Annotated in this window: 54 protein-coding genes and 1 pseudogene (1 of these 55 cut by a window edge); 36 read left to right on the top strand and 19 right to left on the bottom strand. The window is 73.6% G+C overall.

The features are described 5' to 3' along the window. Both ACFW01_RS22205 and ACFW01_RS22200 read left to right on the top strand, forming a co-directional pair. Positions 1 to 6 carry the 3' end of a S1 family peptidase gene (locus ACFW01_RS22205; protein WP_384505841.1) on the top strand. It extends 1,344 nt beyond the left edge of the window, so 6 of the gene's 1,350 nt are visible here — the last part of the coding sequence; its start codon lies off the left edge, out of view; it ends in the stop codon at positions 4 to 6. 103 nt (positions 7 to 109) lie between these two features. Beyond that, positions 110 to 2,593: a SpoIIE family protein phosphatase gene (locus ACFW01_RS22200; protein WP_384505838.1), complete on the top strand. Its 2,484-nt coding sequence runs from the start codon at positions 110 to 112 to the stop codon at positions 2,591 to 2,593. Between the two features lie 15 nt (positions 2,594 to 2,608). Here ACFW01_RS22200 and ACFW01_RS22195 read toward each other — a convergent pair whose 3' ends face one another. Further along, positions 2,609 to 3,304: a type 1 glutamine amidotransferase domain-containing protein gene (locus ACFW01_RS22195; RefSeq protein ID WP_384505835.1), complete on the bottom strand. Its 696-nt coding sequence runs from the start codon at positions 3,302 to 3,304 to the stop codon at positions 2,609 to 2,611. A 154-nt stretch (positions 3,305 to 3,458) separates the two neighbouring features. Between ACFW01_RS22195 and ACFW01_RS22190 the strand changes: the two genes are divergently transcribed. The 3 genes from ACFW01_RS22190 (at position 3,459) to rfbB (ending at position 5,716) form a co-directional block, all read left to right on the top strand. Then, positions 3,459 to 4,409, top strand: coding sequence for a LysR family transcriptional regulator (locus ACFW01_RS22190; protein ID WP_384505832.1), 951 nt, complete (start codon positions 3,459 to 3,461; stop codon positions 4,407 to 4,409). Between the two features lie 115 nt (positions 4,410 to 4,524). Continuing rightward, positions 4,525 to 4,704, top strand: a complete 180-nt coding sequence (locus ACFW01_RS22185) for a hypothetical protein (protein ID WP_234955898.1) — start codon at positions 4,525 to 4,527, stop codon at positions 4,702 to 4,704. Positions 4,705 to 4,741: 37 nt separating this feature from the next. After that, the gene (rfbB, locus tag ACFW01_RS22180; RefSeq protein ID WP_384505829.1) at positions 4,742 to 5,716 is read left to right on the top strand and encodes a dTDP-glucose 4,6-dehydratase; all 975 of its coding nucleotides are present in this window, start codon (positions 4,742 to 4,744) and stop codon (positions 5,714 to 5,716) included. Between the two features lie 21 nt (positions 5,717 to 5,737). Here the strand turns inward: rfbB and ACFW01_RS22175 are convergent, their stop codons facing one another. Beyond that, complete coding sequence (locus ACFW01_RS22175; RefSeq protein WP_384505826.1) at positions 5,738 to 6,316, bottom strand: hydrolase; 579 nt, start codon at positions 6,314 to 6,316, stop codon at positions 5,738 to 5,740. 138 nt (positions 6,317 to 6,454) lie between these two features. On the opposite strand from ACFW01_RS22175, the gene ACFW01_RS22170 reads away from it, so the two are divergent. Then, on the top strand, positions 6,455 to 6,955 hold the full coding sequence (locus ACFW01_RS22170; protein WP_234955904.1) for a metallophosphoesterase: 501 nt from the start codon (positions 6,455 to 6,457) through the stop codon (positions 6,953 to 6,955). A 16-nt stretch (positions 6,956 to 6,971) separates the two neighbouring features. On the opposite strand, the gene ACFW01_RS22165 is transcribed toward ACFW01_RS22170, so the two are convergent. Then, a complete protein-coding gene (locus ACFW01_RS22165; RefSeq protein ID WP_234955905.1) occupies positions 6,972 to 7,337 on the bottom strand; it encodes a nuclear transport factor 2 family protein in 366 nt (121 codons plus the stop codon). Between the two features lie 173 nt (positions 7,338 to 7,510). Here ACFW01_RS22165 and ACFW01_RS22160 point away from each other — a divergent pair, with 173 nt between their 5' ends. Continuing rightward, complete coding sequence (locus tag ACFW01_RS22160) at positions 7,511 to 7,795, top strand: hypothetical protein (RefSeq protein ID WP_234955907.1); 285 nt, start codon at positions 7,511 to 7,513, stop codon at positions 7,793 to 7,795. 19 nt (positions 7,796 to 7,814) lie between these two features. On the opposite strand, the gene ACFW01_RS22155 is transcribed toward ACFW01_RS22160, so the two are convergent. Next, positions 7,815 to 9,569, bottom strand: a complete 1,755-nt coding sequence (locus tag ACFW01_RS22155; RefSeq protein WP_384505821.1) for an ABC transporter ATP-binding protein — start codon at positions 9,567 to 9,569, stop codon at positions 7,815 to 7,817. Positions 9,570 to 9,698: 129 nt separating this feature from the next. Here ACFW01_RS22155 and ACFW01_RS22150 point away from each other — a divergent pair, with 129 nt between their 5' ends. The 3 genes from ACFW01_RS22150 to ACFW01_RS22140 all read left to right on the top strand — a co-directional run bounded on the left by ACFW01_RS22150 (position 9,699) and on the right by ACFW01_RS22140 (position 12,443). Beyond that, positions 9,699 to 10,787: an S-(hydroxymethyl)mycothiol dehydrogenase gene (locus tag ACFW01_RS22150; RefSeq protein ID WP_234955911.1), complete on the top strand. Its 1,089-nt coding sequence runs from the start codon at positions 9,699 to 9,701 to the stop codon at positions 10,785 to 10,787. Beyond that, positions 10,787 to 11,416, top strand: coding sequence for an MBL fold metallo-hydrolase (locus tag ACFW01_RS22145; RefSeq protein WP_384505817.1), 630 nt, complete (start codon positions 10,787 to 10,789; stop codon positions 11,414 to 11,416). Before ACFW01_RS22150 ends, ACFW01_RS22145 begins: the two co-directional genes overlap by 1 nt. 100 nt (positions 11,417 to 11,516) lie before the next feature. Then, positions 11,517 to 12,443 (top strand): SDR family oxidoreductase, encoded by a 927-nt coding sequence (locus tag ACFW01_RS22140; RefSeq protein ID WP_384505814.1) that lies wholly within the window; start codon positions 11,517 to 11,519, stop codon positions 12,441 to 12,443. Here the strand turns inward: ACFW01_RS22140 and ACFW01_RS22135 are convergent. After that, positions 12,427 to 12,966: a hypothetical protein gene (locus ACFW01_RS22135; protein ID WP_384505811.1), complete on the bottom strand. Its 540-nt coding sequence runs from the start codon at positions 12,964 to 12,966 to the stop codon at positions 12,427 to 12,429. The two genes, ACFW01_RS22140 and ACFW01_RS22135, sit on opposite strands and share 17 nt — an antisense overlap. A 49-nt stretch (positions 12,967 to 13,015) precedes the next feature. On the opposite strand from ACFW01_RS22135, the gene ACFW01_RS22130 reads away from it, so the two are divergent. Further along, positions 13,016 to 13,816 carry an SDR family NAD(P)-dependent oxidoreductase gene (locus ACFW01_RS22130; RefSeq protein WP_384505808.1) on the top strand — a complete coding sequence of 267 codons (801 nt, stop codon included), beginning with the start codon at positions 13,016 to 13,018 and terminating at the stop codon, positions 13,814 to 13,816. A gap of 148 nt (positions 13,817 to 13,964) precedes the next feature. Beyond that, positions 13,965 to 14,660: a L,D-transpeptidase family protein gene (locus ACFW01_RS22125; protein ID WP_384505805.1), complete on the top strand. Its 696-nt coding sequence runs from the start codon at positions 13,965 to 13,967 to the stop codon at positions 14,658 to 14,660. Between the two features lie 31 nt (positions 14,661 to 14,691). Here ACFW01_RS22125 and ACFW01_RS22120 read toward each other — a convergent pair whose 3' ends face one another. Genes ACFW01_RS22120 through ACFW01_RS22105 form a run of 4 tightly spaced genes read right to left on the bottom strand, consistent with a single transcriptional unit; the run spans position 14,692 to position 19,141 of the window. Continuing rightward, positions 14,692 to 15,894, bottom strand: coding sequence for a Gfo/Idh/MocA family protein (locus ACFW01_RS22120; protein ID WP_384505802.1), 1,203 nt, complete (start codon positions 15,892 to 15,894; stop codon positions 14,692 to 14,694). A 14-nt stretch (positions 15,895 to 15,908) separates the two neighbouring features. Continuing rightward, positions 15,909 to 17,252 carry an ABC transporter substrate-binding protein gene (locus ACFW01_RS22115; RefSeq protein WP_384505799.1) on the bottom strand — a complete coding sequence of 448 codons (1,344 nt, stop codon included), beginning with the start codon at positions 17,250 to 17,252 and terminating at the stop codon, positions 15,909 to 15,911. A gap of 10 nt (positions 17,253 to 17,262) precedes the next feature. Continuing rightward, positions 17,263 to 18,225 carry a carbohydrate ABC transporter permease gene (locus ACFW01_RS22110; RefSeq protein WP_384505796.1) on the bottom strand — a complete coding sequence of 321 codons (963 nt, stop codon included), beginning with the start codon at positions 18,223 to 18,225 and terminating at the stop codon, positions 17,263 to 17,265. 16 nt (positions 18,226 to 18,241) lie between these two features. Next, a complete protein-coding gene (locus ACFW01_RS22105) occupies positions 18,242 to 19,141 on the bottom strand; it encodes a carbohydrate ABC transporter permease (protein WP_384505793.1) in 900 nt (299 codons plus the stop codon). A 164-nt stretch (positions 19,142 to 19,305) separates the two neighbouring features. Here ACFW01_RS22105 and ACFW01_RS22100 point away from each other — a divergent pair, with 164 nt between their 5' ends. Then, positions 19,306 to 20,469, top strand: a complete 1,164-nt coding sequence (locus ACFW01_RS22100) for an ROK family transcriptional regulator (protein ID WP_234955928.1) — start codon at positions 19,306 to 19,308, stop codon at positions 20,467 to 20,469. Positions 20,470 to 20,619: 150 nt separating this feature from the next. Further along, positions 20,620 to 20,805, top strand: coding sequence for a hypothetical protein (locus tag ACFW01_RS22095; RefSeq protein ID WP_384505790.1), 186 nt, complete (start codon positions 20,620 to 20,622; stop codon positions 20,803 to 20,805). A gap of 84 nt (positions 20,806 to 20,889) precedes the next feature. On the opposite strand, the gene ACFW01_RS22090 is transcribed toward ACFW01_RS22095, so the two are convergent. Further along, positions 20,890 to 22,251, bottom strand: a complete 1,362-nt coding sequence (locus ACFW01_RS22090; RefSeq protein ID WP_234955932.1) for a S1 family peptidase — start codon at positions 22,249 to 22,251, stop codon at positions 20,890 to 20,892. Positions 22,252 to 22,404: 153 nt separating this feature from the next. Between ACFW01_RS22090 and ACFW01_RS22085 the strand changes: the two genes are divergently transcribed. Together ACFW01_RS22085 and ACFW01_RS22080 are read left to right on the top strand one after the other, a co-directional pair. Continuing rightward, positions 22,405 to 23,583, top strand: a complete 1,179-nt coding sequence (locus tag ACFW01_RS22085) for an aminotransferase class I/II-fold pyridoxal phosphate-dependent enzyme (protein WP_234955934.1) — start codon at positions 22,405 to 22,407, stop codon at positions 23,581 to 23,583. A 55-nt stretch (positions 23,584 to 23,638) separates the two neighbouring features. Further along, positions 23,639 to 24,034: a PPOX class F420-dependent oxidoreductase gene (locus tag ACFW01_RS22080; RefSeq protein WP_234955936.1), complete on the top strand. Its 396-nt coding sequence runs from the start codon at positions 23,639 to 23,641 to the stop codon at positions 24,032 to 24,034. Between the two features lie 7 nt (positions 24,035 to 24,041). Here the strand turns inward: ACFW01_RS22080 and ACFW01_RS22075 are convergent, their stop codons facing one another. Both ACFW01_RS22075 and ACFW01_RS22070 read right to left on the bottom strand, forming a co-directional pair. Continuing rightward, positions 24,042 to 24,455 carry a Zn-ribbon domain-containing OB-fold protein gene (locus ACFW01_RS22075; RefSeq protein ID WP_125491774.1) on the bottom strand — a complete coding sequence of 138 codons (414 nt, stop codon included), beginning with the start codon at positions 24,453 to 24,455 and terminating at the stop codon, positions 24,042 to 24,044. Between the two features lie 137 nt (positions 24,456 to 24,592). Then, positions 24,593 to 25,339, bottom strand: a complete 747-nt coding sequence (locus ACFW01_RS22070; protein ID WP_234955938.1) for a TetR family transcriptional regulator — start codon at positions 25,337 to 25,339, stop codon at positions 24,593 to 24,595. A gap of 128 nt (positions 25,340 to 25,467) precedes the next feature. On the opposite strand from ACFW01_RS22070, the gene ACFW01_RS22065 reads away from it, so the two are divergent. Continuing rightward, positions 25,468 to 26,328, top strand: coding sequence for a hypothetical protein (locus ACFW01_RS22065; protein WP_384505784.1), 861 nt, complete (start codon positions 25,468 to 25,470; stop codon positions 26,326 to 26,328). A 10-nt stretch (positions 26,329 to 26,338) separates the two neighbouring features. Further along, the gene (locus ACFW01_RS22060) at positions 26,339 to 26,833 is read left to right on the top strand and encodes a flavin reductase family protein (RefSeq protein ID WP_384505781.1); all 495 of its coding nucleotides are present in this window, start codon (positions 26,339 to 26,341) and stop codon (positions 26,831 to 26,833) included. A gap of 13 nt (positions 26,834 to 26,846) precedes the next feature. On the opposite strand, the gene ACFW01_RS22055 is transcribed toward ACFW01_RS22060, so the two are convergent. Next, positions 26,847 to 27,230: a hypothetical protein gene (locus ACFW01_RS22055; RefSeq protein WP_185832296.1), complete on the bottom strand. Its 384-nt coding sequence runs from the start codon at positions 27,228 to 27,230 to the stop codon at positions 26,847 to 26,849. A 339-nt stretch (positions 27,231 to 27,569) separates the two neighbouring features. Beyond that, positions 27,570 to 28,487 (bottom strand): MurR/RpiR family transcriptional regulator, encoded by a 918-nt coding sequence (locus ACFW01_RS22050; protein ID WP_161328879.1) that lies wholly within the window; start codon positions 28,485 to 28,487, stop codon positions 27,570 to 27,572. A gap of 192 nt (positions 28,488 to 28,679) precedes the next feature. Here ACFW01_RS22050 and ACFW01_RS22045 point away from each other — a divergent pair, with 192 nt between their 5' ends. Further along, positions 28,680 to 28,841 (top strand): hypothetical protein, encoded by a 162-nt coding sequence (locus ACFW01_RS22045; RefSeq protein ID WP_234955943.1) that lies wholly within the window; start codon positions 28,680 to 28,682, stop codon positions 28,839 to 28,841. 141 nt (positions 28,842 to 28,982) lie between these two features. On the opposite strand, the gene ACFW01_RS22040 is transcribed toward ACFW01_RS22045, so the two are convergent. Beyond that, positions 28,983 to 29,630 carry a nucleoside/nucleotide kinase family protein gene (locus tag ACFW01_RS22040; RefSeq protein WP_384505776.1) on the bottom strand — a complete coding sequence of 216 codons (648 nt, stop codon included), beginning with the start codon at positions 29,628 to 29,630 and terminating at the stop codon, positions 28,983 to 28,985. A 54-nt stretch (positions 29,631 to 29,684) separates the two neighbouring features. Here ACFW01_RS22040 and ACFW01_RS22035 point away from each other — a divergent pair, with 54 nt between their 5' ends. From ACFW01_RS22035 to ACFW01_RS22020, 4 genes are all read left to right on the top strand, one after another. Further along, on the top strand, positions 29,685 to 30,425 hold the full coding sequence (locus ACFW01_RS22035; RefSeq protein WP_234955947.1) for a beta-phosphoglucomutase family hydrolase: 741 nt from the start codon (positions 29,685 to 29,687) through the stop codon (positions 30,423 to 30,425). Then, positions 30,422 to 32,776: a glycoside hydrolase family 65 protein gene (locus ACFW01_RS22030; protein WP_384505773.1), complete on the top strand. Its 2,355-nt coding sequence runs from the start codon at positions 30,422 to 30,424 to the stop codon at positions 32,774 to 32,776. The genes ACFW01_RS22035 and ACFW01_RS22030 overlap by 4 nt, the downstream gene beginning before the upstream one ends. A 185-nt stretch (positions 32,777 to 32,961) precedes the next feature. Next, entirely contained in the window at positions 32,962 to 34,437 is a 1,476-nt protein-coding gene (locus ACFW01_RS22025; protein ID WP_384505770.1) for a hypothetical protein, read from the top strand. A gap of 67 nt (positions 34,438 to 34,504) precedes the next feature. Then, a complete protein-coding gene (locus tag ACFW01_RS22020; protein ID WP_234955953.1) occupies positions 34,505 to 35,014 on the top strand; it encodes a DUF5709 domain-containing protein in 510 nt (169 codons plus the stop codon). Between the two features lie 34 nt (positions 35,015 to 35,048). Here ACFW01_RS22020 and ACFW01_RS22015 read toward each other — a convergent pair whose 3' ends face one another. Beyond that, positions 35,049 to 35,270 carry a hypothetical protein gene (locus ACFW01_RS22015; RefSeq protein ID WP_234955955.1) on the bottom strand — a complete coding sequence of 74 codons (222 nt, stop codon included), beginning with the start codon at positions 35,268 to 35,270 and terminating at the stop codon, positions 35,049 to 35,051. A gap of 78 nt (positions 35,271 to 35,348) precedes the next feature. On the opposite strand from ACFW01_RS22015, the pseudogene ACFW01_RS22010 reads away from it, so the two are divergent. Together ACFW01_RS22010 and ACFW01_RS22005 are read left to right on the top strand one after the other, a co-directional pair. Continuing rightward, positions 35,349 to 36,635 (top strand): annotated as a pseudogene (locus ACFW01_RS22010) (MMPL family transporter); the annotation flags it as partial. A gap of 141 nt (positions 36,636 to 36,776) precedes the next feature. Further along, the gene (locus ACFW01_RS22005) at positions 36,777 to 37,742 is read left to right on the top strand and encodes an MMPL family transporter (protein ID WP_384505947.1); all 966 of its coding nucleotides are present in this window, start codon (positions 36,777 to 36,779) and stop codon (positions 37,740 to 37,742) included. On the opposite strand, the gene ACFW01_RS22000 is transcribed toward ACFW01_RS22005, so the two are convergent. After that, positions 37,714 to 38,817 carry a PP2C family protein-serine/threonine phosphatase gene (locus ACFW01_RS22000; protein WP_234956178.1) on the bottom strand — a complete coding sequence of 368 codons (1,104 nt, stop codon included), beginning with the start codon at positions 38,815 to 38,817 and terminating at the stop codon, positions 37,714 to 37,716. The two genes, ACFW01_RS22005 and ACFW01_RS22000, sit on opposite strands and share 29 nt — an antisense overlap. Positions 38,818 to 38,879: 62 nt before the next feature. After that, positions 38,880 to 40,094, bottom strand: coding sequence for a glycoside hydrolase family 64 protein (locus tag ACFW01_RS21995; RefSeq protein WP_234955959.1), 1,215 nt, complete (start codon positions 40,092 to 40,094; stop codon positions 38,880 to 38,882). A gap of 317 nt (positions 40,095 to 40,411) precedes the next feature. On the opposite strand from ACFW01_RS21995, the gene ACFW01_RS21990 reads away from it, so the two are divergent. Both ACFW01_RS21990 and ACFW01_RS21985 read left to right on the top strand, forming a co-directional pair. Further along, entirely contained in the window at positions 40,412 to 41,311 is a 900-nt protein-coding gene (locus tag ACFW01_RS21990) for a GNAT family N-acetyltransferase (RefSeq protein WP_384505765.1), read from the top strand. After that, positions 41,308 to 41,700, top strand: coding sequence for a hypothetical protein (locus ACFW01_RS21985; RefSeq protein ID WP_384505762.1), 393 nt, complete (start codon positions 41,308 to 41,310; stop codon positions 41,698 to 41,700). Before ACFW01_RS21990 ends, ACFW01_RS21985 begins: the two co-directional genes overlap by 4 nt. Positions 41,701 to 41,706: 6 nt before the next feature. Here ACFW01_RS21985 and ACFW01_RS21980 read toward each other — a convergent pair whose 3' ends face one another. Next, a complete protein-coding gene (locus ACFW01_RS21980) occupies positions 41,707 to 42,594 on the bottom strand; it encodes a Gfo/Idh/MocA family protein (protein WP_384505759.1) in 888 nt (295 codons plus the stop codon). Positions 42,595 to 42,998: 404 nt separating this feature from the next. Between ACFW01_RS21980 and ACFW01_RS21975 the strand changes: the two genes are divergently transcribed. From ACFW01_RS21975 to ACFW01_RS21935, 9 genes are all read left to right on the top strand, one after another. Then, positions 42,999 to 43,916, top strand: coding sequence for a dienelactone hydrolase family protein (locus tag ACFW01_RS21975; RefSeq protein WP_234955966.1), 918 nt, complete (start codon positions 42,999 to 43,001; stop codon positions 43,914 to 43,916). Positions 43,917 to 44,110: 194 nt separating this feature from the next. After that, positions 44,111 to 46,843 carry a LuxR C-terminal-related transcriptional regulator gene (locus ACFW01_RS21970; protein ID WP_384505755.1) on the top strand — a complete coding sequence of 911 codons (2,733 nt, stop codon included), beginning with the start codon at positions 44,111 to 44,113 and terminating at the stop codon, positions 46,841 to 46,843. Between the two features lie 118 nt (positions 46,844 to 46,961). After that, positions 46,962 to 48,224 carry a PucR family transcriptional regulator gene (locus ACFW01_RS21965; protein WP_384505752.1) on the top strand — a complete coding sequence of 421 codons (1,263 nt, stop codon included), beginning with the start codon at positions 46,962 to 46,964 and terminating at the stop codon, positions 48,222 to 48,224. A gap of 797 nt (positions 48,225 to 49,021) precedes the next feature. Further along, positions 49,022 to 49,804 carry an ABC transporter ATP-binding protein gene (locus tag ACFW01_RS21960; RefSeq protein WP_234955969.1) on the top strand — a complete coding sequence of 261 codons (783 nt, stop codon included), beginning with the start codon at positions 49,022 to 49,024 and terminating at the stop codon, positions 49,802 to 49,804. After that, a complete protein-coding gene (locus tag ACFW01_RS21955) occupies positions 49,801 to 50,589 on the top strand; it encodes an ABC transporter ATP-binding protein (protein ID WP_234955970.1) in 789 nt (262 codons plus the stop codon). The genes ACFW01_RS21960 and ACFW01_RS21955 overlap by 4 nt, the downstream gene beginning before the upstream one ends. Continuing rightward, a complete protein-coding gene (locus tag ACFW01_RS21950) occupies positions 50,586 to 51,485 on the top strand; it encodes a branched-chain amino acid ABC transporter permease (RefSeq protein WP_234955971.1) in 900 nt (299 codons plus the stop codon). Before ACFW01_RS21955 ends, ACFW01_RS21950 begins: the two co-directional genes overlap by 4 nt. Continuing rightward, positions 51,478 to 52,623, top strand: coding sequence for a branched-chain amino acid ABC transporter permease (locus ACFW01_RS21945; RefSeq protein WP_234955972.1), 1,146 nt, complete (start codon positions 51,478 to 51,480; stop codon positions 52,621 to 52,623). The genes ACFW01_RS21950 and ACFW01_RS21945 overlap by 8 nt, the downstream gene beginning before the upstream one ends. Beyond that, positions 52,620 to 53,900, top strand: coding sequence for an ABC transporter substrate-binding protein (locus tag ACFW01_RS21940; RefSeq protein ID WP_234955973.1), 1,281 nt, complete (start codon positions 52,620 to 52,622; stop codon positions 53,898 to 53,900). Before ACFW01_RS21945 ends, ACFW01_RS21940 begins: the two co-directional genes overlap by 4 nt. Positions 53,901 to 54,046: 146 nt before the next feature. Further along, positions 54,047 to 54,865, top strand: coding sequence for an SAM-dependent methyltransferase (locus ACFW01_RS21935; protein ID WP_384505747.1), 819 nt, complete (start codon positions 54,047 to 54,049; stop codon positions 54,863 to 54,865). Positions 54,866 to 54,913 lie beyond the last annotated feature (48 nt).

Genomic DNA, 54,913 nt, shown 5'->3' with positions numbered 1-54,913 from the left:
GGCTGACCGCACACCGACGGGCGGTCCGGACCTCCGGCGGGAGGACCGGACCGCACTTCGCGTCCTCGGCCCCTTGCTCGCCGCTCCCCGGGCCGTAGGGGCTGCGCGAATGTCCTGTAAGCGCTGTAATGGCGAGGTGGTCGGACAGGGCGCTGCGGAACGCGGATCGAGGACGCTGCGTGCCGAGGGTGCCCTGAAGGCGATCGCGTCCGGCCCGGAGCAGGAGGAGCGGCCCCGCCGGATCCTCGAACAGGCGCTGGTCTTCGCCGGCGCCTCCCTCGCCGCCCTCTACACCCCCGGTGACGACCCCGAGCTGCTCTGTCTGTCCGCCTCGGCCGGTGTGTCGCGGACCCTGTACGGAGTACGCGACAGCTACCCGGCGTCCGGCGGCTCCCCGGTCGCCGACGCCCACCGCGGCGGCGAGGCGGTGTGGATCGGCCCCGAGGAGTTCGCCGGATCGGCCGAGTCGCGGCACGTGCCCTCCAGCGGCTTCTCCCTCGCCACCCTGCCGGTGCGCGGGGACGGCGGCGGCTGCCTGCTCGCCCTGACCGAGCGCCCCGATGGGTTCGACGCGGAGGACCGGGCCTGCCTCGAACTGGTCGCCGAGGCACTGACCTGCCCCGCCCCGGCCGAGGCAGAGGAGGCCGAGGAGGACGAGGAGCTGCTGCCGGAGTCCTTCAGCCTGGCGATGGACACCGGCCGCGTCGAGGTCGGCGACGGCATCCTGCGTCTGTTCGGCCTCGCCCCCGGCGAGTTCGACGGCAAGGTGGAGACGCTGCTCGGCCTCACCGTGCCGGAGGACCTGCCGTCCCTGATGTCGGTGACCGAGTCCGACCACATGACCATCGGCGAACGCGAGCTGGAGTTCCGGGTGCTGCAACCGGCCGGCCCGCCGAAGTGGCTCCGGCTGAGCGGACGCCTGCTGCCCGGCGGCGAAGGGCGTCCGACCCGCCTGGTCGGCACCGTGGCCGACGCCTCCACCCTGCGCCCGGACGTGACCGACGTGGCCCGCGTGCAGCGGCTCGCCGCCGCGCTGGCCACCGCCGGCACCGTCCGCGACGTCGGCCAGGCCGTGGTCGCCGCCCTGCGCAGACCGCTGCGCGCCGACCGGATCGCCCTGGCCGAGCTGGAGAACGACCGGCTCGTCGTCACCGTCCTGGACCCGCCCGAACCGGAGTCCTGGCCCGAGCTGTGGCGGCTGGAGTGGCGCACCGAGTGGCCGGACGCGCCGGTCCGGGCCATGCCCACCCTCGCCGCCGCGCTGCGCGAGGGACGCGCCCGGATCTGGCCCGCCGGCACCGGCGACCTGGAACCCGCCCTCGCCGACGTCGGCCCCGGCGGCCTCGCCGTACTGCCGCTGCCCGCCGCCGGCCGCATGGCCGGCGCCTGTCTGATCGGCTGGGACACCCCGCACGACTTCGGACCCGACGAAGGCGCCCTGCTCACCGCCTCCGCCGGCCTCGCCGGACAGGCCCTGACCCGTGCCCGCGCCTTCGACGCCGAGCACGAACTCGTCGGCATGCTCCAGCGCCAGCTGCTGCCGCGCCGGCTGCCCAAGCTGCCCGGCGCGGTCGCCGTCGCCCGGTACCTGCCCAGCACGGCCGGGCTCGAACTGGGCGGCGACTGGTACGACGTCATCCCGCTGCCCGACCACCACGTCGCCCTCGTGATCGGCGACGTCCAGGGCCACAGCGCCGGCGCGGCCACCCTGATGGGCCAGATGCGCACCGCCCTGCGCGCCTACGCCGTCGAGGGCCACCCGCCGGACGTGGTGGTTTCCCGCGCCAACCGGCTGCTGACGGGCATGGAGACCGACCTCTTCGCCACCTGCGTCTACGTCGACCTCGACATGGAGGAGGGCTCGGCCTGGTGCGTCCGGGCCGGTCATCTGCCGCCGGTGCTGCGCCACCCCGACGGCAGCACGGACATCGCCGAGGTGCCCGGCGGCCCACCACTCGGCGTGGTGACGCAGGCCGCCTTCCCGATGAGCCCGCTGCGGCTGCGGCCCGGCACGCTGATCGCCCTCACCACCGACGGTCTCGTGGAGTCCCCCGACGCCGACATCGACGAGGGCATGGACCGGTTCGCGCACGCGCTGGCCGCGTCGGACCCCGCCCACCTCGGGCTCGTCGCCGACGCGCTGCTCGGCAACGCCCGGCGCAGCGACGACGTCGCCCTGCTCCTGGTGCGCTACGACGGCATGGCCCTGCGCCCGCTGCGGGAGAGCTGGTCCGTGTGGCGGCTGCCGGAGGCCGTGCGGCACGCCCGCCGCTTCACCCGGCGCACCCTGCGCTCCTGGGGCGTGTCCGACGACGGCATCGACGCGGTGCTCCTGATCGTCTCCGAGCTGGTCACCAACGCCCTGGTGCACACCGACGGCCGGGTCCGGCTCGACCTCGCCCTGATCGGCGGCCGGATGCGGGTGGCGGTCGCCGACGCCTCACCGCGTACGCCGGTCAAGCCGACCAGCATCGGCTGGGAGGCCACGGGCGGGCGCGGCATCCTCCTGGTCGAGGCGATGTCGGCGGCGTGGGGGACGCTGCCGGTCGGCGGGGGCAAGCTGGTCTGGAGCGAGATCCCGCTGAACCCGTGAGCGTCCCCGGCCGGTTCAGCCGAGCCGCTTCAGCAGCTCCTCGGCGAGCGGGGCGGCGGACGCCGGGTTCTGGCCGGTGACCAGGTTCCGGTCGGCGACCAGGTGCGGGGCCCACGGCTCGGCCGCGCGGACGACGATCCCGGCCCGGCCGAGCCGGTCCTCCAGCAGCCACGAGGCCCGCTCCGCGAGACCGCCCTGCGTCTCCTCCTCGTTGGTGAACGCGGTCACCTCCAGACCCGCGAAGGCGTTGGCCCCCTGGGCGTCCACGGCGGCCAGCAGCGCGGCCGGGCCGTGGCAGACCACCCCGAGCGGGGTCCCGGCACGCAGCGCCTCGGTCAGCAGCCGGCCGGAGTCGGCGTCGACGGCCAGGTCCTCCATGGGGCCGTGGCCGCCGGGGTAGAAGACCGCCGCGTAGTCCCGCAGCCGGACGTCGGAGAGGCTCAGCGGGTGCCGCAGCTCCGTGAAGCCCTCCAGCGCGCGGGCGATCCGGTCGGCGTTCTCCTGGCCGCCGTTGACCTCGGGTGCCAGCGACGCCCGGTCGACGGGCGGCACGACCCCGCCCGGCGTGGCCACGACGACCTCGTGACCGGCGGCCGTGAACGCCTCGTACGGGGCGACGGCCTCCTCCGCCCAGAAGCCCGTCGGGTGCCGGGTGCCGTCGGCCAGCGTCCAGTGGTCGGCGCCGGTGAGGACAAAGAGGATCTTCGACATGTGGGGTCTCCCGGAAGGACGGGCCGCGATCCGTCGTACGCGGCGCTGCGTCCGAAACTAGGACCCGAGCCCTGCGCATCGCCAATGCCACGGCCGATGACAGCCATAGGAATCCGTATGGCAGCATCCCGCCGTGCCGCCGTAGGGTTCAGGCGTGCGACACAGCGACCACGCGACGGACCCCGCCGGCGCCACGACCCCGGCCGCCGCGCCGCCCGACCTCAACCTGCTGCGGACCTTCCTCGCGGTCCACCGCTCCGGGTCCTTCACGGCCGCGGCCCAGCTCCTCGGCCTGTCCCAGCCGACCGTCACCACGCAGATGCGCGCCCTGGAGCGGCAGACCGGCCGCGAACTGTTCGAGCGGCTGCCGCGCGGAGTCGCCCCGACCGCGGTGGCCGACGAACTCGCCGCGCGGGTCGCCGCGCCCCTCGACGCGCTCGCGGCGGCCGCCGGGCACGACCCGACCGGCCGCACCCGGCCCGGGCCGGTCCACCTCGCCGGACCCGCCGAACTGCTCTCCACCCGCGCCCTGCCCGCGCTCTCCGGCCTGGTCGCCGACGGTGTGCGGCTGCGGGTGGGTCCCGGTCTGACCGACCCGCTCCTCGACGAGCTGCGGGCCGGGCGGCACGACCTGGTGATCGCCACGAGCCGTCCGCGCGGCCGCGGACTGTCCGCGGTGCCCCTGGCGGACGAGGAGTTCGTCCTGGTCGCCGCCCCGGCCCTGGCCGGCCGGCTGCGGCCCGCCCTCGCCGCCGAGGGGCCCGGCGCCCTGCACGAGGTCCCCCTGATCAGCTATGCCGAGGACCTCCCGATCGTCCGCCGCTATTGGCGGCACGTCTTCGGCCGGCGTCTGACCTGCCGGGCCGCCGTCTCCGTCCCCGACCTGCGGGCGGTCGTCGCCATGGTCGCCGCAGGGTCCGGGTTCAGCGTCCTGCCGCGGTACCTGTGCGCCGCCGAACTGGACTCCGGCGCGCTCGCCCTGCTCGACGAACCCGAGGACGCGCCGATCAACACCGCCTACCTGGTGCACCGCCCCGGCGCCTTCGGCAACCCGCACGTGCCCCTCGTCCGGGACCACCTGCTGCACGCGGCACGCGAGTGGTGACCCGCGCCACACGGGACCCGTAGCGGCCGTGTGGCCCGTGCGCCCGGTGTTTCGCGGCGTCGTGCCCGGGGACCCGAGGGAGGTGGGCAACGGACAACAAGGAGGATGAAACACCGTGAGAACGGACACCAGCGAGCACATCGTCGTCCGGAGGCCGGAGACGGGCTGGTCGAAGGCCCGTCGGCTGCGCGCCAGGGATGCCATGCGCACCTGCATACCCGCCGTCGAGGACCGCGGAGTTCCCCGCGCGCCGCGAACGGGCCAGGAGTCGAACATCGTGCGCGGCGAGGACTGAGACCGCCCGGCCGCGGACCACACGGGACACACCGTTCATGCACCTCCTGGTCACCGGCGCCGCCGGCTTCATCGGCTCCCGGTACGTCCGGACGCTCCTCGCCTCCGACGCCCCCGGAGCGCCGCACATCACGGTGCTGGACGCCCTCACGTACGCGGGCACCGTCACCAACCTCGAAATGGGTCACCCCCGGCTGCACTTCGTGCACGGGGACATCCGTGACGCCGGACTCGTCGACAAGCTGATGGCCGAGACCGACCAAGTGGTGCACTTCGCCGCCGAGTCGCACGTGGACCGCTCGATCGACGCCGCCGCGGACTTCGTCCTCACCAACGTCGTCGGCACCCAGACCCTCCTGGACGCGGCCCTGAGGCACGGCGTGGGCCCCTTCGTGCACGTGTCCACCGACGAGGTCTACGGATCCGTGGACACCGGTTCCGCGACCGAGGAGCACCCGCTGCGGCCCAGTTCCCCCTACGCCGCCTCGAAGGCCTCGGCCGACCTGCTGGCCCTCTCGTACCACCGCACCCACGGCCTGGACGTACGGGTGACCCGGTGCTCGAACAACTACGGCCCGCACCAGTTCCCCGAGAAGATCGTGCCGCTGTTCGTCACCCGCCTCCTGGACGGGCTGAGCGTGCCGCTCTACGGCGACGGGCGCAACGTACGCGACTGGCTGCACGTGGACGACCACTGCCGGGGTGTCGACCTGGTGCGGACCCGGGGCCGGGCCGGCGAGGTCTACAACATCGGCGGCGGCACCGAGCTGAGCAACCGCGACCTCACCGGCCTGCTCCTCGACGCCTGCGGCGCCGGGTGGGACCGGGTCGTGCCCGTCGCGGACCGCAAGGGGCACGACCTGCGCTACTCGGTCGACTGGGGCAAGGCCCGCGACGAGCTGGGCTACCGTCCCCGCCGGGACCTCGCGGCCGGGCTGGCCGGGACCGTCGCCTGGTACCGGGACAACCGGGCCTGGTGGGAGCCGCTCAAGGGGCGCGTAGGCGCGGAGTGAGGGGCTGGGCGGCCGAGGGGCTCAGCGGCCCTTGGCCAGCAGCTCCAGGATCTCCGCCGTCGTGCCCGTCTCCCCGAGCCGCGGGAAGATCCGCTCGACGCTGTTGCGGTGCGCCTCCGCGTCCATGTCGCTCATCGCGTCGGTGGCGAGCGTGACGTGGTAGCCGTGCTCGTGGGCGGCGCGGGCCGTGGACTCCACGCCGATGCTGGTGGCGATGCCGGTCAGCACGATCTGGGTGATCCCGCGGCGGCGCAGCTGGACGTCGAGGCCGGTGCCGTGGAAGGCGCCCCAGTTGCGCTTGGTGACGGTGAGGTCGCCGGGGTGGCCGGCCAGCTCGTCGACGACGACGTCCCAGCCCTCGGGCCGGGCCCCGCCGGGCCCGGTCTCCGTGCGGCCGGGCACGGCGTCCGCCCCGTCGGCGGCGAAGGAGACCCGGACCAGGACCACGGGCAGGTCACGGGCGCGGAACGCGTCCGCCAGCTCGACGCTCCGGGCGACGACGTCGGCGCCGCCGAAGGGCTCGGTGGGTGCGGCGACGATGCCCGCCTGGAGGTCGATCACGACGAGGGCGGTGCGGGGGTCGAGGGTGGTGACGGCCATCAGGGGGTGCCTTTCGGATGCTTCGCGGAACGCCGGAGACCTTTCGCCTCCATATCCATACCGGCACGCTAATTTCTACAGCCAAGGCTGTCCAGTTAAGACTGCGCAGTTTTACCTGTTGATTGCTACGCTGGACCCGTGCGTCTGCTCCTCATGTCCGACACCCACCTGCCCAAGCGGGCGAGGGAACTGCCGGCGCCCCTGCTGGCCGAGATCCCGCGCGCCGACGTCGTGCTGCACGCGGGGGACTGGGTCGACACGGCCACCCTCGACCTGCTGGAGAGCCGCAGCCGACGGCTCGTCGCGGTGTACGGCAACAACGACGGACCGGGCCTGCGCGCCCGCCTCCCCGAGGTGGCGTACGCCGACCTCGGCGGCCTGCGCTTCGGAGTCGTCCACGAGACGGGCGCGGCCCAGGGCCGCGAGGCCCGCTGTGCCGCCCGCTTCCCCGGCCTCGACGTCCTCGTCTTCGGGCACAGCCACATCCCGTGGGACACCACCGCGCCCGGCGGCCCGCGCCTGCTGAACCCGGGCTCGCCCACGGACCGGCGCCGCCAGCCGTACTGCACCTACATGACGGCCACGGTCGCCGGCGGCCGACTCACGGACGTGGCACTGCACAGGCTGCCCCGGCGCTGAGCCGCGGCGCCCCGCGCTACTCGTCCCAGGCCTGGACGGTGGTCTGCTCCACGATCTCGCCGTCCCGCAACGACAGCATCGACTCGGCGAGGACCCGCACACCGTCCGGATACGTGCACTCCTCGGTGAACGCGACGTTGTCACCCTGGACGACACAGCGTTCCATCCGGTGGGTCATGTCCCGGCTGTAGACGTCGTCGAGCATCTCGGCGATCTCCTGCCGGCCGTGCAGCACCTTGGGGCGGCTCGGCTGGTCGTACCGGTCGACGATGCGGACCCGGGCGTCCCGCGCGTACAGCGACAGGAGAGGTTCCGCCGTGTCTCCTTCGATGCCCCGGCGCAGGGCTTCGGCGTCGAAGCCCCGGCCTGCGGTGGTACCCATGACGACCTCCTCCGAGGGGCCGGGCCCGAAGGGGGAACGGGCCGTCGTGGCCCTCTCCTCCGAGCTTCCTCCGTCCGGGCCCCCGGGGCAATCGCGGCCGGACCGCTGCTCCTCACGGGTGAGCGGTGTGGGCCGCCCGTGTCCGCCCGCGGCCCGTCGGCGTTGCTCACGGCATGATCTCCACACGACGTATCGTCGCCGTTGTCGGGCTCGCCGCCGGTGTCACCGCTCTCGCCGCCCCGATGGCGAGCGCGGCAGGCGGGGGCCCGCTGGGCACCGAGAAGCTCAGCGTGACCAACACCCTCGACTCGCTCGCGGTGGGCGACATGCCCGCCGAGGACCGCGCCCGGATGCCGCTCCCCTCCGAGCAGCTGAACCGGCTCAACGACCTCGACCAGCTCCAGCAGGTCACCGACCTGGTGTCGCCGCTGCTCGGTGCCGTTCCCGCCCTGGGCTGACCCCCCGAGGCCGGCGCGCTCAGCCGCCGGCCGCCAGGAACTGGGTCGCCGCCAGCTCCGCGTACAGCGGATCCGCGGTGACCAGTTCCCGGTGCGTGCCGACCGCGCGGACCCGCCCCGCGTCCATCACCACGATCCGGTCGGCCGTCGTCACCGTGGACAGCCGATGGGCGACGACCAGCACCGTCGTCGTACGGGCCACCTCTGCCACCGTGTCGCGCAGCGCCGCCTCGTTCACCGCGTCGAGCTGCGAGGTGGCCTCGTCGAGCAGCAGCAGCCGAGGGCGGCGCAGCAGCGCGCGGGCGATCGCCACCCTCTGTCGCTCCCCTCCGGACAGCTTGGTGCCGCGGTGCCCCACCAGCGTCTCCAGACCGCTCGGCAGCCGGGCGACCAGAGTGTCGAGGCGGGTGGTCCTGAGGACCGTACGGACGGCGTCCTCGTCCGCCTCTGGACCGCCCAGCAGCAGATTCTCCCGCAGCGAACCGGACAGCACCGGGGCGTCCTGCTCCACGTAGCCGATCGAGGCGCGCAGTGCGGCCAGTTCCCACTCCGCCAGGCTCCGGCCGTCCAGCGTGATCTCCCCGGACCCCGGGTCGTAGAACCGCTCGATGAGCGAGAACACGGTGGTCTTCCCCGCCCCCGACGGGCCGACGAACGCCGTCAGCCCCCGGCCCGGCACGTCGAACGTCACCCCGTGGTGGACGTACGGCAGATCGTCGGCGTACCGGAAGCGGACGTCGCGGAAGGAGACCGACGCCGGTTCCGCGCCCGGCGAGGGCAGCGGAGCGGGGTGGAGCGCCGGCTCGGCGGGCAGCCGCATCGCCTCGTGGATCCGGGCGAGCGCCGCCCGGCCCGTCTGGTACTGCGTGATGGCGCCGACGACCTCCTGTATCGGTGACATCAGATAGAAGACGAACAGCAGGAACGCCACCAGCGTGCCGACGTCGATCGCGCCCGTCGCCACCCGCGCCCCGCCCACCGCGAGCACCGTGATGAACGCGATCTGCATCGCCAGCCCCGCCGTGTTGCCCGCGGCGGCCGACCACTTGGCCGCCCGCACGCTCTGCCGCCACGACTCCTCGGCCGCCTCGTGCAGCGCCCGCTCCTCCCGGGGCTCGGCGCCGGACGCCTTCACCGTGCGCAGCGCGCCCAGGATCCGCTCCAGCGCGGCGCCCATCACCCCGACCGCGTCCTGCGCCTGGCGGCTCGCCCGGTTGATGCGCGGCACGATCAGGCCCAGCACCAGCCCGGCCCCGACGACCACCGCCAGCGTGACCCCGAGGAGCACCGGGTCGACGACGCCCATCATCACCAGCGTCGCCACCAGCGTGAGCCCGCCGGTGCCGGCGCCGATCAGGGAGTCGGTGGTGACCTCGCGCAGCAGGGTGGTGTCGGAGGTGATCCGGGCCATCAGGTCGCCGGGCTCGGTGCGGTCGACCGCCGAGACGCGCAGCCGCAGCAGATACGACGACAGCGTGCGCCGCGCCCCGAGCACCACGGACTCGGCGGTGCGCCGCAGCACGTACGAACCGAGCGCCCCGAGCGCCGCGTTGGCGACCACGAGCCCCGACATGGCCAGCAGCGCACCGGTGATGGCCCGGTCGTGGGCCAGGTCGTCGATCAGCTCCCGCGCCACCAGTGGCAGCAGCAGCCCCGTGCCGCCCGTGACCAGCGAGAGCAGCGCGCCCGCGAACAGGGCGCGCCGGTGCGGCCGTACGTACGACAGGAGAAGCCGCCAGGCGGGCGGGCCGGCTTCCGGATCGGCGGCGCTCACGGGACTCCTTCGGCAGGCGGGCGACGCCTCAGGCTACGTGGGCCCCGCAGGGCGCCGAAGCGCCCCTCACCGATCTGTTGCGCGTAGGGTCGGGAGGGACGCTGAACGGCCGAGGAAAGGGTCACAAGCATGGCGCAGGAAGTACGCGGCGTGATCGCACCGGGCAAGGACGAGCCGGTCCGGATCGAGACGATCGTCGTGCCCGATCCCGGCCCCGGCGAGGCCGTGGTCAAGGTCCAGGCCTGCGGGGTGTGCCACACCGACCTGCACTACAAGCAGGGCGGCATCAGCGACGACTACCCCTTCCTGCTCGGCCACGAGGCCGCCGGTGTCGTGGAGTCGGTCGGCGCGGACGTCACCGACGTGGCCCCCGGCGACTTCGTGATCCTCAACTGGCGTGCCGTGTGCGGTACCTGCCGTGCCTGTCTGCGCGGTCGCCCCTGGTACTGCTTCGACACCCACAACGCCGAGCAGAAGATGACCCTCGCCTCGACCGGGCAGGAGCTGTCCCCGGCCCTCGGCATCGGCGCCTTCGCGGAGAAGACCCTGGTCGCCGCCGGGCAGTGCACCAAGGTCGACCCGGCCGTCTCCGCACAGGTGGCCGGCCTGCTGGGCTGCGGGGTGATGGCCGGCATCGGCGCCGCCATCAACACCGGCAACGTCGGGCGCGGTGACACCGTCGCCGTCATCGGCTGCGGCGGCGTCGGCGACGCGGCCATCGCCGGCTCCCACCTGGCGGGGGCCGCGAAGGTGATCGCCGTGGACATCGACGACCGCAAGCTGGAGACCGCCCGCTCCATGGGCGCCACCCACACCGTCAACTCCCGCGAGACCGACCCCGTCGAGGCCGTCCGCGAACTGACCGGCGGCTTCGGCGCCGACGTCGTCATCGAGGCGGTCGGCCGTCCCGAGACCTACCGGCAGGCCTTCTACGCCCGCGACCTGGCCGGCACCGTCGTCCTGGTCGGCGTGCCGACGCCCGAGATGAAGCTGGAACTGCCGCTGCTGGACGTCTTCGGGCGCGGCGGTTCGCTGAAGTCCTCCTGGTACGGCGACTGCCTGCCCTCCCGGGACTTCCCGATGCTCATCGACCTGCACCTCCAGGGCCGCCTCGCGCTGGACAAGTTCGTCACCGAGACCATCCGGCTGGACGAGGTCGAGCAGGCCTTCGACCGGATGCACGCCGGCGACGTGCTCCGCTCGGTGGTGGTGCTCTGATGTCCGCGCGCATCGAACGCCTCGTCACCTCCGGCCAGTTCAAGCTCGACGGCGGCACCTGGGACGTCGACAACAACGTCTGGCTGGTCGGCGACGACCACGAGGTGGTCGTCATCGACGCCGCCCACGACGCCGACGCGATCGCCGAGGCGGTCGGCGACCGGCGCCTGACCGCCATCGTCTGCACGCACGGCCACAACGACCACGTGGGCGCGGCGCCCGCCCTGGCCGACCGCACCGGTGCCACCATCTGGCTGCACCGCGACGACCTGCCGCTGTGGCGGCAGACCCACCCCGACCGGGACCCCGACGCCTGGCTGACCGACGGCCAGGTCATCGAGGCCGCCGGCGCCGACCTGACCGTCCTGCACACCCCCGGACACGCCCCCGGCGCGGTCTGCCTGTACGACCCCGGTCTCGGCACCGTCTTCACCGGCGACACCCTCTTCCAGGGCGGACCCGGCGCCACCGGCCGGTCCTACTCCCACTTCCCGACCATCATCGACTCGATCCGCGACCGGCTGCTGGTGCTCCCGCCGGAGACCGAGGTCCGCACCGGCCACGGCGACGCGACCACCATCGGCGCCGAGGCCCCGCACCTGAAGGAGTGGATCGACCGGGGGCACTGACCCCTGCGGGACACGCGGAAAAGGTGACAGAAGATGTCCGGCTTCCCGGGCACCCTCGGACCCGACAGCATTCGTGCGGGAGAGGAACGGGAAGCCGGACATGGCACAGCAACCGAAAAGGCCGCTGACGGACAGGGTCGCCCTCGTCGCGGGAGCCACCCGGGGCGCCGGACGCGGCATCGCCGTAGAACTGGGCGCGGCCGGTGCCACCGTCTACGTCACCGGCCGCAGCACCCGCGCCCGGCGCTCGGAGTACGACCGGCCCGAGACCATCGAGGACACCGCCGACCTGGTCACCGAGGCCGGCGGGCACGGCATCGCGGTCCCCGCCGACCACCTCGAACCGGAGCAGGTCGCCCGGCTCGTCGACCGCATCGCCCGCGAGCAGGCCCGCCTCGACATCCTGGTCAACGACATCTGGGGCGGCGAGAACCTCTTCGAGTGGGACAGCCCCGTGTGGGAGCACGACCTCGACAAGGGGCTGCGGCTGCTGCGCCTCGCGGTCGAGACGCACGCCGTCACCAGCCACCACGCCCTGCCCCTGCTGCTGCGCGGTTCGGGCGGACTGGTCGTCGAGGTCACCGACGGCACCGACGACTACAACCGCGAGCACTACCGCAACTCCTTCTTCTACGACCTGGCCAAGACGTCCGTCCTGCGGATGGCCTTCGCCCTCGGCCACGAACTCGGACCGCGCGGCGCCACCGCCGTGGCGCTGACCCCGGGCTGGCTGCGCTCCGAGATCATGCTCGACCACTTCGGCGTACGCGAGGACAACTGGCGCGACGCCCTCGACCGCGTCCCGCACTTCGCCATCTCCGAGACGCCCCGCTACGTGGGCCGGGCCGTGGCCGCGCTGGCCGCCGACCCGGACGTGGCGCGGTTCAACGGCCGCTCCCTCTCCAGCGGGGGGCTCGCCCGGGAGTACGGCTTCACCGACCTCGACGGCAGCCGCCCGGACGCCTGGCGCTACCTCGTCGAGGTCCAGGACGCCGGCCGTCCTGCCGACGTCACCGGGTACCGTTGACGGGCGGCAGCGCCCACCGGGCGCCGTGCCCCGGCGGCAGGGCCAGATCCGCACGCACCGCCGCGTAGTAGTCCTCCCGCGCGGCCCGGTGCCGCTCCAGCAGGGCCTGCCAGGCGGCGGGGTCACGCGTCTCCTCGCGCAGGAATCGCTCCATGTCGAGCACCGCGACGACCCACACCCGCGCCTTCTCCACCACCTGCCTGCTGCCCAGCAGGAGCAGCGCCTCCCCGGCGGGATCCCGCGACACCGCCGCCTCGGCCTGCGCGGCGGCGGCGTCGCGCGGGTCGAGGGGGTGCGGGTGCGGGTCGTTGCCGAGGTGGGCGGCTATCCGGTAGGCCAGCGTGACCGAGGTCTTCAGGACCCGCGCGTAGTCGGCGTACACCGCCAGCCTGCGCTCCTCCCAGCGGGCCTCGGTCTCCCGCCGCAGCCGGGCCCGGTCACTGCGGACCACGGCGAGATACGAACCGAGCGCGCCGATCACGACACCCAGGAGCGCGGGGAGTTGCTGCAGAAATGCGGACATGGCGGCACGGTAGCCGCCCGGTGATCGTCCCGGCACTACGGTCGGGCCCATGACGGACATCAGGCGTTTCACGGACCACGGAGTACTCGTCACCGGCGCCGCCCGGGGCATCGGCGCGGCCACCGCACGCCGGCTGGCCACCGAGGGGGCGAAGGTGCTGCTGACTGACATCGACCTGCCCGCGGCCCGGCGCACGGCGGACACGCTGACCGAACAGGGGCTCAGCGCCGAGGCGTTCGCCTGCGACGTCGGCGACCGGGCGTCCGTCGAAGCGGCCGTCGCGCACGCCGTGGACACCTTCGGGGCACTCGACGTCCTGGTCAACAACGCCTACGCCTGCACCCCCGACGCCCCGCTCTTCGAGGACGAACCCGACGAGGTCTGGGCCCGCGACCTCGACGTGACCCTCACCGGCGCCTACCGCTGCTGCCGGGCCGCGCTGCCCCACCTGGCGGCCACCGGACGGGGCGCGATCGTGAGCGTCGGCTCGGTCAACGGCGTCCAGGACTTCGGCAACCACGCCTACAGCGCCGCCAAGGCCGGCCTCGGCTCGCTGACCCGCACCCTCGCCGGACACGCCGCCGCGCGAGGCGTCCGCGTCAACCTCGTGACGCCCGGCACGGTGCGCACCACGGCCTGGGAGGGCCGGGACGAGGAACTGGCGGCGGTACGGGACCTGTACCCGCTGGGCCGCGTCGGCGAGCCGGAGGACATCGCGGCGGCCGTCGCCTTCCTGGCCTCGCGCGACGCGTCGTGGATCACCGGCACCACGCTGGCGGTCGACGGCGGTCTGACCGCGGTCAACACGGGGTTCCGGCAGGCCATGCGGGCGTGGGGCGGGACGGACTGACCGATGGCGGAAACCCGGTGGCGTTTGTCACGCTTTCGTGGCGAGTGGGCTTGGCAGGGCAACCGGAACGGCCCGGCGGCTGTCTATCAGGCCGGGGGACGCACCACCGCGGCCTCCCACCACCTCACCGCTTCGCGAAAGGCCGGCCATGGGGGACATACGCAGACGAGCAGTCGTCGCACTCGGGATCACCGCGCTGGTGGCACCGCTCACGCTCGTGCTCACGGCCGCGCCGGCCCAGGCCGCGAGCTGCACCGCGACGACGGGTCCGTACCAGAAGAAGGTGGAGAAGTTCCTCGGCCGCACGGCCGACGGCAAGCAGTCCACCGCCGACTGCCAGGCCATCCGGGCCTTCCAGACCAAGCACGGCATCACGCCGAACGCCGGCTACGCGGGACCCATCACGTGGGGCGTGATGGACCTGATGACGAAGCAGAAGGCCGTCGGCAAGAACCCGAACAAATCCGGCAAATGCCCGGTCAACAAGGGGCGTATCGCCTGCGTCGACCTCACCCTCCAGCTCAGCTGGATCCAGGACGGCAAGAAGCTGGTCTACGGCCCGGTGCCGGTCCGCACCGGCCGCAACGGCTACGAGACCCGCACCGGCCTGAAGAAGGTCTACTGGCGCAACCTCAACCACCACTCGACCATCTACGACGTGCCGATGCCCTACAGCCAGTTCTTCGACGGCGGCCAGGCCTTCCACTCCGTCGGCGTCAGCGTGTGGAGCCCGCCGGGCTCGCACGGCTGCGTCAACATGACGAAGACCGACGCCAAGAAGTACTGGTCGCTGCTGAAGAAGAACGACGACGTCTACGTGTACGGCCGCAAGCCGGGCACCTGAGACCGACGGGCACCCGGCTCGCGCGACGGTCTCACGGCCGGGGCGCGTCCCCGAAGTCTGGGATCTCCAGCCTGACCCCGCCCTGCCGCGCGGACTCGTGCGCGACGATGCCCGGCAGGGTGTAGCGGGCGGCGACCCACGCGTTCACGGACGGCAGGGTCCGCGCGTTCACGGCGGTCACGAAGTCGTCCACCAGGAAGTGGTGGCTACCCTCGTGGCCGTTGTGCAGGTGGTCGAAGGCCCGGGGCAGCCGCGCCCGGTCGTGCACCGGTGCCGAACCCGAGGTGAAGGCGGCCCGCAGCTCCGGCGCGATGTGCTGGAGCGAGGGGTCGTCCGGCGCCATGGTCGGCTTGGGCTCCAGCAGCTCGCTGATGTCCTCGACCCCGGTCTTGTCCTGCCACAGCGCCACGGTCGCCAGCTGCTCCATGCTCGCCTCCGTGCCGAAGAACCGGAAACGGGACTCCCGGATGTGCGAGGGGTAGCCGACCCGGCGGAACTCGTTGGTGCGGAACGACCCGCCGCCGGCCACCTCGAACAGCGCCGTCGCGTTGGACACGTCGTTGTCGAACCGGCTGACCGACCGGTCGAAGACGCCGTCGCCGCGCTCGTCCACCACACCGAGCGCCGAGACGCTCACCGCGTGCGTCCCCCACGCCCCCAGCACCCCGCCCACCGAGTGCGTCGGGTACAGCAGCGGCGGATAGCTGGCGGTGGCCTTCCACTCCTCGCCGCCGCTGTACTGGTACGCCTCGTAGAAGCCCAGGTCCATGTCGTGGACGTAGTCGCCCTCGGCGTAGAAGAGCCGACCGAAGGCCCCCTCGGCGATCTTGTTGCGGGCGTGCACGGTGGCCGGGTTGTACTGGCTGGTCTCACCCATCATGTACGTCAGCCCGGTCGCCTTGACCGCGTCGATGATCTCCGCGATCTCCTGCGTACTGATCGCCATGGGGACCGCCGAGTACACGTGCTTGCCCGCGCCCAGGCCCTGGAGGACCAGCGGGCCGTGCGTCCAGCGCTGGGTGAAGACCGCGACGGCGTCGACCGCCGGGGACTCCAGCATCGCCTCGTAGCCGGGGAAGGTGCCGGCGAGGCCTTCGGCGGCGGCGAGCCGCTCGGCCCGCTCCGGCAGCAGGTCGGTGACGTACACGTCGCGCACACCTGGGTGGGCCAGGAACAGCCTGGCGAACTGGCCGGAGAACTGGCCGGCACCGACGATGCCGAGGGAGAACGTCATGGATGGCGTGCCCTTCACTGGTCGAGGATGAGATTGATCTGGTCGTTGGTCGCGTCGAGGCTGCCGACCGGCTTGCCGCCGCCGTAGATGTCCTGCATGGCGGGTTGCATGAGGGCCAGCACGTCCGCGGCGTTGTCCGTGATCGGGTAGGTGAAGGTCCGGAAGTCCTCCCTGTCGTCCACGGGCCGCGTGAAGGCCGACACGTCGACGCCCTTCTTCCGGTACGCCGCGACGGCCGCGTCGGTGCCCTCCGGGGTGGCCGGGAAGACGATGCCGTACCGGCCCACGGTGCGCTGGCACTCCTCGGAGGCCAGGTACTTCACCCATTTCAGGGCGCCCGGCTTGTTGCGGGCGTTCTTGGTGACGGAGTCGGCGAGGCCGTTCATCATCGTGGCCCGCTCGCCGGTCGGGCCGGCCGGGTTGACGGCGGTGGCGATGTCCATGTCCTGGAGGCCGGCGTACGTCGAGATCATCCACGCCCCGTCGAAGGCCGTCGCCGCCCGGCCCGCGGCCACCTGCGCGTTGGCCGGGTTGGACTTGGAGCTGTAGTCGCTCAGCGGGGCCATGTAGCCCTTGTCCGCCAGCCCGAAGTACCAGTCCACGACCGACTGGAAGGTGGCGTCGTCGTACCGGTACTCGGTGCCCCACCGCTCCTTGTCGGTGTAGGTCCAGCCCGCGGACGCGGCGAAGTGGCTCCAGGTGGTCTGGCCGTCGCCGTCCCCGCCGCCGCCCGAGGCGAGGCCGTAGACCTTGACGTTGTCCTTGTCGAAGCCGGGTTCGTCGCCCCGCCTGCCCCGCTCGTCCACGGTCAGGTGCGCGACGGCCTTCTCGAAGGTGCCGCCGTCCTCGGGGTTCCAGGAGAGCCCGTTCAGCTCGTCGGCGCTCAGTCCGGCGTCCTTCGCCATCCCCTCGTTGTAGAAGAGGGCGACGGTGTCCCAGTCCTTCGGGGCGCCGTAGCGGTGGCCGTCCCGGCCGAGCCAGCCGGCGGCCAGGCCGGGCTGGTAGTCGGCGTCCTCGATGCCGAGGCCGTCCAGCGGTTCCAGCACCTCCAGGTCGGCGAACTGGCCGAACTTCTGGACGTGGTCGGTGAAGACGTCCGGCTGAGTGCCGGCGATGAGGCTCGCGGTGAGCTTGGTCCAGTAGTCGTCCCAGCCCATCTGCGTGATCCTCACGTCCAGACCCGGGTGGCGCCGCTCGAAGTCCTTCGCGCACGCCTGGTACGCGGGCAGCTGGTTGGCGTCCCACAGCCAGTAGGTGACCGTGTTCCCGGAGTCCCCGGTGGAGCCGCCCCGCGCGCAGCCGCTCACCAGGGACAGCGCCAGCGCCCCGGTCAGCGCCGCGACCGTACGAAATCGCATGCCCGTCCCCTCACTTGATGCCGGTGAAGCCGATGGTGCTGACGATGCGGCGAGCGAAGACGCCGAAGAGCAGCAGCATCGGCAGTGCCGCGATGAGCGTGGCCGCCATCAGCCCGGACCAGTCGGTGCCGCTCTGCGGGTTCTGGGCGCGGAAGACGGCCAGCGCCACGGTCAGCACGCGTGAGCTGTCGCTGTAGGAGATCATCAGCGGCCAGAAGTAGTCGTTCCAGGACGTGATGTACGTCAGGACGGACAGCGTCAGGACGGGTGTCGACGCCATCGGCAGCAGGACCCGGAAGAAGACCCGCACCTTGCCCGCGCCGTCCAGCAGGGCCGCCTCCTCGACCTCCCGGGGGACGTTCATGAAGAACTGCCGCAGGAAGAACACCGCGAAGGGCGTCATGAACATCGTCGGCAGGGCGATGCCCAGCAGCGAGTCCACCAGGCCGAGTTCCTTGATGAGTACGAAGTTCGGCAGCAGCGTGAAGATGGCCGGCACCATCAGCCCGGCCAGGAACAGGGCGAACACCGTGTCCCGGCCCCGCCAGCGCAGCCGGGCGAAGGCGTAGGCGGCCATCGCGGAGAAGAGGATCTGGCAGACGGTGATCAGCGTCGAGACGAGTACCGAGTTGAGCAGGTAACGCCAGAACTTGAGCCCGCCGCCCGCGCCGCCCTGCGCGATCGCCTCCTCGGCGGACTGCAGGCCCAGGGCTCTTTCGAAGCCGCCGGTGGTCGGGTCGACGGGCAGCGGGTCGGCCGGGTGCGCGGCCAGTCCCGTGTTGGTGGACAGCGCGGTGCGCAGGATCCAGTAGAACGGCAGCACGGTGATGAGCACGATCGCGGCCATCACCGTCCAGGCCACGATCCGCCCGGGGGAGAGGCGGCGCCCCTCGCGCCGTGCCGTCGCCGGGCCGGCCGCGGGGGCCGTCCGGGTCACCGGGGGCGGGCCGGCCACGGAGGTCGTCTCGGTCATCTCGGTCTCCCCCCGGTCAGCCGAGGTCGGTCTGTCCGGCCCGGGTGAGCCGGTACTGGACGAAGGTGATGGCGCTCAGCACGACGAGCAGCGCCACGGACATGGCCGAGGCGTAGCCGAACTGGAAGCGGCCGAAGGCGGCGCCGTAGATGTAGTACTGGAGCACGTTGGTGGCGTTCGCCGGGCCGCCGGCGGTGGTCACGGCGACCGTGTCGAAGACCTGGAACGAGCCGATCACCGTCATGATCAGGACGACCGCGAGGACCGGCCGCAGCAGCGGCATCGTGATCCGCCGGAACATCCGCCACTCGCTCGCGCCGTCCACCTTCGCGGCCTCGTACATGTCGTTGGGGATGGCCTGCAGCCCCGCGAACAGCAGCAGCGCCGTGTAGCCCACGTGCCGCCACACGTTGATCAGGGCGATGACCGGGACCGCCCAGGTCTCGTCGGCCAGGAACGGGATGCGCTCCAGACCCAGGCCCGCGACGATCTCGTTGCCGATGCCGAGCCGGGTGTCCAGGATCCACAGCCAGACGACGCCGGCCACCACGTTGGACATCAGGTACGGCGTGAGCACGATCCCGCGCAGCACCGGGGACTGCGTCAGCCGCTGGAGCAGGACGGCGATGGCCAGGGCCGAGACCGTCTGCACCCCGATGTTGACGACCACGTAGACGACGGTCACCCGCAGCGAGTCCCAGAAGATGGGGTCGTGGACCATCCGCACGTAGTTGTCCAGGCCCACCCACTGAGCGGGAGTCAGCAGGTTGAAGCTGGTGAAGCTCAGACAGACGCCGCGCAGGGTCGGCCAGAGGAGGAAGACCACGAAGCCCAGGAGCGCCGGTGCGACGAACAGGGCGGCGAGGCGTCCGTCACCCCGTGGGCGGGACGGCGGACTGTTGGAGACGACGGTCATCGGGGGACTCCCTCGCAGGGGCGGCGGCTCGTCCTGGTGCCACATACTTTTGGGGCGGAAGAATTAAGCCGTCAAGGGGCGTGCAAACATCTTCTCCGAGCCGGAGGTCCGGTCGTAGTCTGGCCATGTTGTTTCCGGTACGGAAAAAAAGAGGTTCGATCTTCATGGCCGCAGCCGCTTCCAGCTGGCCCCCGCTGAGCCCCGGTGAGCGTTCCGTGGCGATCGAGGTGCTCGTGCACGGCCCGCTGTCCCGGACCGAGATCGCCCGGCGGCTGGGTCTGTCGCCCGGCAGTCTCACCCGGCTGACCAAGCCGCTCATCGAGTCGGGACTGCTGGTGGAGGTCCCCGAGGCGGGCGGGATGGCCGAGGTGCGGCAGGGCCGCCCGTCCCAGCCGCTCGACGTGGTCGCGGACTCCCGCTACTTCGTCGGCTTCAAGATCACCCAGGACATGGTGTACGGCGTCGTGACCACCCTCCGCAGTGAGATCGTCGCCCGGCACGACCGGCCGCTGACCACCCGCGATCCCGGCGAGGTCGCCGCGCTGCTGGCCCGGATGACCGACGAGCTGTCGCGCGGGCGCCCCGGGGTCGCCGGGATCGGCATCGGGGTCGGCGGACTCGTCGAGGACCGTGCCGTGGTCGGCGAGTCACCCTTCCTGGGCTGGCGGGGCGTGCCGCTCGCCGCGCTCGTCGAGGAGCGGACCGGGCTGCCGGTCGTCGTGGAGAACGACACGGCCGCCTTCGTGGAGGCCGAGACCTGGTTCGGGGCGGGGCGCGGTCTGGACCGGTTCGTCGTCCTCACCATCGGCGCCGGCATCGGCTACGGTCTCGTGCTCGGCGGCAGGCGGGTGCCGTACGCGGGGGACGAGGACCGGGGCTTCGGGCGCCACTGGATCGTCGACCCGCACGGCCCGCTCACCCCCGACGGGCGGCGCGGCAGCGCGGTGTCGCTGCTGACCATCCCCAACATCCGCTACCAGGTCAGGGCGGCCACCGGACATGACCTGACCTGGGAGGAGATCCTCGCGGCCGCCGCCGCCGAGGAGCCCATGGCCGCCCGGGTGACCGAGGAGGCCGGACGCGCCCTGGGCACCCTGGTGGCCCAGATCGCCAACTTCGTGATGCCGCAGAAGATCCTGCTCGCGGGGGAGGGGGTGGGGCTGATGGACGTGGCCGGAAAGGTGGTCGGGGACGCCGTCCGCGACAACCGGCACCCGCAGGCCGCACCGGTCGCCCTGGAGACCAAGGTGTCCGACTTCCACGACTGGGCGCGCGGCGCGGCCGTCCTGGCCATCCAGGTGCTGGTGCTGGGGGCCGCGCCGGCCTGAAGTCGGCGCCCGTGTGCGGTGGAACACACGCGGCGGTAACGAACTCGCAGGTGGGCCTTGACAGATGAGTCGTACGACGTGACCAGCAACACGGTCCGATATGTCCGTTTGGCTCGCGATTACTCACATCGTCTTCACGTCCGTCGCCGTATGCTTCACACCATGTCCACCACTGTTGAACCCTCCTCCGAGCGATCGGCTGCCGAGGTCAACGAGGAGATCCGGGCCCTGTGGCTCCGGTCGGGCGGGACACTGAGCGTCGAGCAGCGCGCGGAGTACCAGCGGCTCGTCATGGAGTGGGCCAGCGCGGCCCCGGAGGCCGCGAAGGCCGCCTGACCGCCGTCCGGGCCTCCTCGGCACATCGGCGTCCCCGGCCCGCGGCGTCCGCCCCACGCGGACGCCCTTCTCGTCGCCTCCGGCTCAGCCCCACGTCGCCGAGTAGTGCCGCCGGTACGCCTTGCGGTCCGCCTCGGCACGGATCCACCGCGTGGCCACCAGGGCCATGAGACTGCCCGCCACGACCAGCAGACCCGGGCCCACGTTGCGTCGGTCCGTCAGCCGGGCGAGCAGCGTCGAGCCCTCGACGCCCGTCACGGGAGCCTCCGCCCCTGGTGCCGCGGCGCCGGGAGCACCGCCACCGGCGGCCGGCGCCGAGGGCGCGGCGCCCGGCCCGGACCCCTGCTGCCCGGCGACGATCAGGCGGACCCCGAGCGACTCCATGGCCTCCGGCAGCGGCTGGAAGAACGTCGTACCGCCCTTCGCGCAGTCGCCGTTGCCGCCCGAGGTCACTCCCAGCGCGACGCCCTCGGAGAACATCGGCCCACCGCTGTCCCCGGGTTCGGCGCACACATCGGTCTCGATCAGCCCGGTGACCGTGCCCTCCGGATAGTTGACCGTCGCGTCCAGCGCCGTGACCTGCCCGTCCCGCAGCCCGCTGGTGGAGCCGCTGCGGAACACCCGCTGTCCGACGGCCGGTTCACCGGTGCCCGTGATCCGCACTCCCTTGCCGTCGCCCACCGCCACCACGTCGGCGCCGTCGCCCGCCTTGCCGTTCGCGTACTCCACCAGGGAGAAGTCGTCCCCGGGGAAGCTGCCCGCGACGGTCTTGCCGACCTGCCGGTCACCTCCGCCGTCACGGAACCAGACCGACCCCGTCGGCCCGCAGTGACCGGCGGTCAGGATGAACTCGCTGCGCCCGTCGGTCACGTTGAACCCCGCCGAACAGCGTCCCGCCGTGGACAGGATCGGCACCGCGCCGTTCAGACGCGTGGTGAACTCGCCGTCGGTGCGCTCCATGCGGACGAAGCCGCCGATGCCCTCCGCCACCCCCGTCAGCCGCGACCAGTCCGACGTGGAGACGGTGCGGTCACCTCGGACCACCACCTCGTTCGACCGGTAGTCGAGCGCCCACGCCGTGCCCGGCACCCGGGGCGCCGAACGCAGCGTCGAGGTCGCCGACCTCAGCTCCGACATGCTGTGCCGCACGACCTTCGCCCCGGCCCCGGCCCGCCGCACGGTCTCCGCCGTGCGCTCGTCGGTGACCGCGACGACCGGCCGCCCGTCGGCACCGACCCAGTGGCCCGCCGTGCGCTCGTCGCCCAGCTCCGACACCAGGCCGGCGCCGGCGCCGGACGCCGTCTGCGCCAGGGTGCGCGGCGCCGCCGGCACGTCGGGCGGCTCGCTCGCCACGGCCCGGGTGACCATGGTCCCCCCGACCAGCAGTCCGCCGACGGCCGCCAGCCGTGCCACTCGCCGGACCATGCGTCGTCGTGCGTGCCTCATGCGTGCGCTCCCGAACCCCGACACGCGGTGTCACCACCGCGGGGGCCTCCGGACGTCGAGCGCCCTCCTCCCATACGGGGACGGACACGCGGGTGTTCACCGCGCCCCCGGCCTTGTTTCCCCGCGCCGGCGTGGCGGCCTATCTTGTGCCCCATGACCCGCACCCCGCACGACCGGCCCGGTGACCCCGACCCCCTGCGCGCCCTCACCCTGGACCAGCTGCGCCGCCGTACGAGCATGAAGTGGCGTACCCACCCGGCGGACGTACTGCCGCTGTGGGTGGCCGAGATGGACGTGCCGCTCGCCCCCGCCGTCGTGCGTGCGGTCAACGGGGCCATGGAACTCGGCGACACCGGCTACCCCGCCGGCACCGCCTACGCGGAGGCCCTCGCGGACTTCGCCGGCAAGAGGTGGGGCTGGGACGGCCTGGCGGTGGAGCGCACGGCGATCGTGCCCGACGTGATGCTGGGCGTCGTCGAGATGCTCAAGCTCGTCACGGGGCCCGGCGACCCCGTGATCGTCAACCCGCCCGTGTACCCGCCGTTCTACCAGTTCGTCGGCCACCTGGACCGGCGGATCGTCGAGGCGCCGCTCGGCCCCGGCCTGCGGATCGACCTCGGGGCGCTGGAGGAGGCGTTCCGGCGGGCCGTGGCCGGTGGTGGGCGGGCCGCCTACCTGCTGTGCAGTCCGCACAACCCGACCGGCACCGTGCACACCGCCGACGAGCTGGCCGCCGTCGCCGCCCTCGCGGAGCGCCACGGCGTCCGGGTCGTCGCCGACGAGATCCACGCGCCGGTCGTCACGGGGGACGCGCGGTTCGTGCCCTACCTGAGCGTCCCCGGCGCCGGGCAGGGGCTCGCGCTGATGTCCGCGTCCAAGGGCTGGAACCTGGCCGGGCTCAAGGCGGCACTCGCCCTCGCCGGACCCGGCGCCGCCGCCGACCTGGCCCGGATGCCGGAGGAGGTCGGCCACGGCCCGAGCCACGTGGGCGTGCTCGCCCACACCGCCGCCCTGCGCGACGGCACCGACTGGCTGGACGCCGTGCTCGCGGGGCTCGACGAGAACCGGCGGCTGCTCACCGGCCTGCTCGCCGAGCAGCTGCCCGGGGTCGTCCACCGTGCCGGGGAGGCGACCTACCTGGCGTGGCTCGACTGCCGCGCGCTCGGCCTCGGCGACGACCCGGCGCGGGTCTTCCTCGACCGGGGCCGGGTGGCCCTCAGCTCCGGCATCCCCTTCGGTACCGGCGGAGCGGGACACCTGCGGCTCAACCTGGCGACCTCGCCGGAGGTGATCACGGAGGCGGTGCGGCGGATGCGGGCGGCCCTGGAGTGAAGGGGGGTGACGGGCGGACGGCGTGAACGGGGGCCTGGGCCTAGACTTCGGGACCATGGACGACGCGTCACTGGACCGGCTCGGCGCCGGCAAGTACCTGCTGGTCACCACCTACCGGAAGAACGGCACCCAGGTGGCCACCCCGGTGTGGGTCGTACGGGACGGCGACGCGCTCGGCGTCTGGACCGCCGCCGACTCCTGGAAGGTCAAGCGCGTGCGCAACCGCGCCGACGTGCTGATCGGTCCCTGCGACGTGCGCGGCCGGCCGACCGGCGAGCAGGTACCGGGGACGGCGGAGATCTGCGACGCGGCCACCACCGCCCGCTACCGCAAGCTGCTCGCCCGCAAGTACGGCGTCCTCGGCAGGCTCACCCTCTTCGGCAGCCGGCTGCGCCGAGGGCTGGACGGCACCCTGGGCATCCGCATCACGCCCGCCCCGCCCGGGCCCTGACCACCCCTCAGGTCCAGGCCCGGTACGGCTCGTCGACCAGCTGGAAGACCGGCTCGCCCCGCACCGGGTCCTTGGCCGTGGACAGGCGCACCCGGTCGCCGCTGTGGATGCCGATGAGCGGGCCCATGACACGGCCGCGCAGCACGAAGCCCTCGGCCATCTCTATCAGGGACACGTTGCGCGCGGCGGGGCTGTTGCGGTGCACCACCGTGGCGTGGCGCACCGTGCCCGTGCCCTCGCTGCGTTCGGTGCGCAGCTCACTGCCGCGGCAGACCGGGCACAGCACCCGGTGGTACATCGCGGTGCCGCACCAGGTGCAGCGCTGGAAGAAGACGGCCTCGGTGTCGGGCGCCTGCGGGTCGAGCACGCCCGTCGGGGAGCCGGCTGTCCGCTGAGCGACGTTTCCTGAGTGGTGGTACACGCTGGTCAACTCCCTGCACTCGGGCCGGAATCCCGCGTGCGCGGTCACCGGGCACGCGTGTGCGCGGCCGATCCGTGCCACCGTGCACGCGACGAGCGTATGGCACTCAGTGTCACTCGTAAAGGCACTCCGTACCCTCAATTGGGTGTGCGGTCGTCCGCGAAGGCCGTCTCGATCTCCCGGAGGACCTGCCACAGGGGTGTCCCGCGTCGCGCGGCCACGACCACCAGGTCCTCGGGCGACCCGCCCCGGGGCGCCGCCGGGACGTCGCCGAACGTGGACTGGGCGTAGCCCAGTGCGTGGTCCACCGCGGCGCCCGCGTCCTCCCGCCCGTCCGAACGGAGCCAGCTCCGCAGGGCGTTGTTGTGCGCCGCGACCACCGCGGCCGCGATCACGTCGGCGCGCAGGCGGCCGTCCGGCCGTCCGCCCAGCCGCCCGCGCAGATACTCGGCGAGGGCCCGCTCGTAGCGCCACACCACCGACAGCTCGTAGGCGCGCAACCCGGCGACCTGCTTGGTGAGGTGGTAGCGCTGCACCGAGAAGTCCGGGTTCTCGGCGTACATGCGCAGCACCAGACGGGCGGCGTCGCAGACTTGCCGCACCGGGTCGGCGTCCTCGGGCGAGGCCGCCAGGAAGTCCGTCATGTCGGCCAGGCAGCGCTCGTGGTCCGGGAAGACCACGTCCTCCTTGGACGGGAAGTAGCGGAAGAAGGACCGCCGTCCGACGCCGGCCAGGGCGACGATGTCGTCGACGGTGGTCTGTTCGTATCCGCGCTCCAGGAACAGCCGGAAGGCCGCCGCGACCAGCGCCTCCCGCATCGGCGGCCGGGCACCCGCCGCGTCCGTCCCGTCCCCGCGGCGGGGCGCCGCACTGCTGGTGCTCATGAGGGGGAACGTAGCAGTTCACCGCCGTGTATGGCACTGAGTGCAGCCGCGAGAGGGAACTGAGTGCGCTCGCCACCGGGCGGTCCCGGTCGCATACGATCACTTCCGATCAGCAACGAGGAGTCCGCATGCCGTCCGCCCGCCCCCGCCTCCTGTACGTCACCGACCTGGCCTACGAGGCACGCGGACGGCGCTACTGCGACGAGGACATCTTCCTGACCTCCCGGCTGCGCGAGGAGTTCGACCTGGCCCTGTGCCACCCGCGGGACGCCGCCGCGCTGCTGGACGCCTTCGACGCGGTCGTCGTCCGCAACAGCGGTCCGGTCCTCGGCCACAAGGCCGCGTACGACGCCTTCCGCGCGCGGGCCGCCGAGCGCGGAACCCTCGTCTACAACCAGCTCACCGGCCGGGCCGACATGGCCGGCAAGCAGTACCTGCTCGACCTGACCGCCGCCGGGCTCCCGGTCATCCCCACCGCCGACCGGGCCGAGGACCTGCACCTGCTGCCCGTCGCCGACGAGTACGTCGTCAAGCCCAGGCTGGGCGCGGACTCGGCGGGCCTGCGGATCGTGCCCGCGAGCCGGGTGCGCGAGGTGCTGGGCACCGGCGCCGGGGACCTGCTCGTCCAGCCGCGCGTGGACTTCGCGTACGAGGTCTCCTTCTACTTCGTCGACCACGACTTCCAGTACGCCCTGTACGCGCCGCGTCCCGAACGGCGCTGGCAACTGGAGCCGTACGACGCCACCGTGGCCGACCTCGACTTCGCGCGGCGGTTTATCGAGTGGAACGGCATCGACCACGGCGTCCAGCGCGTGGACGCCTGCCGGGCGCCCGGCGGTGAGCTGCTGCTGGTCGAACTGGAGGACCTCAATCCGTACCTGTCGCTCGACGCCCTGGACGAACCGGGCCGCGACGCGTTCACCGGCGCCCTGCGCACCGCCCTGCGGCGCCTCCTGGCGACCCGGCCCGCAGAGGCCGACAGCGCCTAGCATGGCGGCCATGGCCGCCATGGACGTCTTCCTGCACCGGCTCGATCCCGACATGTGCGTGGTGACGGCCGCGGCGGGCGGGGAGCGGGCGGGGTGCCTCGTCGGGTTCTCCTCGCAGTGCTCCATCGACCCCGTCCGGTACGTCGTGTGGCTCTCCGAGGTCAACCGGACCTACCGGGTGGCGTCGTCCGCCGACGTCCTGGCCGTGCATCTCCTCGCCCGCGACCAGCGCGGGACCGCCGAGCTGTTCGGCGGGCGGACCGGCGACGACGTCGACAAGTTCCGGGGCGTCCGCCGGCGCGAGGGGTACGGCGGTGCCGTCGTGCTGGAGGACGCCGAGGCGTGGTTCGTCGGGCGGGTGGTGGCGCGGGCACCCGGGGGCGACCACGTGGGCTTCGTCCTCGAACCGGTCGAGTGGGGCGGGCGCGAGACGTCCGCCGGGACGCCGCCGCTGCTGCGCCTCGACGACGCCCGCGCCATCCGCCCCGGCCACCCGGTGGACTGACCCGGGCGCGGGGTCAGCGTCCGGCGGAGCCCCGTTCGACCAGGGCCTCGGTGACGGCCCGCACGCTGCGCGCGATGTGCTGCAACTGGAGCACCTCCGCCGCGTACAGCTTGATGGTGTGCTCGATGACCCCCTCGTGCAGACCGAGCCGCGGCAGGTCCGCCCGCGCGGTCTGCAGCGCGGTGCGCGCCACCCGGATCTCGTGCTGCACCTGGATCTGGGCGTGGCGGGCGAGCAGCACGGGGTGCCGGATCAGCGCCGGATAACCGGCGTACCGGGCCGGCACCAGTTCGCGCAGCCACTTGGCCGCCGAGCGTTCCCAGTCGTAGCTGCCGGGGGCCTTGACCTGGCAGGGCCAGTCCGGGCTGATGCGCGTGGTCGTCAGGGGCATGATCATCGCTTCCGGGTGTGCGGCGTCGACGGGGTGGGCGACGGGTGGGGGCGGTCCCGGTCCAGGGGACGACCGGGACCGCCGCGGGCGCTCGCGCAGGCGATGCCCGACCGGAACATCCCGGTGCGCCGGAGCGGGTAGGAATCGGCGTCCGGAGATGTTCGCGGCAGGTGTGGACGCGGTCCGGGACGGCCGGGTCGCGATCCGTGAGCAGTATTTATATATGCCATCTGCTTTGCAAGACGTATGAAAACATTCATGCCTGCTTTGCCGTGGATGGCCCCCGAATGCGCCGACCAATCTCCACGCCGTCCCCTCCTTGAGGAGGCGACCCGCCCCCGCGGCTCAGTCCCGCAGGAAGAAGTGGTGCTGGTCGGCGACCTGCTCGTACTCCTCAAGACGCGCCTGCGTCCGTTCCGGATCGGCGTCGGTCATGGCCTGGAGCAGCGCCGCGCACATCACGCCCGGGGCCGCGTAGGAGTCGAAGACCAGCCGCGAGCCGGTGCCGGTGGCGAAGGTGACGTCGGCCTCGTCCACCACCGGGCCGAGCGCCAGGTCGGTGATCAGCGCCACCTTGAGCCCGGCACCGCGTGCCACGCGCACGGCGCCCAGGGTCTCGTGGGCGTGCCGGGGCATGGAGAACGCCAGCACCCAGGTGCCGCCCGCCTCCCGGGACTGGAGCAGGGCGTCGTAGGCGACGGTGCCGCCCCGGGTCACCAGGCGTACGTCGGGATGGACCCGGCGGGCCGCGTAGGCGAAGTACTCGGCGAGCGAGACGGAGATGCGCAGCCCGAGGACGGTCAGCGGCGCCGACGCGGCCAGCTTGCGACCGACGTCGATCACCCGGTCCGCGTCGGCGAAGTCGCGCCGCAGGTTCTCCAGGTTCTCGATCTCGGCGTCCACGGCCGCCTGCAGTTCGTTGCCCCGGTTCTCCTCGGCCGCGACCGTGCCCCGGCTGCCCAGCGCGATCGACTGGAGCCGCTCGCGCAGCGCCGGGTAGCCGCTGAAGCCGACCGCCGACGCGAACCGCGTCACCGAGGGCTGGCTCACCCCGACCCGGTCGGCGAGGTCGGTGATCGACAGGAACGCCGCCTCGTGCAGGTGCTCGATCAGGTACTGGGCGATGCGCCGCTGTCCCGGGGAGAGGCGGGGCCGGTCGAACAGCGTCCGGAGCCGGGAAGTGGGGGAGGCCGCCGCCTCCGGGGCCGCCCGTCCCGAGGTGATCGCCGATGCCTGTGCGCGTGCCTGCTGCGGCGATGGCACGGGTCCGCCTCCTTTGTCTCCCACGAAGGTCAACATAGCTCACCCACCGTGGCGGGCACGGCGGTCCGACGGGCCCGCCTGGCGGGGGATAGCGGCGCGCCGTCCGGGAACCCGCCGCGACGGAAGGTCCCGCCGGCCCGTGCGGCCCGCGGACACGGAACAGCACGCGGACACGGACGAGGAGCCTCAGTCATGACCGTCCCGGAAGAGAACCGGCCGAAGACCGACACCACCGAAGCCGCCCAGGACCGGCGCGAGGACGAGCCGCCGCGCCCGCCGGGCGGCACCGGCCGGACCCTGCGCGAGGCACTGGAGGAGGCGCACGTCCGCCCGGACGACTACGCCGAGGAGTGACCCGCCCGCCGGGGTGACCGGGACGGACGACGACGGGAACGTCGGACAGGCCCTGGGTGTGCCGTCCCGGGACACCGCGAGCACGCACCGGACGCCGCGGGGCCGCCCTCCGGGCGGACGGCGCAACTTCGCGGACACGGCCTAGCCGCCCAGCACCTCCGCCGGTACCACCAGGTCGGCCCGGTGCCCGCTCGCGGCGACCAGGTCCGCGTTGGCCTGGTCGGTGCCCAGCGCCCAGGCGCGCGCCTGTTCGGGGGACTTGCCGAACCGCTCGTGCCGGGCGACCAGCCGGCGGATCCGCTCCGCCTCGGTGAGCCCGCAGAACCACACCTCGTCGAGCCGGGACCGCACCCGCCGCCACGCGCCGGTCTCGAGGAGCAGGTAGTTGCCTTCCGTCACCACCAGCCGCGCCGACGGCGGCACGGGCACGGCTCCGGCGAGGGGCTGCTCCAGCACGCGCTCGAAGCCGGGCGCGTACACGATGCCGTCGCCGTCCTCCTCGCGCAGCCGGCCCAGCAGCGCCGCGTACCCGGCCGCGTCGAAGGTGTCCGGCGCGCCCTTGCGGTCCCGGCGGCCCAGCCGGTCCAGTTCGGCGTCAGCGAGGTGGAAGCCGTCCATGGGGACGTGTGCCGCCCAGGGCTCGCCCGGGCCGTTCAGCTCCCGCACCAGACGCCCGGCGAGCGTCGACTTCCCGGCGCCGGGGGAGCCCGCGATGCCCAGGACCGCGCGCCGTCCGCCGGACGGGAGGGCGCGGGCACGGGCGAGGAGGTCGTCGAAGGTCAGCGGCACACCGCACAGTGTGTCACCCGATGGGACGGGCCCCGGCGGGGAACTGTGGGGTGTATGAGTACGCAGCTGGGACTTCCCGACACCATCCAGGCCTGTCTCTTCGACCTCGACGGGGTCGTCACCAGGACGGCGGTGGTGCACGCCGCCGCCTGGAAGGAGACGTTCGACGCCTTCCTGCGAGAGCGCGACGGCGAGGACTTCCGTCCCTTCACCGACTCCGACTACGACGAGTACGTCGACGGCCGCCCCCGCGCCGACGGCGTCCGCTCCTTCCTCGCCTCCCGGGGCGTCGAACTGCCCGAGGGCGGACCCGACGACCCACCGGACGCGCCCACCGTCAACGGCGTCGGCAACCGCAAGAACGAACTGCTCCTGGCGAAGATCCGCACCGACGGCGTGGAGCCGTACGAGGGCACCCTGCGCTACATCGACGCGGTCCGCGCCGCCGGCCTCGCCACCGCGATCGTCTCCTCCAGCGCCAACACCCGGGACGTGCTCCGCTCCATCGACGCCGAAGACCTGTTCGACGTGCGGATCGACGGCGTAATCGCCCGTGAACGGAAGCTGCCGGGCAAGCCCCACCCCGACACCTTCCTCGCCGCCGCCCGGGACCTCGGCGTCGACCCGTCCCGCGCCGCCGTCTTCGAGGACGCGCTGGCCGGCATGGACGCGGGACGCTCCGGACACTTCGGCTTCGTCGTCGGCGTCGACCGCGTCGGCCAGACCGACGCCCTCTACGCCCACGGCGCCGACCGCGTCGTCAAGGACCTCGACGAGCTGGGAGGCCGCGCGTGATCACCGACCGGACGTACACCGTGGAACCGTGGCGGGTGCGCGAGACCGCCCTCAACCTCGACCTCCTGGCCCAGAGCGAGTCGGTCTTCGCCCTGTCCAACGGACACGTCGGCTGGCGCGGCAACCTCGACGAGGGCGAACCCAACGGCCTGCCCGGCAGCTACCTCAACGGCGTGTACGAACTGCACCCGCTGCCCTACGCGGAGGCGGGCTACGGCTACCCCGAGGCCGGCCAGACCGTCATCAACGTCACCAACGGCAAACTGCTGCGGCTCCTCGTCGACGACGAGCCCTTCGACCTGCGCTACGGGCGGCTCCGCAAGCACGAACGCACCCTGGACCTCAGGCGCGGCGTCCTGGAGCGGACCTGCGAGTGGACCTCCCCGGCCGGTACGACCATCCGAGTGCGCTCCACCCGGCTGGTCTCCCTCACCCAGCGCGCCATCGCCGCCGTGGAGTACGAGGTCGAGCCCCTCGACAGCCGCACCCGGGTGGTGATCCAGTCCGAACTCGTCACCAACGAGAGCCTGCCCGACCCCGACGGCGACCCCAGGGCGGCCAAGGCCCTCCAGTCCCCTCTGGAGCCGGAGGAGCACCTGGCCCAGGGGTCCCGGCTGCGCCTGGTCCACCGCACCCGGCGCAGCGGGCTCAGGGTCGCCGTCGCCGCCGACCACGTGGTGGACGCCCCCGGGGAGACCACCACCGGGGTGGAGAGCAACGACGACGTGGCCCGGCTGACCATCACCTCCGTCCTGGAGCCGGGAGAGCGGCTGAGGGTGCAGAAGACGGTCGCCCACGGCTGGTCGGGCGCCCGTTCCCGGCCCGCGATGAGCGACCAGGTCGAGGCGGCGCTGGCCGCCGCCGCGCACGGCGGCTGGGACGGCCTGGTCGCCGAACAGCGCGCCTACCTCGACGACTTCTGGGCCAGCGCGGACGTCGAGGTGCACGGCGACGAGGAGATCCAGCAGGCCGTGCGCTTCGCCTTGTTCCACGTCCTCCAGGCCGGGGCCCGCGCCGAACAGCGGGCGATTCCGGCCAAGGGACTCACCGGTTCCGGATATGACGGGCACGCGTTCTGGGACACCGAGATGTTCGTGCTGCCCGTGCTCACCTACACCGCCCCCAAGGCCGTCGCCGAGGCGCTGCGCTGGCGCCAGGACACCTTGCCCGCCGCCCGGGACCGCGCCACCCAACTCGGACTGCGCGGCGCCGCCTTCCCCTGGCGCACGATCGACGGGTCGGAGGGGTCCGCGTACTGGCCGGCCGGCACCGCCGCGTTCCATGTGGCCGCCGACATCGCGCACGCCGCGGTGCGCTACACGGCGGCGACCGGCGACACCGACTTCGAACGCGACACCGCCCTGGAACTCCTGGTGGAGACGGCGCGCCTGTGGCGCTCCCTGGGCCACCACGACCACCACGGCGTCTTCCACATCGACGGCGTCACCGGCCCGGACGAGTACAGCGCCATCGCCGACGACAACACCTACACCAACCTCATGGCCCGCTCGAACCTCCTCGCCGCGGCCGACGCCTGCGAACGCCACCCGGACGAGGCGACCCGTCTCGGCGTCGACGACGAGGAGAGCGCCGCCTGGCGGGACGCCGCCGAGTCCGTGCACATCTCCTACAACGAGGAGCTCGGCGTCCACGAGCAGCACGCGGGCTTCACCCGGTACCAGCGCTGGGACTTCGCCGCCACCGCCGCCGACCAGTACCCGCTGATGCTGCACTTCCCCTACTTCGACCTGTACCGCAAGCAGGTCATCAAACAGTCCGACCTGGTGCTGGCGATGTACACCTGCGGCAGCTGGTTCGACGCCCACTGCGACGAGGACCAGATCGCCGCCAACTTCGCCTACTACGAGCCGCTGACCGTGCGGGACTCCTCGCTGTCCGCGTGCTGCCAGGCCGTCGTCGCCGCCCAGACCGGGCACCTGCGCCTGGCCTACGACTACGCCGCCGAGGCCGCCCTGATGGACCTGGCGGACCTGGAGCACAACACCCGCGACGGACTCCACATCGCCTCGCTGGCCGGTACGTGGATGGCCCTGGTCGCCGGGTTCGGCGGCACCCGCAGGGACGGCGACAGCCTCGGGTTCACCCCGCGCCTGCCCGAGAAGTTCAGCCGCCTTGCCTTCCGGCTGCAGTTCCGCGGCCGGTGCCTGAGCGTGGAGATCGACTCCGACCGGGCCACGTACAGGCTGCTGACCGGTGATCCCCTGACCATCCGTCACCACGGGACGGAGGTCCACGTGAACGGGGACGGCCCCGTCACCCTCCCCGTCCCGGCGCCGAAGCGGCGACCGACACCCGAACAGCCCCTGCACCGGCGCCCCAACGAACCCTGACCGGACGGCGGCGCGCCCTCGGGCACCGTGACGCACGACACTGCCCGACTGGCCGAGTTCCACCCTGCACTTCGCTGGGCCGCGGGTTAGTTTGACCTTGATTTCCGGGTTTCCGGGCTCCCGCCACGGGCGGCAGGAGGTGAGGACCGAGCGGCCCCGCGAGGTGCGGGGGTGAGGGGTGCACCATGGCCGGCGGCGCGAACGCCATTCTCGTCGGCGGACGGCGGGGCGGGACGGCGGCGTCCGGCACTCCCCGACGCCTGCCGGCGGACCTCCTGCTCGCGTCGGTGGCCGCCGTCTTCACCGTCGCCCAACTGGTCCTGGTCCACCCCTCGATGGGCCTCGGCTGGGACGAGACGGTCTACGTCAGCCAGGTCACCACCCATCACCCCGCCGCCTTCTTCAGCGCACCGCGATCCCGGGGCGTCCCCTTGCTGGTGGCGCCCGTCGCCTCCTGGTCGGCCTCCACCGAACTGCTGCGCGTCTACCTGGCCGTGCTCTCCGGGCTGGGCCTGTATCTCGCGCTGCGCGCCTGGCGCGGCCTGTTCCCGTCCCACGTCCTGGCCACGGCCGGAGCCTTCTTCGCCACCCTGTGGGTGACCCTCTTCTACGGTCCGCAGGCCATGCCCAACTACTGGGTCGCCATCGGTGCCCTGATCTGCGTGGGCTGCTTCCTCCGGGTCCTGCGGGGCGAGCCCGGCCGGCGTGCGCTCTGGGGCGTGGCGGCCGGCGCCCTCCTGATGGCCCTGATGCGGCCGACCGACGCCGTCTGGGTGGCCGTACCCCTGCTGCTGCTCGTGCTCTTACGCCGCCACTGGATGCTGCTGCTCGCGCTGGCGGGGGGCCTGGCCGCCGGGGGACTGGAGTGGGTGATCGAGGCGTACGCCTGGTACGGCGGGCTCGGCGAGCGGCTGTCGAGGGCCTCCGAGATCCAGGGCGGTCTCGGCTGGAACTTCGCCGTCGACGACCAGATGCGCAGCCTGGGCGGCCGCGGACTGTGCCGCCCCTGCACCGGAGAAATGCCGAACCCGCTGGTCACCCTGTGGTGGGTGGTACTCCCGCTGGTCGCCGCCCTCGGCGTCGCCGTCGCGGTCCGGGCCCGGCGGAGCGCGACGGCCCTGGTCCCCTTCGCCTGCGCCGTGACGTCCGCGCTGCCGTACCTGTTCATGATCGGGTACGCGGCGCCCCGCTTCCTCCAGCCCGCCTACGCCCTGCTGGCCGTCCCCGTCGCCGACGCGCTGTGGCACCTGGTCAGGAACGGGCACGGCCGGTGGCGGCCGGTGCTCGCGCCGCTGGTGGCACTCGCCCTGGCCGGGCATCTCGCGGCCCAGACGGCTGTGCTCATCGGCACCGTGAACCGCAACGTCGACAGCCGCCAGGACTGGACCCGCGTCGCCGACGAGCTGCACCGGCTCGGAGTGCGGCCGCCCTGCCTGGTCACCGGCCACGAGTCGATCCCCATCGGCTACTACACAGGCTGCTCGTCCGGCGCGACCAGCGGCAACAACGGGAACACCACCGCCGCCGAGATCGTGGACACCGCGTCCAGGATCCCGGTCGCCGCGATCACCGGCCCGGGCGGCACCGCGCCCGGCTACGCCCGCGACTGGACCCCGCACCGCATCACCGACCTGAGCGTCCGCGTCGCACCCACGGGTTAGAGATCGCGTATCGGGAAACGCGAACCGGGCAACGACACGTCCGACGCAGCGCGAGAGGGAGGCAGCGATGGGCACCGACCCCATGGCCGACGACGCATACCAGCCCACCGGGACCAACGAGGAGCAGGCCGACGCCGCGCCCCTCGACCTCCAGGACGCCGTCGACGAGCGGACCTACGACGACACGCTCGACGAGGGCTACTCCCCGCCGGAGAAGCCCCTCGGTGTCAACCGGCACGGCACCACGGCCGCCGAGCAGCACGACGGCGAGAGCCTCGACGAGCGGCTCGCCGAGGAGGTGCCCGACGTCGAGGTGCCGGACGGCGACGGCGTGGGCGACCAGCCCGGCGGCGAGGGGGAGCCGGTCGACCCGGAGGCGGGCACGGAACGCTCGGGGCGCCTGGTCGCCCCCGACGAGGGCGTCCGCGGCGACACCACCAAGGAGACGGTCGCCGAGGACGTGGGCATCGACGGCGGAGCCGCCGGCGCCGAGGAGGCCGCCATGCACGTCGTACCGGACGAGACGGGGCCCGCGGACCCCGAGGACGACGGGACGGGCCCCGGCCGGACGGGCTGACCCGCCGGGGCCGGGCGAACCCGGGCCCGCGGGGTCAGGGCAGCAGCTTGTCGAGGGCCGCGGGGCCCTCGTCGGCCAGCTTCCGCCTGGCCCACTCCAGGTTCTCCGGCGTGACGTCCCGGCCGGCCGCCAGGACGACGTCCTCCGGGGACACCTCCGTGCCGGTGCGCGCGTGGAGCAGGTCGTCCGGCGTGGCGCGGTCGTCGCCGGTACGGACTTCGGACGGTCGGGAGGCGTCGGGCTGTGACGTCGACATATCGGTGCTCCTCGGATCCGGATCGCTGCTTCGGTGCCGTGCTGTTGTCGGTCCCGAATATCCCGATAACACCATTCAATGCGGATCCCGCCCGCGCATCCGGAGTGCCCGACGATCCGACGTGCCGCCCGGGGCGCCCCGGCGTGTAATGGAGGGCACGCGACATCGGACCGATCGAACCTGTCGCCCGGCAGAAGGACCACGGCCATGGCACGAAGGCGCACCGGCGCCGCGGAACGGGGGACAGGCGGCGGGGGAGGACTGCGGCGCTGGGGCGAGTGGTGCGCCCGGCACGGTGTGGTGGTCGTCGTCGCCTGGCTGGCCGCACTGGTCGCGCTGACCCTGACGAACCGCTCCTTCGGCGGCGACTACGCCGACGACTTCAACCTGCCCTCCTCACAGTCCCAGCAGGGCCTGGACGTCCTGGAGCGGCACGACCCGGCGGCCGGCGGCTACAGCAGCCAGATCGTCGTGCACGACGACAAGGGGCTGACCTCGCTCGGCTCCCAGATGTCCACCACCGTGAGCGATCTGGGGAAGCTTCCGCACGTCCTGTCCGCCCAGAACCCGCTCACCGCCACCCCGCAGTCCGGTTCCTCCCAGCAGAACATGGGCCCCGTCTCGACGGACGGCCGCACCGGCTACATCACCGTCCGTTTCGACATCCAGCCCGCCCAGCTGGGCGACGGCTACCTCGACGGCGTGGACGACGCCGTCGCCCCGCTGCGCTCGGCGGGCGCCGAGGTCGAGTACGGCGGATCGCTCGGTGAGCTGGCCCGTCCGGCGGCCGACGACCGGGTGAGTGAACTCATCGGCTTCGGCGTCGCCGTCGTCGTCCTGCTGATCGGCTTCGGCAGCGTGCTCGCCGCGGTCGCGCCCCTGGTCACCGCGCTGATCGGGGTGGTCGGCGGGCTGGCCTGCCTCGGCCTGCTCGCGGCGGCGTTCACCTTCGCCACCGTGTCCCCGACCCTGGCGACCATGATCGGCCTGGGCGTCGGCATCGACTACGCCCTGTTCCTGATCACCCGGCACCGGCAGAACCTCATGAACGGCGCCGACCCGGTGCGGGCGGCCGGTCACGCCACCGGCACCAGCGGCCGGGCGGTCCTCGTCTCCGGCTGCACGGTGATCGTCGCGCTCCTCGGCCTGTACGCGTCCGGGGTGTCCTTCATCGGCAAGCTCGGCATCGCGGCCGCGGTGACCGTCGTCTCGGCCGTCCTCGGCGCCCTGACCCTGGTGCCCGCCCTGCTCGGGCTCATCGGCCGGCACATCGACCGGCTGCGGGTACGCCGTCCGGTCGCCGAGACCGACGCCGAGCCCGGCACCGAACCCCACGGCACCTGGCACCGCTACGCACGGCGGGTGGAGCGGCGGCCGTGGCGCTTCCTGGCCGCGGGCGTGGCCGCCCTCGTCGTGCTGGCCGTCCCCGTGTTCTCCCTCCAGCTCGGCCACATCGACGACGGGGCCGACCCCACGTCCTTCACCGACCGGCGGGCCTACGACCTGATGTCCGACGCCTTCGGGCCCGGCTCCAACGGCCCGCTGACCGTCGTCGTCGACCAGAGCGGCGTCCCCCAGTCGCAGCGCTCGGACCTGTCCTCGCAGGTCACCAAGAGCCTCGACGGCGTCTCCGGCACGGCCGCGGTGACCCCGGTGACCCCCACCCAGGACGGCGACGTGCTGCTCGCCACGGTGTACCCGAAGGAGGACCCGCAGAGCGCCGCCACCACCGACCTGGCCAACCGGCTGGTCGACACCACCCTGCCCGACGCCGTTGCCGGCACGGACGCCGAGGGCTACGTCACCGGGGCCACCGCCTCCCAGGTGGACTTCCGCGACATCGTCGCCGAACGCCTGCCGCTGATCATCGGCGTGGTGGTCGCGCTGGCCTTCCTGATCATCCTGGCGGTCTTCCGCGGCCCGCTGGTCGCCCTCAAGGCCGCCGTCCTCAACGTGCTGTCGATCGCCGCCTCCTACGGCGTCGTGGTGGCCGTCTTCCAGTGGGGGTGGGGCGGACCCGCGCTCGGGGTCTCCGGCACCGTGCCCATCGAGAGCTACGTCCCGATGATGATGTTCGCGATCATCTTCGGACTCAGCATGGACTACGAGATCTTCCTGCTCTCCCGGGTCCACGAGGCCTGGCTGCGCACGGGGAACGCGAAGGACTCGGTGGCCCACGCCCTGGAGATCACCGCGCGGGTGATCACCTGCGCGGCGCTGATCATGGTGAGCGTCTTCGCCGCGTTCATCATCAGCGACAACATCGTGGTCAAGATGCTCGGCCTCGGCCTCGCGGTGAGCGTGCTCGTCGACGCCACGATCGTCCGCCTGCTCCTGGTGCCCGCCGTGATGACGCTGCTCGGACGGCACGCCTGGTGGACGCCCCGGTGGCTCGACCGGATCCTCCCGCACATCGACGCGGAGGGCGAGCGCGAAGGGGGCGTCAGCCCCGGGCGGGCGGCGCGGGGGTGAGGACGAGCATCGTGACGTCGTCCTGCACGTCCGGGCTGAACCGCAGCAGGTCGGCCCAGACCAGCCCGGGGAGCGCGGAGGGGTCGGCGCCCGCGAGCGCGGCCAGCCGTTCGGCCAGCGGGTAGAAGGCACCGCCGTCGCCGCGGGCCTCGACCACGCCGTCGGAGGCGAGGAAGAGCAGGTCACCCGGGCGCAGCCGCACCGTGCACACCTCCATCGCTCCCGCGTCCGCCAGTCCGAGCCCGAGCGGCGTCCACGGGGCTACCTCCAGCTCCGTGGCCCGCCCGTCCCGCAGCAGCAGCGGCGGCGGGTTGCCGCAGACCACGACGCGCACCTCCAGGCCGTCCGCGGAGAACTCCAGCAGCGCGGCCGTCGCGAACAGCTCCGCGTGCCGCGTGTCCGCCGAGTCCACCAGCAGCCTGCGGTCCAGCCGCCCCGCCACCGACGCGAGGTCCGGCCGGTCCAGCACCGCCTCCCGGAACGCGCCCAGCAGCGAGGCGACCGTCGACACCGCCGACAGCCCGTGCCCCTGCACGTCCCCCGTCACCACCCGTACGCCGAACGGGCCGTCCCGCACGTCGAAGAAGTCGCCCCCGACCAGCGTCCCGCGCTGCGCCGCCCGGTAGAGCCCGGCGCAGCGCACCGCCCCCACCCGCTCGGGCAGCGGGGGCACCACTGCACGCTGCGCGGCCTCGGCGACCGCGCGCTCCAGCCCCAGCTGGGCGTCGCGCCGGCTGCGCACGAAGGACACGAACACGCTCAGCACCCCGACGAAGACGACGGTCAGCAGGTCGGCGTCGCCCGGCCGGTCGAGCTGGAAGACCGGCACGGTCAGCAGCGTGATCACGGCGCCGCACAGCACGGCCGTCGCCAGCGGACCGTACGACAGCACGGCCAGCGGCGGGATGGCGCCCAGCAGGAAGCCGATGTCCAGACGGTCGTCACTGAGCAGCGTCGCCAGGCAGATCAGCAGGATGAGGGCCGGCGGCAGCAGCCGCACCCAGCGGGGCGGCGGGGCCCCGCTGAGCCAGCTCCGCCGGTCCTCGCCCGGGCGCAGCGGCGGGCCGGACACCATTCGCACACCACCACGCTCCTACGCCGCCCCGCCGCCCGCACGCCGAACCGTGCGGGCCGCGGCTAGAACGCGGTCAGGGTGAGCCGGAAGCCGGTCGGTGCCGTGTCCTGGATGTACGAGGCGAAGTCGGCCACGTCGTCGAAGGCGAAGCCGTACGCCCTGCCGTCCTCGGTGGCCGCGTGCACCGCCTTGGAGTAGTGGTTGGTCAGGCCGGTCCCGTAGAACGTCGCCGGGTCGGTCGTGGGCTGCTCGGCGGAGGACACCAGCGTGGAGCGGTTGAAGCCGGCGCCGAGGACCGCGGCGACGGGGCCGGTCGTGCCGTCGTTGGGCGCGGCGAGGGCACCGTCGCAGAACAGCACGTCCCGGGTGGACGGCTTGGCGAAGGACACCTGGGCGGGACCGTCGAAGGTCAGCCGCCCGCCGCGCACCCGGCCGGTGAAGGTGCCCGCGTTGGTGGTGATCCGCAGGTCCTTGCCTGTGTAGGTGCTCCAGACCTCGTCGATGTACGGGGCGAGGTAGTCCTTCGCGAACAGACCGGCGTCCAGCCCGTGCCCCGGGGCGATCACCCGGGTGTCGTCCACGACGAGCGGCGCGAACTCCTCGACCCGGCGCAGCGCGTCGAACACCGCCGCCCGTCCGCCCGGGCGCACGGTCCCGGTGGTCTGGTCCCTGGCGCCGGTCAGCCGGATGGCGAGCGGCACGCTGAACATGTCGACCATCGTGGTGTTGCAGAACATGCCGGAGGAGTTGTACGTGAACTCGGCGCAGTCGTGCAGCACGCCGTGGTTGGGGTCGGACTCCACCCAGCCCGCCGGGTACTGCAGGGCGGGGTTTCCGGCACCGTCCGCGACGACCTTGAACTTCAGCTTCTCGCCGAGGGACACGTAGATCCGCCCGGAGAGGTACGGCAGGTTCAGCTTCGTCTCACCGCCGCCGGCGAGGCCGATGGCGTAGTCGGTGTATCCGTCGGCGCCGTTGTCCGACAGCGCCACCGGGGCGACGGTGCCGTCGGGGGTGACGCGCACCTGCCGGCCGTCCAGGTTGCCGACGATGTAGACGTGGACGTCCGTGTTGCCGAAGGTGCCCGTGTTGTTGACGATCGTCAGCGGCAGGGCATCGGCGGCCTTGGCGGCCGGGGAGTCCGCGGTGTCGTCCGAACCGACGCCGGCCAGGGCGTGCGGGGCGACGGCCGCCGCGACGGGGGCGGCCACGACGGCTCCGCCGAGGGCGACGAGCAGCTTGCGACGGGCGAGCGGACGCTGGTGACGAGCAGTCATGTGGGGGGTCTCCAGAGTGATCGGGACATGACGGCGTGGGAGTGGGGATCCGGCAGGGCTCCTGAGAGCGCTCTCACGCGGTGCGCCGATGGTACGCACGGGGGAGGGACCGGCCAACCGGCCCCGCGTGTCCTCAAGTGCGTTGTGCCTGCTGGGACTTGGTGGCCCGGCCGCCGGGGAGGAACGCTTAACCGGTGCTTAAGGCCCGCTTAATCCCGCCTCGAAATCCAGTGGCCTCCCGCGCACGGCTCCCGTACCGTTCGGCCGACGCGAGACCGTCCGGGTCACGCGCGCGCCCGTCGCACCCCGGAGGTTTCGTGACCGAGCCGGTCATCCGCACGCTCGACGCGAGCGACGTCGCCCTCTTCGACGCCATGCCCGACCCGCTGGGCGCCCGTGAGGGCCACCGGCTCACCCGGCACCGCCCGGACTGGAAGCGGGTCGCCCTGCGCGACGGCACCGTGGTCGCCCGCGCCGCCTGGTGGGGCGGGCCCGACGACACCGAACCCGTCAACGTCAACTGGTTCGACGTGGCCGAGGGCGAGGAGGACGCGGGAGCCGAACTCCTGCGCACCGCCCCCTGGCAGGTCGAACTCGAACTGAACGCGCCCGGCACCTGGCGCGAGGACCCCGCCCTGCGGGCCCCCGTCGAGGCGCGCTTCGCCGCGGCGAAGTCGGCCGGTTACGCCCCCCTGGTCGAACGCTTCCTGTACCGGTGGACCCCGGAGTGCGGGCTCCCCGCCCGGCCCGGACGCCTGGAGTTCCGGCCCGAACCGGACGACGCGGTGTTCCTGGACGCGCTGCGCCGCATCCACTCCGTCACGCTCGACGCCCACGCGCTGAGGGAGATCGAGGAGCACGGCCTCGACCGCGCCGCCCAGGCCGAGCTGGACTTCTTCCACTGGTGCCCCTCGCCGCGCGCGTGGTGGCAAGTGGCGTACACGGCCAAGGGCGAGCTCGCGGGCATCCACATCCCCGCGCACAATCCGTCCGGCCCGTGCGTCGCCTTCATCGGCGTCCTGCCGGAGCACCGCGGCCGGGGGTACGCCTACGACCTGCTCGTCGAGTGCACCCACGTCCTGGTCGAGCGGGGCGCCGAGTTCGTGTCCGCCGCGACGGACCGGGGGAACCACCCGATGGCCGCCAACTTCGCCAAGGCCGGATACCCCGTGGTGCGCGAGCGGATCAACTTCCGTCCGCCGGTGGCGGGCCGGTGATCGCCGGCGCGCGCGGCGGAGGCGCCGCGGGGTTCGAGGGCGGGATCTGGCAGGTGCGCTCCCGCGACTCCGGTGACAGGGCAGAGGGCGCGCTGGTCGGGGAGATCCTGATCGACGACGCCGACTTCCCCTGGCTGTCGGGACGGTTCCGGCCCGGACCGGCCCACGCCGCCGTCCAGGACCTCTTCGCCCGCGAACTCGCCCTCGTGGAAGGGGACGGCGCGGGCCACCGGACGGAGTGGGAAGAGGTCTGCGCCGAGATCGAACGACGCGTGCGGCTGCTCTCGCCGGACGGCCCGGTCGCCGAGTTCCTGCTGCACATCGAGGGCGACCGGGCGTGGTTCCGGTGGAGCGACGAACCCTTCGAACGGGCGGGCGACGACCGCTGAGCCGGGTCACCGGCGGTCGGCCAGCAGGGCCTCCGCCTCGGCGAGGATCTCCGTGACCCGCAGCCCGAACGCGGCGTCGCACGGCGACGGCCGCCCACCGCCCGCCGCTCCGAGCAGCGCGTCCGCGGCCCGCCGCAGCGCGGGCACCGGCCCCTCCACCGCTTGCGGAAGAAGCGTCACACCGGCCCGCCCGCGCAGCTCCACCGTCGCCCCGGCCGCGGCGGGCGGCGCCGTCAGGCTGAGCGTGACGGTGCTCGACGCGCCGCCGGAGTGGTCCAGGACCAGATGGACGGTGTCCCCGGGACCCGGCACCGCCGCCGACACGCGCCGGACGTCCCCGAGGACCGGCAGCAGTACGGACAGGGCGTGCGGACCCACGTCCCACAGGGCGCCCTTCTCCCGGCGCCACGGCGAGTGCGCGAAGGGACTGTCGTCGCCGCCGAAGACGGAGCCGAGCCACTGCGCCCGCGCGGTGAACCAGTCGTCGTCCTCGGCCTGCCCGGTGATCCACGCCTCGGTCTCGGGCTGGAACCGGGCGGTGAAGAAGACGACCGAGGCCACGCCCGCCGCACGCACCGCCTCCACCACCGCCCGCCCCTGCGCCACCGTCGGCGCGAGCGGCTTGTCGAGCAGGAGGTGGCGCCCGGCCCGTGCCGCGCGCACGGCCAGCTCGGCCTGCACGCCCGGGGGCAGTGCCACGGCGACGGCCTCCACATCGGCGAGCAGGGTGTCCACGTCGTCGTAGGCGCGGGTGCCGTGCCGCTCCGCCAGCTCCTTGGCGGCGTCCGGACGTCGCCCCCACACCCCGACGAAGTCCAGGCCGTCGTGCCCGCCCAGGGCCGGGGCGTGTGCCATGTCGGCCCAGGGGCCGGTGCCGAGCAGTCCGATACGCATGCCGTCGCCTCTCCACCGTGCCGGACCCGCTCGGGGTCCCGCCGACGTTCCCCAGTCGACCGGTGTGTCACAGCCCGGCCGACGCCGAGCGTGTCACACCGGGCACGCCCGCGGACAGTGTGCCGACCGAGCCCGGAGCGGGGCCGCCGCGAGGCCCCCGGCGGCCCCGGCCCACCCCACCGCGACGCCCTCACGTCGCCCTCGGGCAGCCCTCCGATAGCCCTTCGCGTCGCACGAGACCGGTAATCCTGCCGATCCCCCCGGCCGCACCACCCCTCGACAGTGGCACCGCCAGCTCATCGGCGACACCCTCCGGCGGATGTCCCGGGACGCGACCCCACGTGTTCCGGAACGTGTGCGACCACCGGCCGGGCCGCTCGCCACGACAGAGAGGACCACCCCTCGTGCAGCAGAACCCCCACACCCACGCCGCGCCCGGGTTCCGTAGCGCCCGGCGGCGGCTCGCCGGACTCGCGGCGTCCGTGACCGCCGTCCTCGCGCTCGGCACCCTCACCGGGCCCGGCGCCCAGGCCGCCGACAACCCCTACGAGCGCGGCCCGGCCCCCACCGAGTCCAGCATCGAGGCACTGCGCGGGCCGTACTCCGTGGCGGACACCAGCGTCTCCTCGCTCGCGGTGACCGGCTTCGGCGGCGGCACCATCTACTACCCGACCAGCACCAGCGACGGCACGTTCGGCGCCGTCGTGATCTCGCCCGGCTTCACCGCGTACGAGTCCTCCATCTCCTGGCTCGGCGCACGGCTGGCCTCGCAGGGCTTCGTCGTCTTCACCATCGACACCAACACCACCCTCGACCAGCCCGCCTCCCGCGGCCGGCAACTGCTCGCCGCCCTGGACTACCTGACCGAACGCAGCTCCGTGCGCAGCCGGGTCGACAGCAGCCGGCTCGGCGTCATGGGCCACTCGATGGGCGGCGGCGGCAGCCTGGAGGCCGCCAAGTCCCGGCCGTCGCTGCAGGCGGCGATCCCGCTCACCCCCTGGAACACGGACAAGAGCTGGCCCGAGGTCAGCACACCCACGCTGATCTTCGGCGCCGACGGCGACACGATCGCCCCGGTGTCCTCCCACGCCCAGCCCTTCTACTCCAGCCTGCCGTCCGGGACGGACCGCGCCTACCTGGAGCTGAACAACGCCTCGCACTTCTCGCCGAACTCGTCGAACACGACGATCGCGAAGTACAGCATTTCCTGGCTCAAGCGGTTCATCGACAACGACACCCGCTACGAGCAGTTCCTGTGCCCGCTGCCCCGCCCGAGCCTGACCATCGAGGAGTACCGGGGCAACTGCCCGCACGGTTCCTGACGGTCCGTCCGGTACCGGCCGGCGGTGGTCGCGGGGACGTCGCGGCCGCCGCCGGTCCGCTGTGCCGGGGCACGACCCCGGCTCCGGCCCGTTGGGCGCCGGCACACCGGTGCAGGTGGCAGGGCCGACGTGCCGTCCGGCGACTGCGGACCGATGCCTTCCGCACCAGGTTACGCGCGCGTAACCTCCCGGGGATGACCGGAGAGACGACCGTACGTACGGCCGCGCTGATCCACGGCCGGAGCGCGCAACAGGACACGGTGCGCGCGCTGTTGGACGGGCTGCCCGCCCAGGGCGGCCACCTCGTGCTGACCGGCGAACCCGGACTGGGCCGGACCACCCTGCTCCAGTGGGCCGCCCGCTCCTTCCGGGCCGGTCCCGTACTGCGCCTCGGGCCCGGACCCGGAACGGACACCCCCGCCACTGCCGAGCACCTGCTCGACACTCTGCGGCAAGTGCCCGGCCCGGCCCCGGTGCTCGTGTGCGTGGACGACGCCCACCTGTGGGACACCCCGGCCCGGACCGAGCTGAGCCGCGCGACGCAGCGCCTGCGACCCGACGGCCCGACCGGAGTCCTCCTCACCGTCGCCGGACACCGGGCCGTCGACCCGGACTTCGCCCACCTGCCCGTCGTCCGCCTGGACCCGCTGAGCCCGCCGGATGCCGCCGACCTGCTCGACGACCTGACCGACGGCGCCGTGGCGCCGGCCGTCCGCGAACGGCTCCTGGCCGAGGCCGAGGGCAACCCGGCCCTGCTGCACGCCCTGGTCCGCCGGCTGTCACCCGCCGAACTGCGCGGGCACCTGCCCCTGCCCGGCCCGCTGGCCGACGCGGCGACCCTCGCCGAGGTGGCGGGCGACGCGCCGACCGGCCCGTGCGGCGACACGCGGGACCTGCTGCTGACGGTGGCGGCCGCCGTGCGGGCGTCGGACGGGCCGGACGCCGACGCCGGGCTGGTCCTCGACGCCGTACGCCGCCTGCGCCCGGAGCCCGGGCCCGGCCCCCGTCCGGCGCCGTTGCCCGACGAACTCGCCCTGACCGGCGACCGGCTGCGCTTCCACGGCGCGCTGGTCCGCCGCGCGGTCCTCGCCACCGCCGCGCCGGACCGGCGCCGCGCCGCGCACCGCGCACTGGCCGACGTACTGGAGACGGGCGGCGACCTGCTTCCGGCGCTGCTGCACCGGTCCTGGTCACTGGCACCGGCACCCGCACCCCGGCTCGCGGACCGGCTGGCGGCGGCGGCCGACGACACGGTCTCCGCGCCCTATGGGCTGCGCGCGACGGCCTACGCCCGTGCCGCCGAGCTGACGGCCGACGCGGCCACGCGCGCCGAGCGGTACACGGCCGCTGCCGAGCAGGCCCTGCTCGCCGGTCGCCCCGAGCGGGCCCGCCCGCTGCTCACGGCCGCCCGCGACAGCGCCGCCCCCGCCGCTGTCCGGGGCCGCGCCGAACTGGTGCGGGGACTGACGGAACTGCGGGACGGCCCCGTCGGTGACGCCCACCAGTCCCTGCTGCTGGCCGCCTCCCTCCTCGCCCCCGACGACCCCACCGCCGCCGACACCGCCACCCTGGCCGCCGCCGACGCGGCCTGGGCGGCGGGCGACCTGCCGGCGTGCCTGGCGGCACTCGCGCCGGAGCCGCGGAACAGCCTCCCCGTCCACCCGAACCCCGCACCCCTGCGCGCCGCGGGCCACCTCGCAGCCGTCGTGCGTGAGCACCGCGTCGGTATGCGGGCGATGCTCGAAGGGCGGATCGACCGGGCCGTCGCGCCGCTCGGGCAGGTGGTGGAGCGGGGGAGGACCGACGACCGCCCCGAAGGGCTGCTGCGATCGGCGGCGGCCGCGCTGCTGCTCGGGGACGTGGAGGCCGCCCGCCGGGGCGGGGCCCGGGCGCTGGCCGCCGCCCGCCGGCTCGGGTCGGACGCGCTGGTGCCGCAGGCGCTGGAGTACCTCGCCTACGCCGAACTCCGCGCCGGGCGGCACCCGCAGGCCCGCACCCACGCGGAGGAGGGACTGCGTACCGCCCTGCGCGCCGGACAGCGCAACACCGCCGCCCACCACCGGGCGGTCCTCGCCCTCGCCGCGTCGATCGAGGAGGAGCCGGACGTCGTCGCCCGGCACGTCACCGCCGCGCTGGACACCGCCCGGCGCCACGGACTGGCCCAGGTGGCCACCCTCGCGGAGTGGGCGACGGCCCGGGCCGACCTCGGCCGGGGACGCCCCTTCGACGCCGCCGACCGGCTCGGTCTCCTCGTCCTGCCGGGACCCGGACGCGGTCACTTCGCGGTGTGGCGGCTCGCGGTGCCGTGCTTCGTGGAGGCCGCCGTCCTCGCCGGACGCCACGAGGAGACCCGCGAGGTGCTCACGGACTTCGCGGGCTGGGCGGCGTTCGGCGCCGACCCGCAGGCCGCCGCCCAACTGGCCCGCTGCCACGCCCTCCTCGCCCCGCCGGACCGCGCGGACGGCCTCTACCGGCACGCCCTCGCCCGGCACGACGAGGCGGGCGGCGACTTCGAACGGGCCCGCACCGCGCTGCTCCACGGCAAGTGGCTGCGGCGCCGCCGCAGACCCCGCGAGGCCCGCGGCCGGCTCGGCACCGCGCTGGCCGGCTTCGACCGGTGCGGCGCCGGAGTGTGGGCGGCGCAGGCGCGCGGCGAGCTGCGCGCGCTGGGGGCGCTGTCGGACAGCGCGGACACCGGAACACTCACCCGGCTCACGCCCCAGCAACTGCGCATCGCGCGGCACGTCGCCGAGGGCGCCACCAACAGGGAGGTCGCCCTGACCCTGGCGGTCAGCACCCGCACCGTCGACTACCACCTCCGCAAGGTCTTCGCCGCGCTCGGCGTACGCTCCCGCCTGGAGCTGGCCCGCCTGGTCGAGCAGGCCGAACAGGCCGAACCCGTCGAAAAGACCGGTGCACGCCCCTAGGGACCGACCGGACGGTATGCCATCCTTCGGGGCAGGACGAGTCAGGGGGCAGGCCCGGCGCGGGCGGGACGGTCCGCCGCGGGGCACCTCCGCGAGCCCTGCCCTGGGGAGGACCGCGATGCAGCACGCCGTACGGTCACGAGCAGCGATCCGCATCGGGCTGACGCCCGTTCCACGCCCGCGGACACCGAGCGTCGCGTCGTTGATGGACGCCGACGCCATACGCGTCCTGCACCGGGCCGCCCGCGCCCTGCTCGACGACCTGCCCGACCTCACCGACCGGCTGGTGGCCCTGCTGGAGGAACAGGAACCGGCGTACCGCACGGCCCTCACCAGGGATCCCTCGGCGACCTGGCAGGAGGCCCACCGGTCGCTGCGGCACAGCGTGGCCTCGCTGCTCGACCCGCGCGGCGCGCGGGACGCCGCCCGGCGCTGCTCCTGGCGGATCGGCGCCGCCCGCGCGGAACAGGGCCTTCCGCTGGACGCCCTGCTGCACGCCTTCCGCCTCGGCGGCTCTCTGGTGTGGCAGCGGCTGGTCGAGGAGACGTCCAGGACCGCGCCGGAGGACGTCCGCCTGCTCGTGCACGTGGCCGCCGACGTGTGGAACTTCGTCGACGAGCACTGCACGCTCGTCGCGGACGCCTACCGGCAGACCGAGTGGCAGCTCGGCCGGCGCCGCGAGAACCGGGCCCGGCTGCTGGCGGCCGGCCTGCTCGACGGCACCAGCCGCATCGCCGACCTGCCGGAGGCTGCCCAGGCGCTGGGCCTGCCGGAACAGGGCCGGTACGTCGTGGTCGCGGTCACCGGAGGACCGACCGCCCGTCCCGACGCGGCCCGCGCCGCCGGCCTGCCGCCGGGCACCCGCGTCCACTGGCACGCGGGGGCGGAGGTCGACTACGGCATCGTCCTGGCGGACGCCGACGAGGGGCTCCCCGAACCGCACAGCCCCTTCCCCGGCCTGCGTATCGGAGTCGGCAGCCCGGTCGACGGGCTCGCCGCCGTCGGCGACGCCCGCAGGTTCGCGGACACCGCCCTGGAGATCTGCCCGCCGTCCGGCGGCACGGTGCTGCTGGCCGACGAGCTTCCCGCCGCCCTGGTCGTCTCCAGCCCCGAGCTGGGCCGGGCCCTCGCGGACCGGGTGCTGGGCCCCCTGCTCCGCCTGGAGGCCGCCGACCGCGAGGTGCTGCTCGACACCCTCACCACGTGGCTGGACTGCGACGGTTCGGCCCAGCGGGCCGGCGAACGCCTCTACTGCCACCGCAACACGGTCCTCAACCGCCTCCGCCGCTGCGAACAACTGACCGGCCGCTCCCTGGCCCGCCCGGCCGACGTCGTCGAGATCAGCCTGGCGCTGACGGCACGACAGGTACTCCACGCCTGACCCGGGCGAGCCCGAACCCAGCACGGACGGTGGGCGTGGCGGCGGCGTCGACCGTCCACCACGCACCACCTCACCGTTCCACCGAGGCGGCCCCCCGAACGGCGGGCCGGCCGCTCCGCTCGGTCCCACGGCCCCGCGCGTCGGAAGCGACCACGGCTCCCGCCGCGCGATCGGGCACGCCGCCTCCCGGCGGCAGCCCTGCCCGCTCACGGCCCCCGCGGCCCATTCCGCCCCCGCCCACGGGCGGACCCCACCCGCCTCACCGCCACCGCAGCCCCGCTCGCTCCCACAGCCCGCAGCCGCGCCCGCGCCCGCCAGCCCCGTGGGCCCCCGGGCTTCCGTCGCGCGGACGGTCGAGCCCCGCTGCCGCCAGGGCGCTCCGGCCTGTTTCCGCAGCCCGCAGCCGCGCCTGCGTCGGCCAGCTCCGTGGGCCGCCCGGGCTTCTGTCGCGCGGACGGTCGAGTCGCGCTCCCGCCACCGCGCTCCGCCCTGTTCCCGAAGCCCACAGCCGCGTCCGCGCCCGCCAGCCCTGCGGCCCCCCGGCTTCTATCGCGCGGACGCCCGAGCCGCGCTCCCGCCACCGCGCTCCCGCCCGTTCCCGCAGCCCCACCCGCCCCACCACCCCGCACCCCTGCCGCCCCCCCCGCCTGGGCATCCGCACAGAGTCTCCGCCCCCGGACTGGGACGCCGCAGCGACCCGGCCCGGGTGCCCTGTACGGGCACCCGTGTCCGTGCTGTCGTGAGCTCCCCCCATTCACCCGTCACCGTGCCGATTCGGCCGGTCCCTAGGAGCCGCGATGCCCGCAGCACCACCGGACGGTGCGCCCGCGCTGCACGTCGAGAGCCTCGACGTGACGTACGGGCGCGCGCTGTCCGCCCTCCGCTCCGTGTCCCTGACCGTCCCGCACGGCGCCGTCGTCGCGCTCCTCGGTGCCAACGGCGCCGGCAAGACGACGCTGCTGCGGGCCGTCTCGGGCACTCTGCGCCTGCACCGAGGGGCGATCACGGCCGGCCGTGTCCGCTACGGCGACACGGCACTCGACGGCCGGGACCCGGTAGCCGCCGTACGCGCCGGAGTCGTCCAGGTGCCCGAGGGCAGGCGGGTGTTCGCCGGACTCACCGTCGACGAGAACCTGCGGGCCGGCGGGCTCGGCCTCGGCCGGCGCGCCCCGGCCCAGGTCCGCGAGGGCAGGGACCGCGTCTTCGCGCTCTTCCCCCGGCTCGCCGAACGCCCCCGCCAGGCCGCCGGCCTGCTGTCCGGCGGGGAGCAGCAGATGCTGGCCATCGGCCGCGCCCTGATGGCCGCGCCCCGCCTGCTCCTCCTGGACGAACCCTCCCTCGGCCTCGCCCCGATGATGGTGGACCGCATCGCCGACGTCGTCCGCGAGATCAACGCCCAGGGCACCGCCGTCCTGCTCGTCGAACAGAACGCCGGCATGGCCCTGTCCCTCGCCGAAGAGGCGTACGTCCTGGAGGTCGGTGAGGTCCGGCTCTCCGGCCCCGCCGCGGAACTCGCCCGGACCGACGCCGTACGCCGCCTCTACCTGGGCGAGACCACCGACGACCAGGGGGCCGCGTGACCGCCCCCGACGCGCTCCACGTGCGGGGCGTGACCGTGCGCTTCGCCGGACTCGTCGCCCTCGACGACGTCTCCTTCACCGTCGCCCCCGGCACCCTGCACGCCGTCATCGGCCCCAACGGCGCCGGCAAGTCCACCTGCTTCAACGTCCTGTCGGGTCTGTACCGCCCCGCCACCGGCACCGTACGGCTCGGCGACGCCGAGCTGACGCGCCTCGCCCCGCACCGCATCGCGGCGCTCGGCGTGGCCCGCACCTTCCAGAACATCGTCACCACGCAGGGCACCGTCGCCGACAACCTGATGCTCGGCCGCCACGCCCTGTCCCGCGCCGGTTTCGCCGCCAGCGCCCTGCGGCTGCCGCGCGCCGTGCGCGAACAGCGCGAGCATCTCGCCAAGGCCCGGGAGATCGCCGAACTCGTCGGTCTCGAAGCCCACTTCACCTCGCCCGTCGCCCTGCTCTCCTACGGCGACCGCAAGCGCGTCGAACTCGCCCGCGCCCTCTGTCTGGAGCCCCGTGTCCTGCTGCTCGACGAACCCGTGGCCGGCATGAACGCCGCCGAACGCGCCCGCATGACCGAGGTCGTCCGGGAGATCCGTGCCGAACTCGGCCTCTCCGTCGTCCTGGTCGAACACGACATGGGACTGGTGATGCGGCTCGCCGACGAGGTCACCGTCCTCGACTTCGGCAAGGCCATCGCCCACGGCACCCCCGACGAGGTCCGGCGCGACCCCGAGGTGCTGCGCGCCTACCTCGGCACCGGCACCACCGGGGAGGACGCGGCATGAGCGGCTTCCTCGACAACCTCCTCAACGGCCTCGCCCTCGGCTCCGTCTACGCCCTGATCGCGCTCGGCTTCGTCACCATCTTCAAGGCGTCCGGCGTGCTGAACTTCGCCCACGGCTCCCTGCTGCTCCTCGGCGGCTACCTCGTCGCCGTCCTCCACGACGACCTCGGCTTCGCCGGGGCGCTGGCCGTTGCGGTCCTCGTGACGGCGGCCGTGGCGGGGGCGCTGGACCGACTGCTGCTCCAGCCGGTCGGCGGCGGCGACCCGCACGCCTCGCACGTCCAGACCATCGTCACCATCGGCATCGACATCGTCCTGGTCACCGACCTGGCCCGGCGCATCGGCGGCGACCTGCTGCCGCTCGGCGACCCCTGGGGCGACGCCGTGACCGACCTCGGCCCGGTGACCGTGGCCGACAGCCGCGTCGCCGCGATCCTGGTCTCCGCCCTCGCCATCGGCGGCGCCTTCGCCCTCTTCCGCTTCACCTCGTGGGGCCTCTCGCTGCGCGCCGCCGCCGAGGACTCGGAGGCCGCCGCCCTGATGGGCGTACGGCTGACCCGGGTGCGCACCGCCGCCTGGTGCCTGGCCGGCGGCCTCGCCGCGCTCGCCGCGGTCTTCCTGGTCGCCTTCCCGGCACCCGGTCTCGAGCGCACCACCGGGCAGATCGCCCTGAAGGCCTTCCCGGCCGCCATCCTCGGCGGCATGGCCTCACCGGTCGGCGCCCTCGTCGGCAGCATGCTGATCGGCCTCACCGAGGCGTTCGTCGCCGGCTACCAGTCCGACCTGCACGTCCTCGGCGAGGGCTTCGGCGACGTCGCGCCGTACGCCGTGATGGTGCTGGTCCTGCTGGTGCGCCCCGCCGGACTCTTCGCGGCGAAGGGAGCGGCCCGTGTCTGACCGACTCTCCGGTCTCCTCCGACGCGGCGGCCTCCTGCTGCCCGTCCTCCTCCTGTGCGCGCTGCCGTTCTACCTGGACGCCTTCTGGCTGCGCATCGGCCTGTTCTCCATGGCCGCGGCCATCGGAGCCGTCGGGCTCGGCCTGCTCAGCGGCACCGCCGGCCAGCTCTCCCTCGGGCACGCCTTCTTCCTCGCGGTCGGCGCGTACGGGTACGTGTGGCTGGCGGGCGAGCCCGGCCCCGGGCTGCCGCCCTCCCTCGCCGCGCTGCTCGCCGTACTCCTGGCCGGGGCGGCCGGCGGTCTGTTCAGTCCCGTCGCCGGCCGGGTCAAGGGCATCTACCTGGGCGTGGCCACCCTCGCCCTGGTCTTCCTCGGCCACCACGTCCTGCTCACCGCGGACTCGGTCACCGGCGGCTTCAACGGGCGCTCGGTGCCGCCGCTGGAGCTGGGCGGCTTCACCTTCGCCGAGACCGACCCCGAACTGACGGTCCTGGGCGTGCCGTTCGGCGCCGAGGAACGGCTCTGGTACCTGGGCCTGGTGCTGTTCGCCGTCACCTGGTTCACCGCCCGCGGACTGCTGCGCGGGCGACCCGGCCGCGCCCTGGTGGCGCTGCGCGACAGCGAGACCGCGGCGTCGGTGATGGGCGTGCACGTGGCGCGGTACCGCTCGGCGGCGTTCGTCGTCTCCTCCATGTACGCGGGCCTGGCCGGCGTCCTGCTCGCGCTCTCCTTCCGCCGCGTCGTCCCCGACTACTTCTCCCTCGCCCTGTCGGTCGACTACCTCGCCATGATCGTCATCGGCGGACTCGGCTCGGTCGCCGGAGCCACCGCGGGAGCCGTCTTCGTCACCGCGCTGCCCCTCCTGATGACCCGCTACGCCGACCAGTTGCCGCTGGTGGCGACCCCGGGTTCCGGCGGCGGCTCGATCGGCCCGACCGAGGCGTCCCGCTACCTCTACGGCGCCGCGATCGTCGTGATCCTCCTCTACGCCCCCGACGGCCTGCACGGCCTGGCCCGGCGCACCCGCGCCCGCCTGCGCCGCCGGCCGTCCGCCACCGCCCCGCCCGACGGCGGGTCCCCGCCCTCCTCCCCGACCACCACCGCCAACGCCGCACGAGCCAAGGAGCACACCCCGTGAACGTCACGCACCCCAGGCCCCGCACCGCCCGGACCGCCGCCCTGGCGGCGGCACTGGCCGCCGTGCTGCTCGCGGGCACCGCCTGCAGCTCCAAGGCGGACGGCCAAGGCACCGACGACGCCGCGGACGGCGTCAAGACCGGTCCCGGCGTCAGCGAGAAGACCATCAAGCTGGGCGCGCTCACCGACCTCACCGGCCCCTACGCCACCCTCGGCAAGAGCATCGTGCAGGCCCAGCAGATGTGGGCCGACGAGACCAACGCCGCGGGCGGCATCTGCGGGAGACAGGTCGAGATCGTCGTCAAGGACCACGGCTACGACGTGCAGAAGGCGGTCACCGCCTACGCCGACATCAACCCGGACGTCGTCGCCCTGCCCCAGGTCATCGGCTCGCCGGTGGTCGCGGCCCTGCTGGACGACATCGAGCGGGACCACATGCTGACCTTCCCGCAGGCCTGGGCCGCCTCCCTGCTGGGGAGGGACTCCGTGCAGGTCCTGGGCACCACCTACGACCTCGACATGATCGCCGCCGTCGACTTCCTGACCCGCACCAAGAAGCTCGCCAAGGGCGACACCATCGGCCACGTGTACTTCGAGGGCGACTACGGGACCAACGCCCTGGAGGGCTCCGAGTGGGCCGCCGAGGAGGCGGGGATGAAGGTGGTCGGGCAGAAGATCAAGGCCACGGACACCGATCTGTCCGCGCAGGTCTCCGCGTTGAGCAAGGCCGGGGTCAAGGCGGTGCTGATCAGCGCGGGCCCCGCGCAGACCGCCTCGCTGGCCGGCGTGGCGGCCGCCCGCGGCCTGAAGGTGCCGATCGTCAGCAGTGCCCCCGGCTACGCCCCGCAGCTGATGAAGACGCCCGCGGCGGCGGCCCTGGCGGCCATGGTCCACGTGGTCAGCGCGGCACCGGCGGTCAGCTCCGACCTGCCGGGCGTGAAGAAGATGGTCGCCGACTACGGCAAGAAGTACCCCGGGGAACTGGTCGACTCCGGCGTGCTCTCCGGCTACAACGCCGCCAAACTGATGGGCGCCGACCTGAAGAAGGCGTGTGAGGGCGGCAGCCTCGCCCGCGAGGACGTCGTCAAGGCGCACCGCTCGCAGAAGAACGCGGACACCGGTCTCGGCACCCCGCAGGACTTCACCCTCGTGACCGCGCCCGCCAGCCGGGAGACGTACGTCCTGAAGCCCGACGCGAAGGCCGTCGGCGCACTGGTCGGCGTGGAGGAGGCCCACAAGGCCCCCGGCGCGGACGCGTACCTGGCCGCCCGCGGCTGATGGAACGGGTGGCCGTCAACTCCGCTGCTCGGCAACGGGTTTGACGGCCACTTGATCAGACCCCTGGTTTCGCTGACCACCCGGTCTCTAGGATGTACTCTCTGTCATGCCAGTCCAGTTGGCGCCCGTACGGAGCTGGGGGAACGATGCAAGCCGACAAGCGGTTGTCCACGGAGATCGACTCCAATGTGCCCACGGCCGCACGGATGTACGACTACTACCTGGGCGGCAAGGACAACTACGCGGCCGACCGGGCCGCGGTCGGTGAGCTCGACAAGGTGGTGCCCAGTACGCGCCGCCTCGCCCTCAACAACCGGCGCTTCCTCCAGCGGGTGGTCAGGACCCTCGCGCAGGACTACGGCGTCCGCCAGTTCCTCGACCACGGATCCGGCCTGCCCACGCAGGACAACGTGCACCAGGTCGCCCAGCGCGTCGCCCCGGACTCCCGCGTCGTCTACGTGGACAACGACCCGATGGTGCTGGTCCACGGCCGGGCCCTGCTCGACCAGAACGACCATACCGCCGTCATCCATGCCGACATGCGGTCGACGGAGGAGATCTTCTCCCACCCGGAGACCCAGCGGTTGATCGACTTCTCGCAGCCGGTCGCCGTGCTGTTCAACTCGGTCTTCCACTGCATCCCGGACAGCGACACCGACGGTCCCCAGGCGGTCGTCCGCCGTGTCACCGAGCGGCTCGTCCCCGGCAGCTACGCGGTGATGTGCCAGCTGGTCAGCGAGGACGCCGAGGTGCGCAAGTTCGTCACGGACTTCATGGACCAGGCGACGCAGGGACACTGGGGGCGGGTCCGCGAGCCCAAGGACGTCGAGGCGTACTTCGAGGGCATGGAGATCCTGGAGCCCGGCCTGGTCGAGGTCTCCACCTGGCGTCCGGACACCGAGGTGGCGCCCCGTCAGCTCACCGACGAGTGGATCGAGTTCGGCGGCCTGGGCCGCCTGCGCTGACCCGCCGGGACGGCACGGAGGAGGGGCCCCGCACACCATGTGCGGGGC

This window comes from Streptomyces sp. NPDC058985 (genome assembly GCF_042740985.1).
Taxonomy (GTDB): domain Bacteria; phylum Actinomycetota; class Actinomycetes; order Streptomycetales; family Streptomycetaceae; genus Streptomyces.
Note: the sequence above shows the minus strand (reverse complement) of the source record. Positions and strands in the feature narration are given on the sequence as shown.

Excerpts from the sequence above, each read along its gene's own strand:
- ACFW01_RS22090 (WP_234955932.1), bottom strand. The coding sequence starts at position 22,251 with ATGAGGCACGCACGACGACGCATGGTCCGGCGAGTGGCACGGCTGGCG.
- ACFW01_RS22055 (WP_185832296.1), bottom strand. The coding sequence starts at position 27,230 with ATGATCATGCCCCTGACGACCACGCGCATCAGCCCGGACTGGCCCTGC.
- ACFW01_RS22115 (WP_384505799.1), bottom strand. The coding sequence starts at position 17,252 with ATGCGATTTCGTACGGTCGCGGCGCTGACCGGGGCGCTGGCGCTGTCC.
- ACFW01_RS22085 (WP_234955934.1), top strand. The coding sequence starts at position 22,405 with ATGACCCGCACCCCGCACGACCGGCCCGGTGACCCCGACCCCCTGCGC.
- ACFW01_RS22095 (WP_384505790.1), top strand. The coding sequence starts at position 20,620 with ATGCTTCACACCATGTCCACCACTGTTGAACCCTCCTCCGAGCGATCG.
- ACFW01_RS21950 (WP_234955971.1), top strand. The coding sequence starts at position 50,586 with ATGAGCGGCTTCCTCGACAACCTCCTCAACGGCCTCGCCCTCGGCTCC.
- ACFW01_RS22000 (WP_234956178.1), bottom strand. The coding sequence starts at position 38,817 with ATGGTGTCCGGCCCGCCGCTGCGCCCGGGCGAGGACCGGCGGAGCTGG.
- ACFW01_RS22100 (WP_234955928.1), top strand. The coding sequence starts at position 19,306 with ATGGCCGCAGCCGCTTCCAGCTGGCCCCCGCTGAGCCCCGGTGAGCGT.
- ACFW01_RS21960 (WP_234955969.1), top strand. The coding sequence starts at position 49,022 with ATGCCCGCAGCACCACCGGACGGTGCGCCCGCGCTGCACGTCGAGAGC.
- ACFW01_RS22195 (WP_384505835.1), bottom strand. The coding sequence starts at position 3,304 with ATGTCGAAGATCCTCTTTGTCCTCACCGGCGCCGACCACTGGACGCTG.
- ACFW01_RS22200 (WP_384505838.1), top strand. The coding sequence starts at position 110 with ATGTCCTGTAAGCGCTGTAATGGCGAGGTGGTCGGACAGGGCGCTGCG.
- ACFW01_RS22065 (WP_384505784.1), top strand. The coding sequence starts at position 25,468 with ATGCCGTCCGCCCGCCCCCGCCTCCTGTACGTCACCGACCTGGCCTAC.
- ACFW01_RS22120 (WP_384505802.1), bottom strand. The coding sequence starts at position 15,894 with ATGACGTTCTCCCTCGGCATCGTCGGTGCCGGCCAGTTCTCCGGCCAG.
- ACFW01_RS22140 (WP_384505814.1), top strand. The coding sequence starts at position 11,517 with ATGGCACAGCAACCGAAAAGGCCGCTGACGGACAGGGTCGCCCTCGTC.
- ACFW01_RS22035 (WP_234955947.1), top strand. The coding sequence starts at position 29,685 with ATGAGTACGCAGCTGGGACTTCCCGACACCATCCAGGCCTGTCTCTTC.
- ACFW01_RS21935 (WP_384505747.1), top strand. The coding sequence starts at position 54,047 with ATGCAAGCCGACAAGCGGTTGTCCACGGAGATCGACTCCAATGTGCCC.
- ACFW01_RS22110 (WP_384505796.1), bottom strand. The coding sequence starts at position 18,225 with ATGACCGAGACGACCTCCGTGGCCGGCCCGCCCCCGGTGACCCGGACG.
- ACFW01_RS22045 (WP_234955943.1), top strand. The coding sequence starts at position 28,680 with ATGACCGTCCCGGAAGAGAACCGGCCGAAGACCGACACCACCGAAGCC.
- ACFW01_RS21980 (WP_384505759.1), bottom strand. The coding sequence starts at position 42,594 with ATGCGTATCGGACTGCTCGGCACCGGCCCCTGGGCCGACATGGCACAC.
- ACFW01_RS21970 (WP_384505755.1), top strand. The coding sequence starts at position 44,111 with ATGACCGGAGAGACGACCGTACGTACGGCCGCGCTGATCCACGGCCGG.
- ACFW01_RS22160 (WP_234955907.1), top strand. The coding sequence starts at position 7,511 with ATGATCTCCACACGACGTATCGTCGCCGTTGTCGGGCTCGCCGCCGGT.
- rfbB (WP_384505829.1), top strand. The coding sequence starts at position 4,742 with ATGCACCTCCTGGTCACCGGCGCCGCCGGCTTCATCGGCTCCCGGTAC.
- ACFW01_RS22005 (WP_384505947.1), top strand. The coding sequence starts at position 36,777 with ATGTCCGACGCCTTCGGGCCCGGCTCCAACGGCCCGCTGACCGTCGTC.
- ACFW01_RS21965 (WP_384505752.1), top strand. The coding sequence starts at position 46,962 with ATGCAGCACGCCGTACGGTCACGAGCAGCGATCCGCATCGGGCTGACG.
- ACFW01_RS22165 (WP_234955905.1), bottom strand. The coding sequence starts at position 7,337 with ATGGGTACCACCGCAGGCCGGGGCTTCGACGCCGAAGCCCTGCGCCGG.
- ACFW01_RS22125 (WP_384505805.1), top strand. The coding sequence starts at position 13,965 with ATGGGGGACATACGCAGACGAGCAGTCGTCGCACTCGGGATCACCGCG.
- ACFW01_RS22145 (WP_384505817.1), top strand. The coding sequence starts at position 10,787 with ATGTCCGCGCGCATCGAACGCCTCGTCACCTCCGGCCAGTTCAAGCTC.
- ACFW01_RS22150 (WP_234955911.1), top strand. The coding sequence starts at position 9,699 with ATGGCGCAGGAAGTACGCGGCGTGATCGCACCGGGCAAGGACGAGCCG.
- ACFW01_RS22175 (WP_384505826.1), bottom strand. The coding sequence starts at position 6,316 with ATGGCCGTCACCACCCTCGACCCCCGCACCGCCCTCGTCGTGATCGAC.
- ACFW01_RS22015 (WP_234955955.1), bottom strand. The coding sequence starts at position 35,270 with ATGTCGACGTCACAGCCCGACGCCTCCCGACCGTCCGAAGTCCGTACC.
- ACFW01_RS22080 (WP_234955936.1), top strand. The coding sequence starts at position 23,639 with ATGGACGACGCGTCACTGGACCGGCTCGGCGCCGGCAAGTACCTGCTG.
- ACFW01_RS22025 (WP_384505770.1), top strand. The coding sequence starts at position 32,962 with ATGGCCGGCGGCGCGAACGCCATTCTCGTCGGCGGACGGCGGGGCGGG.
- ACFW01_RS22135 (WP_384505811.1), bottom strand. The coding sequence starts at position 12,966 with ATGTCCGCATTTCTGCAGCAACTCCCCGCGCTCCTGGGTGTCGTGATC.
- ACFW01_RS22130 (WP_384505808.1), top strand. The coding sequence starts at position 13,016 with ATGACGGACATCAGGCGTTTCACGGACCACGGAGTACTCGTCACCGGC.
- ACFW01_RS22105 (WP_384505793.1), bottom strand. The coding sequence starts at position 19,141 with ATGACCGTCGTCTCCAACAGTCCGCCGTCCCGCCCACGGGGTGACGGA.
- ACFW01_RS22070 (WP_234955938.1), bottom strand. The coding sequence starts at position 25,339 with ATGAGCACCAGCAGTGCGGCGCCCCGCCGCGGGGACGGGACGGACGCG.
- ACFW01_RS21995 (WP_234955959.1), bottom strand. The coding sequence starts at position 40,094 with ATGACTGCTCGTCACCAGCGTCCGCTCGCCCGTCGCAAGCTGCTCGTC.
- ACFW01_RS22020 (WP_234955953.1), top strand. The coding sequence starts at position 34,505 with ATGGGCACCGACCCCATGGCCGACGACGCATACCAGCCCACCGGGACC.
- ACFW01_RS22060 (WP_384505781.1), top strand. The coding sequence starts at position 26,339 with ATGGCCGCCATGGACGTCTTCCTGCACCGGCTCGATCCCGACATGTGC.